The organism is Acinetobacter sp. ANC 7912 (genome assembly GCF_039862785.1).
GTDB lineage: Bacteria > Pseudomonadota > Gammaproteobacteria > Pseudomonadales > Moraxellaceae > Acinetobacter > Acinetobacter thermotolerans.
In genome coordinates this window covers 2,821,132-2,878,802 of the sequence record NZ_CP156795.1, presented here as the reverse complement: position 1 = coordinate 2,878,802, position 57,671 = coordinate 2,821,132, and the positions used below count along the sequence as shown (strand labels likewise).

The following is a 57,671-nucleotide window of genomic DNA, read 5'->3' as shown; positions in this document are numbered from 1 at the left end:
TATCAGTTCATTTTCTCTGTTCCAGGAAACTGGCCGCACAGCTAACAATGCTGATGTCTCCAATATCCTGTTGCAGGGCGTGATGATCGCGAGTCCAAGCTATCGTTCTTCCGCTGTATTGAAACTGAATGATCAGGCGGATCGTTATCTGGTCGGTGAAACGCTGGGTGATACGGGCTATGAACTGGCAGAAGTCTATTGGGATCACGTGGTCATTCGTCAGAAGAGTGGCGCGTCCAAAGAAATTTACTTTAAAGGGCTGGAAAATGGCTTGAATCAGCCATGGCAAAGCAATGAGCAGTCCAAAAATAATAACAGTTCATCATCTGCATCAGGTTGGAGTAATTCCGGTAACCAGCAAAATAATGAACCGTCTTCACCGCAGAATGAGATCAGTCGTGCCATTCAGCAGATGAATGAGAATCGGGAGCGGTATCTGGAAAATATGGGGGTTTCTGCTGGTGGAGATGGTTATGAAGTCACTTCACGGACTCCTGCTGTACTGCGTAACCGTCTGGGGTTAAGGCCGGGAGATCGGATTATTTCCCTGAATGGACAGACCGTAGCTGCTGGGCAGTCAGAAGCCCAATTGTTGGAGCAGGCACGTCAGCAGGGTCAGGTGAAGCTCGAAATTAAGCGTGGTGATCAGGTGATGACCATACAACAGGATTTAAAGTGATATGGCATCACATATAGGGTTGGGAAACATTTAGGTTTATGGCTTTATTTAATAATAATCGATCAGCATGGGCATTTTGTGTTGCTGCCCCTCTGGTGGCTATGGTCAGCACAGCCAGCCATGCACAAACATGGAAAATTAACCTGCGTGATGCAGATCTGGCAGCATTTATTAATGAAGTTGCTGATATTACCGGGAAAAACTTTGCTGTGGATCCGCGCGTACGCGGTAATGTGACCGTGATTTCCAATCGCGCCCTCAACAAGGATGAAGTTTATGACCTATTCCTTGGGGTGCTGAACGTCAACGGTGTGGTAGCCATTCCATCCGGCAATACCATCAAGCTGGTCCCTGACAATAATGTGAAAAGCTCCGGTATTCCTTATGATGCCCGGCATCGCGCGACCGGTGACCAGATCGTGACCCGTGTGATCTGGCTGGAAAATACCAACCCCAATGACCTGATTCCCGCTTTACGTCCTTTAATGCCACAGTTTGCCCATTTAGCCGCTGTACCGGGCACCAATGCGCTGATTGTTTCTGACCGTGCCAGCAATATTTACCAGCTGGAAACCATTGTGCGCAATCTGGATGGTACCGGGCAGAATGACATCGAAGCCATTACCCTGCAGTCCAGTCAGGCTGAGGAAATGATCGGTCTGATAGAATCCATGACACTCACTGGTGCAGCCAAAGATCTTAAAGGCTCACGTGTACGTGTCATTGCGGATCAGCGTACCAATCGGATTATCATCAAAGGCGATACCGCCACTCGTAAGCGTATCCGTCAGATCATTGAAACGCTGGATGTACCAGCTGCAGACCGTCTCGGTGGATTGAAAGTTTTCCGCCTGAAATATGCCAGTGCCAAGAATCTGGCTGAAATTCTGCAAGGATTAGTGTCTGGACAAAATTTAGGCCGTAGCAGCACTTCTGAAAGCAGTTCGACTGGAACCTCACTCAATACCTTGGGTAATAATAATGCTTCATCCAGTATGTCTCAGGACAGTTCCAGCTCGAATATCCAGCTTAATTCCGGCTTTGGCAATAACCAGCAAGGTATTACCAGCTACAGTGCCAATGGCGTGAGCATCATTGCTGATACCACGCAGAATTCACTGGTGGTCAAAGCTGATCCGCAACTGATGCGTGAAATTGAATCGGCCATTAGTCAGCTGGATACCCGTCGCCAGCAGGTGCTGATTGAAGCTGCAATTATGGAAGTGGAAGGCACGGATGCTGATCAACTTGGAGTTCAGTGGGCTCTTGGTGATCTGAGCAGCGGAATTGGGCTGATCAATTTTGATAATTTTGGTTCCAGTTTGAAAAATATTGCAGCAGGTTATCTGACCGGCGGTGCGGCCGGTGCGGGCAGTGCCATTGGTGCAGGAACCTCGCTGGTGATTGGGGATTATCGTGAAGGCAATGATGGTTCGCGTAAGCTGTATGGTGCAATGATTCAGGCGCTGAAAGAAACTACCAAGTCCAATATCCTGTCGACCCCGTCGATCGTGACCATGGATAATGAAGAAGCTTATATTGTCGTCGGTGAAAACGTACCTTTTGTCACAGGTTCAGTGTCGACCACTTCCACTGGTGTTGCCAATCCATACACGACCATTGAACGTAAAGACGTCGGTGTTACCTTAAAAGTCATTCCACATATTGGTGATGATGGTACGGTGCGTCTGGAAGTCGAGCAGGAAGTCTCTGATGTCAAGGATAACAAGGGGCAGGCATCCGATCTGGTCACCACCAAACGTGCGATTAAAACCTCGATTCTGGCAGAGCATGGTCAAACCATTGTGCTAGGTGGTCTGATTTCGGATAACACGCGTTATGGTCGTCAGGCGGTGCCGGGACTAGGTGCAATTCCAGGACTTGGACGTCTATTCCGTTCCGAAGGCAAGTCTAACCAGAAACGTAATCTGCTGGTGTTTATTCACCCGACTATCGTGGGTGACCAGAACGAAGTGCGCAAGATTTCCCAGCAGCGTTATAGCCAGCTGTATAGTCTGCAGTTAGCGCTGGATAATGATGGTAACTTTGCCAAGTTGCCAGAAAATCTGGACGATGTGTATCAGCAGCGGATTCCAGTATCCAAGCCGCCATTAGGTTCGACATATAAAACGGTACCAAGTGCGCCTGTTCAGAGCCAACCTCAGGCCGTGGTAACGACGCCAGTGGCGATTGAGCCAGAAGTTCAGCGCCAGCCAGTGCAGCATGTCGAGAAAAGCCGTAATACCGTGACCACAACGACTTTACGCCCAAAAAGCTAAGCTTACGGTCTTTGCAAACCACGTGTTATGATCATGGCAACAGAATAAAAGAGAAGTGGATGTTATGACTTGGAAAATTCAAGCCATCTCTGGTGATTTGACCGGGCAGGAAATTAGCATTGACCATGACATGCTGGTTGGTCGTCACCAGGCTGCCGATATCGTGCTACAAGCCGCAGAAATCTCCCGTAAGCATGCGGCATTTTTAGTGAAAGAAGATGCACTATGGGTACAAGATCTAGGTTCTTCTAACGGCACTTTTGTTAATGATCAGCGCATTGATGCAGAAGCATTGCTCAAAGAAGGGGATATTGTCCAGTTTGCCAGCCTGAAATTCTCGGTGCTTGCGCCAGCCCAAGAGGTGGTAGTGGAGCCTGAACTGGAACAGACAGCTGAACGTGTGATTGAAGAAGCTGAAGAAAAGAATGCTGCACATCAGATGAATGAACAGGGTATGCCGGAGCTGAAAGAGCGTGATGCCTCTGTACAGTTGACGCGTGATGGTATGCCAACCAATGTGGGTATTCCAAAACCAGCCCCAATTCCTGAAGGTGTTGACCTGTCCAAAGCAACCCCTGAACCAAAATCGATTCCAGTGGAAGAACCCGTTTCCCGTGTAGAACAGGCGAAAGAAGAGCAAAAAAACGCTTCTGTCGGTTTGATTTCCTTAATTGTTCTCATAATTTTGGCAATTGTGGCTTGGCTTTTCTTTAAATAAGCCGAGTATTGGTTACAATCAAGGCATGCAAACGCATGCCTTTTTTGTGGCTGCGTGATGAATGAATAAGATGAGGGTGAACATGTCGATTGCACAACTGGATAAGCGCGAGCTGATTTTATTTGATCTGGATGGAACTTTGGTGGATTCGGCATCTGACCTCTATCGCGCCATGAATATGAGCCTAAACGTGCTACAGCTGCCTTTTGTGACCGAAGAACAGGTGCGAGTATGGATTGGTAAGGGAACTTCCAAGTTCTGTGAGAGCGTGCTGAAACACCTGACTGGAGAACTAAACCCAGTCCAGCACCAGCAGTTATTGGAAACCTTTTTGGAAATCTACAACGCCGATCCATGTATCGATACGGTGCCTTTTCCGGGAATTATCGAATTCCTGCAATGGGGCAAAGCTAATAAGAAGAAGCTGATTTGTGTGACCAATAAACCGGAACAGCCTGCACGCAGTATTCTGGATATTCTGGGAATGGCAGAATATTTTGATGACACCATTGGTGGTGACCGCTTTACCGAGCGTAAGCCGGATCCCCGACAGTTGCTACATTGTGTCGAATATTATGGTGTGACTAAAGAACAGGTGTTGATGGTTGGTGATTCAATCAATGACATCGAAGCAGCACGCCGTGCGGGAATCGATTGTATTGTGGTCAGCTATGGCTATAATCATGGTGAGAATATAGCAGACTGTCATCCTCAAGAAATCGTGGATGACTTACGTGAACTGCTTGCTTAATACAGGGTACGAAGGAAACAAGATGAATAGTTGTAAGGTTTTTCGATGGCGTCGCTCAGTCCAATTCCATTTTCATACTGAGTAACCCTAATTTAAAGAGAAAAACCGAATGACAACTTCAGCACAATTCCAGCAACTTGTATCTCAAGGCTACAACCTGATTCCTGTTTACCGCCAGCGTCTGGCGGATACTGAAACCCCGCTCTCTGTCTTTGCTCGTCTAAAACAGCATACCCAAGCCTATCTGTTTGAATCTGTGGAAGGGGGAGAGAACTGGGCACGCTATTCGATTATTGGTCTGGGTGAATCGATTGTGTTCTCCTGCAATGCAGGTGAGCTCACGGTTCAGCACCCGGATGGTTCGATTGAAAAGCAGCAGTGCAGCGATCCTTTCCAATATATTCGTGATTTCCAGAAACAGTTTAAGGTGCCAACCCAGGCTGAGCTGCCAAGCCTGCCAAGCTTTACCGGTGGCCTCGTCGGCTATTTTGGTTATGACTCGGTACGTTATATTGAACCAAAGCTGAAAAACGTGCCGGAAGCCGATCCGGTTGGTCTGCCAGATATCTGGATGATGCTCTCTAAAACCGTCATCGTGTTTGATAACCTGAAGGATACCCTGTTCCTGATTATACATGCCGATGTAACTGATCCAGAGGCTTATCAGAAAGCACAGCAACAATTGGATGAGCTGGAAAATCTTCTGGCGACACCGGTAAGCCTGAAAGCAGAAAAACATACCCCACCACATTTTGAATCTTTAACCGGGCATGACAACTTCATTGCCTCCATTGAGAAGGTGAAAGAGTACATCCGTGCCGGAGACGTGATGCAGGTGGTGCCTGGCCACCGTATGGTCTCTGATTTTGATGGTGAGCCTTTACAGGTCTATCGTGCACTGCGTCATCTTAATCCATCGCCTTATCTGTTCCTGGTGCAAGGACAGACGCTAGAAAACAATACGCCGTTCCATATTGTCGGCTCTTCGCCGGAAATTCTGTCACGTCTGGAAAATGGCATTGCCACCGTGCGTCCGCTGGCGGGTACCCGTCCTCGCGGTAAAACCAAAGAAGAAGATCTGGCGCTGGAAAAAGATCTGCTTTCTGATGAAAAAGAGATTGCAGAACACCTCATGCTGATTGACTTGGGGCGAAATGATGTCGGTCGTGTCTCTAAAATCGGCAAAGTGCAGGTAACTGATCAAATGGTGATCGAACGTTATTCACATGTCATGCACATTGTGTCCAATGTGCAGGGTGAAGTGCGTGATGATGTCGATGCGCTGGATGTTTTTAAGGCGACTTTCCCTGCTGGTACACTTTCTGGGGCACCAAAAATCCGTGCCATGGAAATTATTGACGAAGTTGAGCCGGTAAAACGTGGAATTTTTGGTGGTGCTGTTGGTTATTTAGGCTGGCACGGCGAAATGGACATGTCGATCGCGATTCGTACCTGTGTGATTCGCGAAAATAAGGTCTATGTACAGGCCGGGGCAGGCCTGGTTGCAGACTCAAATCCTGAATCTGAGTGGAATGAAACCCAAATAAAAGCTCGCGCAGTGATCAAAGCGGTTGAATTATCATCAAACGGATTGATTTTATGAGTTTTTGGCGGTTTTTTTGAAAAAAACACTTGCATGGATTCTGAGTTTTGCTAAACTGCACACCGTTCCGATACGAAACGTACGAAACACTAAGAAACGCCGGCATAGCTCAGTTGGTAGAGCAACTGACTTGTAATCAGTAGGTCCACAGTTCGAATCCGTGTGCCGGCACCATCTTAGAGAGTTTGGAGTGAGAAGTAAAGAACGACACTGGTGTAAGTGTAAAAATGGTGAGGTTCCCGAGCGGTCAAAGGGGGCGGACTGTAACTCCGCTACGAAAGTTTCGAAGGTTCGAATCCTTCCCTCACCACCAATTTTAAGACTTCAGTAAGTGGATGTACCAACATAGTGCGGGAGTAGCTCAGTTGGTAGAGCGGCAGCCTTCCAAGCTGCATGTCGCGAGTTCGATCCTCGTCTCCCGCTCCATTATATGAAGTACGATAATTTGCTCTTATAGCTCAGTGGTAGAGCACTCCCTTGGTAAGGGAGAGGTCTCGAGTTCAAATCTCGATAAGAGCTCCAGATTACAGTTTATATTATAGCAACATTGTTGCAAAAGATTTCAAAAGCAGGCTATTTAGTCTGCTTTTCAAGTATTGGGCGTTTGATTTTTTTAGGCGATATGTCGGAGCTGAGTTTTACTCAGAATTGTGTTCGACGTAAACGAGGAAGATGAACATGGCTAAGGCTAAGTTTGAACGTAATAAGCCACACGTTAACGTGGGCACAATCGGTCACGTTGACCATGGTAAAACAACTTTAACAGCTGCGATTGCAACTGTATGTGCTAAAAAATTCGGTGGTGAAGCGAAAGACTACGCTGCAATCGACTCTGCACCAGAAGAAAAAGCACGTGGTATTACAATTAACACTTCTCACGTAGAATACGACTCTCCAACTCGTCACTACGCCCACGTAGACTGCCCAGGACACGCCGATTATGTTAAAAACATGATCACTGGTGCTGCTCAGATGGACGGTGCGATCCTTGTATGTGCTGCGACTGACGGTCCAATGCCACAAACTCGTGAACACATCCTGCTTTCTCGTCAGGTAGGTGTACCTTACATCGTTGTTTACCTGAACAAATGTGACCTTGTAGACGACGAAGAGCTTCTTGAGCTGGTTGAAATGGAAGTTCGTGAACTTCTTTCTACTTACGACTTCCCAGGCGACGACACTCCAGTAATCCGTGGTTCAGCTCTTGCTGCACTGAATGGTGAAGCTGGTCAATATGGTGAAGACTCAGTAGTTGCTCTTGTTGAAGCGCTTGACTCTTACATTCCAGAGCCAGAACGTGCAATCGACCAACCATTCTTGATGCCAATCGAAGACGTATTCTCAATTTCTGGTCGTGGTACAGTAGTAACTGGCCGTGTAGAAACTGGTGTAATCCGTGTTGGTGAAGAAGTTGAAATCGTTGGTATCAAAGATACAGCGAAAACAACTGTAACTGGCGTTGAAATGTTCCGTAAACTTCTTGACGAAGGCCGTGCTGGTGAGAACTGTGGTATCTTGCTTCGTGGTACTAAACGTGAAGAAGTACAACGTGGTCAAGTACTTGCTAAACCAGGTACAATCAAACCGCACACTAAATTCGACGCAGAAGTATACGTACTGTCTAAAGACGAAGGTGGCCGTCACACTCCATTCCTGAATGGTTACCGTCCACAGTTCTACTTCCGTACAACTGATGTAACTGGTGCGATCCAGTTGAAAGAAGGCGTTGAAATGGTAATGCCAGGTGACAACGTTGAAATGTCAGTAGAACTGATCCACCCAATCGCAATGGACGCTGGCTTACGCTTCGCGATCCGTGAAGGTGGTCGTACAGTTGGTGCTGGTGTAGTATCTCGCGTTACTGCATAATATAGTGTAAGATAATGACTGGAGCCTCGGCTCCAGTCTGTCTTTTTTTGAAGGTCAGTAGTTCAATTGGTAGAGCGTCGGTCTCCAAAACCGAATGTTGGGGGTTCGAGTCCCTCCTGACCTGCCATCTTTTTTTCTTAAGATGCTTGATGTCGGCAATTCTGGTCATATAATAAGTCGCGAAACCTACGACGAGTAAAAAAATGTCGAATGATAAAACACGTGACGCTACAAGCGGCGCGGCAATTCCTCAAAGAAATAATCCTGTAGATGTAAAAACTGGTTCTCCATTAGATGTCATTCTATGGGTTATCGCCTTGATTTTATTGGGCGGTGCACTGATGGTAAATCAATATTTGCCAGCATATTGGGCACCAGCGAATGATATCTGGGTTCGTGTTGGGGTGATTTTAGCTTGTATCGTAGGCGCTTTAGGTTTATTATACGCCACCCATCAAGGCAAAGGCTTTGTTCGACTGCTGAAAGATGCACGAATCGAGCTTCGTCGTGTGACCTGGCCTACTAAACAGGAAACCGTGACCACTTCATGGCAGGTTCTTCTGGTAGTTATTATTGCAGCCATTGTCTTATGGTGCTTTGACTATGTCTTAGGCTGGTTAATGAAGTTTATTATCGGGTAAGAGAGCTATGAAACGTTGGTACATTATTCATGCCTACTCGGGCTATGAAAAACAAGTGATGCGTTCGCTTAATGATCGAATCCAGCGTAGCGCTGTAGCCGATAAGTTTGGTGAAGTCCTTGTTCCTACCGAAGAAGTGGTAGAAATGAAGGATGGTAAGAAACGTAAATCAGAGCGTAAGTTCTTCCCAGGCTATGTATTAGTCGAAATGGAAATGAACGACGAAACTTGGCACATTGTGAAAGAATGTCCAAAAGTGCTTGGTTTCATTGGTGGTACAGCAGAAAAACCTGCCCCAATTACGCAAAAAGAAGCTGACGCGATTCTTGCACGTGTACGCAATACTGGTGAAGCACCTCGTCCTAAGACAATGTTTGAGCCAGGCGAAGAATTACTCGTTATTGACGGTCCATTCACAGACTTTAAAGGTGTGGTGGAAGAAGTTCAGTACGATAAGTCACGCTTAACGCTGACTATTAATGTATTTAACCGTCCAACTCAGGTTGAATTGGAATTTCGCCAAGTCGAAAAAACAATTTAATCTGGATTGGTGGGAAACGCTCGATTTCTTTGAGAATCGGGCATTGTTGTTGTAACGGTGTCTCGTTACTTGGAAATCATTGGGGAGCCTAGCGGCGTTTGTACCCAGAGGTAATTTGAAATGGCTAAGAAGATTGACGGCTATATCAAGCTGCAAGTTCCAGCTGGTAAAGCGAATCCATCTCCACCTATTGGTCCTGCATTGGGTCAACGTGGTGTTAACATCATGGCGTTCTGTAAAGAGTTCAACGCTGCAACTCAGAAAGTTGAACCAGGTCTGCCAATCCCAGTCGTGATCACTGTGTACAACGACAAGTCGTTCACATTCATCATGAAAACTCCACCTGCTGCTATTCTTCTTAAGAAAGCTGCTGGTATCCAAAAAGGTTCAGCTGTACCTAACAAAACTAAAGTTGGTAAGTTGACTCGTGCTCAGTTAGAAGAAATCGCGACTACTAAAGAACCAGACTTGACTGGTGCTGATTTAGACGCGCGTGTTCGTACCATCGCTGGTTCTGCACGTTCTATGGGCTTGGAAGTGGAGCTATAAGACATGGCAAAGTTAACTAAACGTCAAAAAGCCATTGCTGCTGCTGTAGAAGCAAACAAAGTTTACTCTTTGGAAGAAGCAGTACAAGTTCTTAACAGCCTTCCAGCTGCGAAATTCAAAGAATCTTTGGATATCGCGGTTAACCTAGGCGTTGACCCTCGTAAATCTGACCAGGTTGTTCGTGGTGCGACTACTCTTCCTGCAGGTACTGGTAAAACTGTACGTGTAGCTGTATTCGCTCAAGGCGCTGCTGCTGAAGCTGCGAAAGAAGCTGGTGCAGATGTTGTTGGTTTCGACGATCTTGCTGAAAGCATCCAAGGCGGAAACCTGGACTTCGACGTAGTTATTGCTGCTCCTGATGCAATGCGCGTTGTTGGTAAACTGGGTACTATCCTTGGTCCACGTGGCTTAATGCCAAACCCTAAAGTGGGTACTGTAACTCCTGACGTTGCTACTGCAGTTAAAAATGCAAAAGCTGGTCAAGCACGTTACCGTGTAGACAAAGCGGGTATTATCCACGCTGCGATCGGTCAAGTAGGTTTCACTGCTGAAGCTGTTCGTTCAAACGTTGAAGCTCTTGTAGCTGACCTGAAGAAAGCAAAACCTGCGACTTCTAAAGGTGTTTATATCAAGAAAATCACTCTGAGCTCTACTATGGGCCCAGGTCTGACTATCGACGTAAACAACGTTTCTGCTTAATCGAAAGATTAAAAAAGAATTTTAAAGCCCTGAGTAAGTTTTAAAGCGCTGCTTTAAAACTTACGCAAGAAGAGAAATAGCTTCACTCGAAGCATAGCTTCTCGTCTTGCGGGTCGGCAAAGCATGCTTTGCTGACCGCCCCTCAGGCAGACTTTGAATTGATAAATGAGAATTTATCAGCGTCAAAGACCTCAGGCGAGGGGAGTTTTATGCTTCTCTCTTAATAACCCAGCCTGCGTAGACGCGGTGGTGTGATTTACTTCCTCCTCCGCGTGTAAGTCCAGTGATGGATTTACGAATTGGGAGTGCATTCCTTTGAATGCATAAATCACCGTTAGGAGGTTTTACAATGGCTCTTCTTATCGAAGGCAAAAAACAGATCGTTGCAGAAGTAAGTGAAGTTGCTTCTAAAGCGTTCTCTGCTGTTGTTGCTGACTACCAAGGTTTAACAGTTGAGCAATTAACTGCTCTACGTGTTGAAGCTCGTAAACTAGGTGTTCACACACGTATCGTGCGTAACACTCTGGCTAAACGTGCTCTTCAAGATACTCAATTCACTATCTTGAATGACGACCTTGTTGGCCCAACAATCTTAGGCTTCTCAACTTCTGAAGACGACATGGGTGCTGCTGCTCGTTTGTTCGAAGAATTTGCTAAAACTAACAAAGCATTTGAGCTTAAAGCTGCTGCATTTGACGGCAAGCTTTACAAAGGTGCTGAAGTTAGCGTGATCGCAAACCTTCCGAACCAAGAAAAAGCGCTTACTATGCTTGCAAACGTTCTTCAAGCTCCTATTTCGAAACTGGGTCGCTTGCTTACAGCACTCAAAGAGAAAAACGAGTCAGAAGCAGCTTAAGCTTAAACTTATTTCCACACCATTCAATTTCCATTTGGAGTTATTCTCATGGCTTTAACTAACGAAGAAATCCTAAACGCAGTTGCAGAAAAAACTGTTCTTGAACTTGTTGAACTGATCTCTGCTTTTGAAGAAAAATTCAACGTATCTGCTGCTGCTGTAGCTGTTGCTGCTGCTCCAGGCGCTGGCGCTGCTGCTGCTGAAGAACAATCAGAATTCAACGTTGAGTTGACTTCTTTCGGTGGTAACAAAGTTGCTGTAATTAAAGCAGTTCGTGAAGCTACTGGTCTTGGTCTTAAAGAAGCGAAAGATCTTGTTGAAAGCGCTCCTTCAGTTCTTAAAGAAGGCGTTTCTAAAGAAGAAGGCGAAGAACTTAAGAAGAAACTTGAAGAAGCTGGTGCTACAGTTACACTTAAGTAATTTCTTAAAGGAGCCGGTTTTTTTATAATCGGTTCCAAAAATTGGCTGATGGCTCTTGGGTCATCAGCCTTTTTGCGTTACAATAATCGGCTCGATTTTTGTTTGCATGATATAAATTCATACAAATTAAAAACAAACATAAATGATCAAACGCTTACCAATATTTTTCAGTAAAAAATATTGTTAAGCGTTTTAATACCACTAAAAATTGCAGCATTTGTAAAGAGTGGTGGCCATATCGGCCTGCGTAATTCCTTCTGAACCCGTTCTGCAGGCGGGTTCAGTTTACACTTTCCGAGGACTCCAGATGGCATACTCATATACCGAAAAGAAACGGATCCGTAAGAATTTTGGTAAATTGCCTAGCGTAATGGATGTTCCGTACTTGCTCGCGATCCAAGTCGACTCGTACAGAACCTTCTTACAAGATGGCAAATCACCAAAAAACCGCGAAGATATCGGTCTCCAAGCCGCATTTCGTTCAGTTTTTCCTATTGAAAGTTATTCTGGCAATGCTGCTTTAGAATTTGTTGAGTATAGTCTTGGTAAGCCTGAGTTTGATGTACGCGAATGTATCCTTCGTGGCTCAACTTATGCAGCGCCAATGCGTGTGAAAATTCGCCTGATCCTGAAAGATCGCGAAACTAAATCAATTAAAGACGTACGTGAACAAGAAGTCTACATGGGCGAAATGCCTTTGATGACTGAGAACGGTACTTTTGTGATCAACGGTACTGAACGTGTCATCGTATCTCAGTTACACCGTTCACCAGGCGTATTCTTCGACCACGATAAAGGTAAGACTCACTCAAGTGGTAAAGTGCTTTATTCAGCACGTATCATCCCTTACCGTGGTTCATGGTTAGACTTCGAATTCGATGCTAAAGACCTTGTATACGTACGTATCGACCGTCGTCGTAAACTTCTTGCAACTGTGGTGCTTCGTGCGCTGGGTTACAATAACGAACAAATTCTCGACATGTTCTACGAGAAAGTTCCTGTTTACCTGGACATGGGCAGCTATCAGATCGACCTTATTCCAGAACGCCTGCGTGGCGAAATGGCGCAATTCGACATTGCTGACAAAGACGGCAAAGTGATTGTTGAACAAGGTAAACGTATCAACGCACGTCACGTACGTCAAATGGAAGCGGCAGGCCTTGAGAAACTGTCTGTACCAGATGAGTACCTGTACGAACGTATCACTGCTGAAGACATCGCGCTGAAAGATGGCGAAGTAATCTCTGCGAACACTGTGCTTAGCCATGAAATCATGGTGAAAATCGCTGAGGGCGGCGTAAAACAGTTCAACATCCTGTTCACTAACGACATCGACCGCGGTCCGTTCATTGCTGACACATTACGTGCTGACCTGACTAAAGATCGTGAAGAAGCGCTTGTAGAAATCTATAAAGTCATGCGTCCAGGTGAGCCACCGACAAAAGAAGCTGCTGAGAACCTGTTCAATAACCTGTTCTTCTCTTCTGAACGTTATGACCTGTCTCCAGTCGGCCGTATGAAGTTCAACCGTCGTCTGGGTCGTCCATATGCTGTTGGTACTGACCAGAAGTCTCGCGAAGTTGAAGGCATTCTCTCGAATGAAGATATCACTGATGTTCTTAAAACATTAGTAGAGATCCGTAACGGTAAAGGTGAAGTCGACGATATCGACCACTTGGGTAACCGTCGTGTACGTTCAGTTGGTGAAATGACTGAGAACCAATTCCGTGTAGGTCTGGTTCGCGTAGAACGTGCGGTTAAAGAACGTCTGTCTCAAGCTGAAACTGACAACCTGTCTCCGCAAGACCTGATCAACGCGAAGCCAGTGGCTGCTGCAATCAAAGAATTCTTTGGTTCAAGCCAGTTGTCTCAGTTCATGGACCAAAACAACCCATTGTCTGAAATTACACACAAACGTCGTGTATCAGCGCTTGGGCCTGGTGGTTTGACTCGTGAACGTGCGGGCTTCGAAGTACGTGACGTACACCAAACTCACTACGGTCGTGTATGTCCAATTGAAACACCTGAAGGTCCAAACATTGGTTTGATCAACTCGCTGTCTGTTTACGCGAAATGTAACAACTTCGGTTTCCTGGAAACTCCATACCGTAAAGTGGTTGATGGCCGTGTAACTGACGAAGTTGAATACCTGTCTGCAATTGAAGAAGTAGGCACTGTAATTGCACAGGCCGACTCTGCTGTAGATAAAGACGGTAACCTGACTGAAGAATTCGTATCTGTACGTTACCAAGGTGAATTCGTACGTATTCCACCAGAAAAAGTAACCCACATGGATGTATCTGCTCAGCAGGTCGTATCTGTAGCAGCATCGCTGATTCCGTTCCTTGAACACGATGACGCGAACCGTGCATTGATGGGTTCAAACATGCAACGTCAGGCTGTTCCTACCCTGATCGCTGACAAGCCGCTTGTTGGTACTGGTATGGAAGCAAACGTAGCACGTGACTCTGGTGTGTGTGTGCTTGCGAAACGTGGTGGTCGTATCGAATATGTTGATGCTTCTCGTGTCGTGATTCGTGTCAATGAAGACGAAATGGTTGCGGGTGAAGCAGGTGTAGATATCTACAACCTGATCAAATACACACGTTCTAACCAGAACACCTGTATCAACCAGAAAGTTCTAGTGAAACTGGGTGATCAAGTAGGTCGTGGTGACGTTCTGGCTGATGGTCCATCTACTGATGGCGGTGAGCTGGCACTGGGTCAAAACATGCGCGTAGCGTTCATGACTTGGAACGGTTACAACTACGAAGACTCGATCTTGCTTTCTGAGCGTGTTCTACAAGAAGACCGTCTGACTTCGATCCACATCCAGGAACTGTCATGTGTTGCACGTGATACGAAACTGGGTGCTGAAGAAATCACTGCCGATATCCCGAACGTGGGTGAAGCTGCGCTTTCTAAACTGGACGAATCAGGTATCGTTTACATCGGTGCTGAAGTAACAGCGGGTGACATCCTGGTTGGTAAAGTAACGCCTAAAGGTGAAACTCAGCTGACTCCTGAAGAAAAACTGCTTCGTGCAATCTTCGGTGAAAAAGCAGCTGACGTGAAAGATTCTTCTTTACGCGTTCCATCAGGTACTAAAGGTACAGTCATCGACGTTCAAGTGTTTACACGTGATGGTCTTGAAAAAGACGAACGTGCTCAAGCAATTGAAAAAGCTCAGCTTGATGCTTACCGTAAAGACTTGAAAGAAGAGTTCAAAATCTTCGAAGAAGCTGCACGTGAACGTATTGTCCGCTTGCTGAAAGGTCAAGAATCTAACGGTGGTGGTACAACTAAACGCGGCGACAAGCTGACTGAAGAAGTACTGTCTGGTCTGGAACTTGTTGATCTTCTTGAGATCCAGCCTGCAGACGAAGCAATTGCTGAACGTTTGACACAGATCCAGGTCTTCCTGAAAGAGAAGAGCCAAGAGATCGACGAGAAATTTGCTGAGAAGAAACGCAAACTTTCTACTGGTGATGAACTGACGACTGGTGTTCTGAAAGTTGTTAAAGTTTACTTAGCTGTTAAACGTCGCATCCAGCCTGGTGATAAGATGGCGGGTCGTCACGGTAACAAGGGTGTGGTATCTAACATCTTGCCTGTAGAAGACATGCCGCACGATGCTAACGGTGTTCCAGTTGATGTCGTACTTAACCCGCTGGGTGTACCATCACGTATGAACGTCGGTCAGATTCTGGAAACTCACTTGGGTATGGCTGCAAAAGGTCTTGGCGATCAAATCGACAAGATGCTGAAAGAACAGCGCCAAATCGCTGAACTGCGTGACTTCCTAGACAAGATTTACAACAAGGTTGGTGGCAAGCAAGAAGATCTTGATAGCCTGACTGATGATGAAATCTTGGCACTGGCGGGTAATCTGCGTAAAGGTGTTCCTCTGGCAACGCCTGTATTCGACGGTGCAGAAGAATCACAAATCAAAGAGTTGTTAGAACTTGGCGGACTGTCACGTACTGGTCAAACAGTACTGTATGATGGCCGTACTGGTGAACGTTTCGACCGTCCTGTAACTGTAGGTTACATGTACATGCTGAAACTGAACCACTTGGTTGACGACAAGATGCATGCGCGTTCTACTGGTTCTTACTCTCTAGTAACGCAACAACCGCTGGGTGGTAAAGCTCAATTCGGTGGTCAGCGTTTCGGTGAGATGGAAGTATGGGCACTGGAAGCATACGGTGCAGCATATACCCTTCAAGAAATGCTTACTGTGAAGTCGGATGACGTTGAAGGTCGTACCCGTATCTATAAGAACATTGTAGATGGTAACCATTACATGGACCCAGGTATGCCTGAATCGTTCAACGTATTGACCAAAGAGATCCGTTCTTTAGGTATCAACATTGAACTGAAAAATGGTGACTAAGTAATCTCCCCAAACCCCTCTTTGCTAAAGAGGGGCTTCCTTCGAAAGGAGGGAAGGGGAGATTCCAGATTTCAGTTAAAAAACAATATTTGTGACCCAGTCGGGAAGTGAAAATCTCCTCGACACACGGAGAAAAAAATTGAAAGACTTGCTCGATATCATGCGCAAAAAGACGGATTCTGACGGTCATGCTCCTGTAGAGTTTGATCGCATCCGTATTGGTCTTGCGTCACCAGAAATGATTAAGTCATGGTCTCACGGTGAAGTTAAAAAGCCAGAGACAATCAACTACCGTACGTTCAAGCCAGAGCGTGACGGTTTGTTCTGTGCCAAAATCTTTGGTCCAGTAAAAGATTACGAATGCTTGTGTGGTAAATACAAGCGTATGAAATACAAAGGCGTCATTTGTGAAAAATGTGGCGTTGAAGTAACAACTGCGAAAGTTCGTCGTGAACGTATGGGTCACATCGAGCTGGCTTCTCCAGTTGCACACATCTGGTTCCTGAAATCATTACCAAGCCGTATCGGTTTGTTACTTGATATGACACTACGTGATATCGAACGCGTACTGTATTTCGAATCTTATGTAGTAACTGATCCAGGTATGACTCCATTCGAGAAATACCAACTTCTGAACGATGAAGAATACTTCAATGCGTTAGAAGAACACGGTGATGAATTCACTGCGAAAATGGGTGCAGAAGCGGTTCAAGATCTGTTAAAAGACATCGATCTTGAAGCTGAAATCGCACGTCTGCGTGAAGAAATTCCAAACACAACTTCAGAAACCAAGCTGAAAAAAGCGTCTAAACGTCTGAAGTTGATGGAAGCGTTCAAAGAGTCAAACAACAAGCCAGAATGGATGGTGATGAATGTACTGCCAGTACTTCCACCAGATCTTCGTCCGTTAGTTCCTCTTGAAGGTGGTCGTTTCGCGACTTCTGACCTGAACGATCTTTACCGTCGTGTGATCAACCGTAACAACCGTTTAAAACGACTTCTTGATCTTGCTGCTCCAGACATCATCGTACGTAACGAAAAACGTATGCTGCAAGAGTCTGTCGATGCATTGCTGGATAACGGTCGTCGTGGTCGTGCCATCACTGGTTCGAACAAACGTCCTCTGAAATCTTTGGCAGACATGATCAAAGGTAAACAAGGTCGTTTCCGTCAGAACTTGCTGGGTAAACGTGTTGACTACTCTGGTCGTTCGGTAATTACCGTAGGTCCAAGCCTGCGTTTGCACCAATGTGGTCTTCCGAAGAAAATGGCACTTGAATTATTCAAGCCATTCATCTTTGCGAAACTGCAAGCATCTGGTCAAGCAACAACCATTAAAGCTGCGAAGAAAATGGTTGAACGCGAGACTCCAGAAGTTTGGGACGTACTGGCATCTGTGATCCGTCAGCACCCAGTGATGCTGAACCGTGCGCCGACACTTCACCGTCTAGGTCTGCAAGCGTTTGAACCTATTCTGATTGAAGGTAAAGCGATCCGTCTTCACCCACTCGTATGTGCTGCGTTCAACGCCGACTTCGACGGTGACCAAATGGCGGTACACGTACCATTAACACTTGAAGCTCAATTAGAAGCTCGTGCGTTAATGATGTCAACCAACAACATTCTGTCTCCAGCGAACGGTGAGCCAATCATCGTACCGTCTCAGGACGTTGTCTTGGGCTTGTATTACATCACTCGTGATGCAATCAATGCCAAAGGTGAAGGCATGGTGTTCGCAGATACTGACGAAGTAAACCGTGCGCTTGCAACTGGTCAGGTTGATCTACACGCTCGCGTTAAAGCACGTGTACACCAAACTGTAATTGATGAAAACGGTAACCGTGAACAACAAACTATTATTGTTGACACAACACCGGGTCGTTGCTTGCTTTGGGAAGTTGTACCAGAAGGTATGGATTTCCAACAAATCAACGTTGAGATGACTAAAAAGAACATCTCTAAAATCATCAACTCTTGCTACCGTAAACTCGGTCTTAAAGATACTGTTATCTTCGCTGACCAATTGATGTACTTAGGTTTCCGTCAAGCGACTCGTTCAGGCGTTTCGGTTGGTATGGAAGACATGCTGATTCCACCGCAAAAACAAGCGATTATTGGTAAAGCAGAAGCTGAAGTTCGTGAAATCGAGCAACAGTTCGAACAAGGTTTCGTAACTGCCGGCGAACGTTATAACAAAGTTGTGGATATCTGGGCACGTACCAACGACCAGGTAGCGAAAGCGATGATGGATAACTTGTCTTATGTGACTGTGAAAAACAAACAGGGCGAAGACGAGAAACAGAAATCATTCAACAGCATCTACATGATGTCTGACTCTGGTGCCCGTGGTAGTGCGGCACAGATTCGTCAGTTGGCTGGTATGCGTGGTCTGATGGCGAAACCGGACGGTTCGATCATCGAAACCCCAATTAAAGCGAACTTCCGTGAAGGTTTGACCGTACTTCAGTACTTCATTTCAACACACGGTGCGCGTAAAGGTTTGGCCGATACAGCACTGAAAACTGCGAACTCCGGTTACCTGACTCGTCGTCTGGTAGATGTTGCTCAAGACTTGGTCATCACAGAGCCGGATTGTGGTACACATGCTGGTCTGGTGATGACTCCGTTCATTCAAGGCGGTGACGTAATCGAGAACCTGGGTACGCGAGTACTGGGTCGTGTGCTTGCTGAAGATGTTGTGAAACCAGGTACAGAAGACGTTATTCTGCCTCGTAACACATTGATCGACGAAAAACTTGCAAACTTCCTGGAAGAGCAAGGTGTCGACGAAGTGAAGGTACGTTCAGTTGTATCTTGTGAATCTTCATTCGGTGTTTGTGCGAAATGTTACGGTCGTGATCTTGCACGCGGTCACTTGGTGAACCCAGGTGAATCTGTCGGTGTAATGGCTGCTCAGTCAATCGGTGAACCAGGTACACAGTTAACCATGCGTACCTTCCACGTGGGTGGTGCTGCGAGCCGAACTTCTGCTGCAAACAGCGTACAAGTTCGTAACAAAGGTACAGTACGTTTCCACAACGTAAAAACTGTACAGCATGCCAAAGGTCACCTGGTATCTGTTTCTCGTTCTGGTGAAATCGGTATCGCGGATGAGATCGGTCGTGAGCGCGAACGTTACAAACTGCCATACGGTGCATCTATCCTGATCAAGGATGGCGAAGGCGTAGAAGCAGGCGGTATCGTTGCAACTTGGGATCCGCATACACATCCACTGGTTACAGAAGTTGCTGGTAAAGTTCGCTTCAGCCAAATCGCTGATGGTGTAACTGCAACATCGAAAACTGATGATGCAACAGGTATGACTACTGTTGAAATCTTGCCTGTAACTTCGCGTCCAGCGTCTGGTAAAGATTTACGTCCAGCTGTTGTGCTTGACACAGTAGATGGCGGTGAACAGTTCTACTTCCTGCCACAAAACACCATTCTTTCTGTCCGTGATGGCGAAACTATTGGTGTGGGTGACGTTATCGGTCGTGTACCACAAGAATCTTCACGTACTCGTGATATTACCGGTGGTCTGCCACGTGTTGCTGACTTGTTCGAAGCACGTAAGCCGAAAGAACACGCGATCCTTGCAGAAGTGTCTGGTATCGTAAGCTTCGGTAAAGAGACCAAAGGTAAGAACCGTCTGGTCATCACTCCAGATGACGGTTCAGAAGTTTATGAAGAACTGATTCCGAAATGGCGTACCATCAACGTGTTCGAAGGTGAACATGTGAACCGTGGTGAAACCATTTCTGATGGTCCACAGAACCCGCATGACATCTTACGTCTGAAAGGTGAAGTGGCGTTGACCAACTACATCGTGAACGAAGTTCAGGACGTTTACCGTCTGCAAGGTGTAAAAATCAACGATAAACACATCGAAGTAATCGTACGTCAGATGCTGCGTAAAGTTGAAATCATCGACGGTGGTGATTCTAGCTTCATCAAAGGCGAACAAGTGGATTACATCCGCGTTGTTCAAGAGAACCAAGCGCTGCTTGCTCAGAACAAGTTCCCTGCGAAGTTTGAACGTTTGTTGATGGGTATCACTAAAGCGTCGCTTTCTACTGACTCGTTCATCTCTGCTGCATCGTTCCAGGAAACTACTCGTGTGTTAACTGAAGCGGCTGTAACAGGTAAAGAAGATGATCTGCGCGGTCTGAAAGAAAACGTGGTTGTAGGTCGTCTGATTCCAGCGGGTACAGGTCTGGCTTACCACTTAGAACGTCGTCGTCAGGAAGCAGAAGCTGCAGAATTTGAACTGCACAACAACTTCTCTGATGTTGACCAAGCACTGAGCCAAGCATTTAATGATGAGTTTAACGGTCTGTAATTAGCCCTTTAAACTAGTCTAAAAAGAGCCACCTTCGGGTGGCTTTTTTATGGCTTTAAAACAGTAAATAAGTAAGCGTCCGCTGAACACACCTTATGAATTCATCCTATAAGCCTTAATTTAGTCCCCACTTAAAAACAAGTGGGGACTAAAATTTATGACTACAAATCACCAGACATCCATCGCATCTCTTGCGAAAAAACGAAGAACATACAGTGCTGAATTTAAACAGCAGATCGTTCAGGCTTGTAAAGCACCGGACGTTTCAATTGCTTCGGTCGCTTTGCAACATGGATTGAATACAAATCTTGTATCCAAATGGATTCGCTTAATTGATGGTAAGCCAGGGAATGATCGCTCACCACTACCGAATAAACCTGCATTTATTGCCTTATCTTGCTCTGCACCATTAGATCCTACTCCTACTGACATGTTAACGGTTCAAATTACTTTACCCCACTCAAAAGCAGAAATTGGCTTGAAATGGCAAGTATCAGAAATATCTGCTTTAGCAGAATTACTCAAGGCACTTGCAACATGATCCGCATTGATGAAATCTGGTTGTCTACTCAGCCCATGGACATGCGTGCAGGTATGGATACGACCATGGCTCAGGTGGTGAGAGCCTTTGGCTACATTAAACCGCATTGTGCTTACCTGTTCTGTAATAAACGTGGCCATCGCATGAAAGTACTGGTACATGATGGACTGGGCATCTGGCTGTGTGCCCGGCGGCTGGAACAGGGCAAATTTCACTGGGCTCAAGTTCACCAAGGTGAAACCGTGGCCCTCAGCCCGGAACAGTTACAGGCACTGATCCAAGGTTTGCCCTGGCAGCGCATTGGACGACAGCAGGTGGTGACGATGCTCTAAACCAGGCTGTTCCATTCTGCTATTCTCCAAACGTTCTATTTCATTCTTCTCATGACCTCAGGCATACTGCGGTCATGAATACGCTGCCTGACTTAAGCCAACTGACCCATGAACAACTGCTGGAATTCACCAGGCAGTTGGCGCTGCAGCATCAGTCTCTGGCACAATCAAATCAAGAATTAGAAAAATCAAACCAGCAATTGGATGCCAAAGTTCAACATCTTTCTATTCTCACTCAAAAATACGAGCATGAACTGGCGCTGTTTAAACGGCATAAGTTCGCCCAGAAGAATGAACACTTAACGACCAAACAAATCCACCTGTGGGACGAAGCGGTTGAAGAAGATATTGCCGCGGTTGATCTAGAACTGGAACGGCTAAATGCAGACAAAACCGATGCAGCGACACAGAAAGCCAAAACCAATAAACCTAAACGTCGACCACTGCCAGATCATCTACACACCATCCGTATTGAGCATGAACCTGCATCAACCCAATGCGCTTGTGGCTGCCAACTCCGTCGTATCGGCGAAGATGTCAGTGAAAAACTGCATTTCAGACCGGCACAGTTCTATAAGGAACAGCATGTGCGTGGTAAATGGGTCTGTGATCAGTGTGACACCCTGACTCAGCAAGCGATGCCCGCCTATGTGATTGATAAAGGCATTGCTTCACCTGAACTGCTCAGCCATGTGCTGGTATCGAAATATGCCGATCATTTGCCGCTGTACCGTCAACGTCTGATCTATCAGCGGGCGGGAATCGAACTTTCTAGATCAACTTTATCTGACTGGATAGGTCGCTGCGGTGTAGAACTGGAACCTCTGGCCAATGCCTTAAAAGAGGTGGTACTACAACAGCAGGTGCTGCATGCAGATGAAACACCGGTCACCATCATGCGGATGGGTGAGAATGATAAAAAACCGAAGAAAGGTTATGTCTGGGCCTATGCCACTACACAGTACAATCCAGTTCAGGCGGTGATCTATGACTTTCAGGATAGTCGTTCAGGCCAGCATGCTGCAGAGTTCTTGAAAGGCTGGCAGGGTTATCTAGTCTGTGATGATTACAGTGGTTATAAAGCACGCTTTAAATCAGGCCAGGTCATTGAGGTGGGCTGCATGGCCCATGCACGTCGTAAATTCCATGAACTGCATGTAACTGGGAAAAGTCAGGTCGCTGAACAGGCATTAGTGCTGATTCAGAAACTGTATGCGATAGAAGCAGAACTCAGGAAAAAGACCGATGGTACAGCGGAAGACCGCCGCGAATACCGACAACAGCATAGTCAACCAGTGATGCAACAACTATATGAATGGCTCAACCAATATCATCTGACAGTGCCATCGAGTTCTCCCACCGCCAAGGCGATCAATTACACTCTGAAGCGTTGGCCAGCTTTAAGCCGCTATCTGGATGATGGCAATCTACCGATTTGCAATAATTGGGTCGAGAATCAGATGCGTCCCTGGGCGTTGGGGCGCAAGAACTGGCTGTTTGCTGGCTCGCTGCGCAGTGGTCAGCGAGCGGCAAACATCATGACGTTAATCCAGTCAGCAAAGCTGAATGGGCTGGATCCGTATGCCTATTTAAGTGATGTGCTGAAAAGGCTGCCGACACATAAAGTGACCCAGATTGAAGAGTTACTGCCACACTGCTGGAAATCCAACTCAAATTAAAAAATAGGCATGGGGTTCAGCGGACGCTTACGTAAATAAAGAATTTTAAACCTTTTAAATTCAAATGAATTTTCATATAGTCAAGGGATAACAATTGAATTCATTGATAAATTTTAAGAGGGGATGAGATGAGTTTTTCTCGCTTTGCAGGTTTTGTATTTTTATCTGGTTCAATCAGTCTGAGCGCTGTTGCTGCACCGATGCCCAACAGTATTGTGGTAGATGACAAGGCGGTTGTCCCTGTACTTAAAACCGAAGTGCTACGTCGTGTTGAAGGGCAGAAGCCGATTCGTCATGTCGAAGCAACAATTCTGGAGTTTACCAACAAAGGTAAAGACATTGTCGCTAAAGAAGTGGTATTTGATGACAATCTCGGGCAGTTCTCTGATAAGAAACTGGCGATTCCGGTGATTCAGAAAGGTGGAGTGATTGTTCCAACTTCTAAAATTGAACTGAATACTACCGTGAAGCAGGATGGAGAAATCATCAAACAAACCAAGACCATTGATGCTGAAGGTATGGAATTTAAAAAGAACCAGGCAGAGCCGGTAAAACGTACATTGCAACTCAAGCAACATAGCGGAGTGGATCAAGCCAAGGTAACACACACGGTGATGACTGAAAATGGTGAAACTACCCGTGATCTATTGACTGTGGAAGACGCTGAATAAGCCATAAAGCATGAACAATCATGCGCTATTTACAAAATAAAGTAGTGGCGTTTCAAGAATTAACATCTTGTTATGATTTACTCCTTAAATTCCGGTTACTCTTAGACTAAAGGTATCGAACAGGGAACTGGATCATGAAAAAGTTAGTAGGTGTAATCGCAGCAGTGACTGTCTCCACCTTTATGTTGGCAGGTTGTGAAAATATGTCCTCCCGCGATCAGCGTATTGGCGCAGCAGCACTTGGTGGCGCAGTTGGTGGTGGTGTCGGTAACAGTGTCGGCGGTGGCGTAGGTGCCGCAGTTGGTGGTGGTGCTGGTGCAGCCGTAGGTAGTAAATCCCAAGGCGGTTCAAACCGTAACGCAACTTATAGTGGTGTTGGCGGTGCAGTTGGCTCTGCAGTCGGTAAGAGCATCTTCGGTGGTAATGCCGGTGCAGCCATTGGTGGTGCAATCGGTGGGGGTGCCGGTGCAGCAATTGAACAGAACAACCGTCGTCGCTAAGACATAAACAGTCTCATGTCTTGTCCTGAAATAGATTGACAGTATTCCACTTCAAACCGAGTTAAGCAATTAGCTCGGTTTTTGTTTGCTCATACATCTGATTCGGGGTGTTCATATTTAAACTTAAATGCGGTCTATAACAATTGTAAATCATGATAGATTCCGCAATTAAGTGATCTAACTCCTTCATGGTTTGACATCGCGTGGTTAAAAACTCCTGCTTTAATATTCCATTAATTCGCTCTGCTAATGCATTCTGATAACAGTCCTTGCCATCTGTCATGGAAGGACATATCCCATAATGGCGCAATGCCGATTGATATAGCTCAAAGCAATATTGAGCACCTCTATCTGAATGATGAATCATCCTAGTCGCTCGATCTGTCGCTTGCTGCATCGCCATATGTAGAGCCTGCACAACATTCTCCGCACGCATATCATTCGATAACTTATAACCTTTAATCTGTCGGGTATAAGCATCTGTCACCAAGGATAAATAATGCACACCTTCAGCACTCTCAACATAGGTAATATCACTAACAAAGACTTCATTGGCTTGCACTGCTGAATAATCCTTTAATAAATTTGGATGCTTCTTCATCCAATGCTTGCTATCCGTAGTTTTTGTATAGCGACGCTTAGGGCGAATCAATAAGTTATTTTCTTTCAATATTTTAAATAACTGATCCCGTCCACACTTTAAACCACGTTGCAACAATTTGCCTTTAATAAGCCAATACAGCTTACGTGTTCCGATACTTGGCATGAGACAGCGATATTCCATAACCAACTCAAGTATTTGTTCAGTTGCTTGTGCAGTCATTTGAGCACGTTTTTCTGCTTGATAATAAGCTTGTCGGGTGATTCCCAACCACTGACAATAACGTGAAACGCTTAGTCTTCTTTGGCTTTGCCAATCTTTGAAACGTGCTCGGTATACTTTTTTCCAAGATCAGTCCCACATTCTTTATCAATGTGATAAATCACATCCTGAATAAATTCAGTTTTAAGCTTTTCTGCGGCTAACTGCTTTTCTAATTGGCGGATTCGTTGTTGGGGTGTCAATTGGCGTTTAGAAGAAGTCGGCATATTCGAAGTCCAGTCCTGTTGTCCGTGCTTGCGTAACCATACCAGCACAGTTGATCTTCCTTGAATACCATATTTTGCCTGAGCTTGCTTATAAGTAATTTGCCCTTTTTCTACTTCATGTACCACCATCATTTTAAAGGCAAAGCTATAGTCACGTTGTGTACGTTTAACTCGTTGTTCTCGTTTATGTTCCATAAAATAAGTCTCTTAAGGTGTAAACTTATTTCAGGACGGGACATCACATTCAATGATAAAAGCGCCTGATTAGGCGCTTTTATTTTGTGGGTTCATCTTATCTTGCTTTGCCTTTGAATAAGGCTTTAGGTTTTTTGCGACGGATATACACTGTTTTATGTACTTCTGCGATCCGGGCACCTGAATCATCATAAATGTCGACGGTATAGTTACGATACACCGGTGAATGATCAGCGGCCAGTTCAATAATGGTTTTGACTTCGTTGACAGCAATGCGAATGTCCGCATACACCGTACCACGGCCTGGAGAAAGGAAAGAGATGCTGGCATCCTTGTCCCAGACGATATATTTTGGTCCCAGATGATGCATGAGCAGCAACATAAAGAATGGATCGACCATTGAATACAGGCTGCCACCAAAATGCACCCCGACCACATTGCGGTTTTTGCGGGTGAGGGGCATTTTCACGCGAATGTGATTATTGGCGTAATCCAGCTCATCCACTTCAATCCTAGCTCCACGATACGGTGCATAGTGATTCAGCATGAATTTGGTAATCAGGGGCAGGCTTTGAATTTTACGTAATAGGCTCATACTGACATTCTTTTTTCTTCTCTAGCTATGCATACTAGAACAACAAAATTGCGATGGCATTGATAAATCATGCCGAGTTATACAATAAAGGGTCAATAACAATAAGGGAAGGCCAGATGGAAACACAAACACAATGGGTGACGACCAGTGATCAGCAGCGTCTCGCCGTACGTACCTTTGGGATCACCACCAATCCTGTTTTAGTTTTGGTGCATGGCTATCCGGATCATCAGGAAGTTTGGAAGGATGTGATCCATCATTTGGAACAGGATTATTTTATTGTGACCTATGATGTGCGTGGGGCAGGTGAGTCCTCTGTGCCAAAATGTGTTTCGGATTTCCGTCTGGAACGACTGAGCAAGGATCTTGAAGAAATCACTAATGCCATTATTCCAGGACGAGCTTTTCATTTGGCCGCACATGACTGGGGCTCGATCCAGTCTTGGGAATCGGTGACTGATCCTCGCTTTGAGGGCCGGATTCTTTCATTTACTACCATTTCAGGACCTTGTCTGGATCATGCGGCTTTCTGGATGCGTAATCAATTCAAGCAGAACAAATCAAGATTTTTTAAACAATTAAGTAAGTCCTGGTATATCGTGGCATTCCAGTTGCCAGGTCTGGCACCAGCCGTCTGGAACTTTTTTGATGCCGAACGCTGGGGGCGGGTAGTAAACCAGCTGGAACGAAAACATGACCTGCCGTTGAATCATAATATCGTTAAGGATGGTAAATACGGCATCAAGCTCTATCGGGCTAATTTTATTCCACGTTTGCTGAAACCGCGCGAGCGTTATGCCATCTGTCCGGTACAGGCGATTGTGTTGAAATACGATAATTTTGTCAGTCCGGAACTGGTCGATGAACTGCCGAAATGGGTACGAAATTTCAGAAAAGTCGTGCTCAATGCCAATCATTGGGCGATTTTGAGCCAGCCTGATCTGGTTGCTCAGCATATCCGGGAGTTTATCCAGCAACAGGCTTAATACAGAAATAAGCGCGATTTGTCGGCGGTAAAAAGGCAGGGGAATTTTTATTCTATTTTCTGATAAAATGTCTCCTTTTCTCTCATTCCCGATTTATTATGTTTGCTATTCTTGCTGCTATCGGAGTCATGTTCGGACTCGCTCTGGCACGCGTCCCCGTGGTATTTGCCCTTGTCATAGGTGCAGTGGTTGGTGGTTTGTCGGCAGGTCTTGGCCTGCAGGGAACTTTAGATGCATTTAACAATGGCTTGGGTGGTGGCGCTAAAATCGCGCTGGCGTACGGTATTTTAGGTGCTTTTGCTCTCGCCCTTGCCCGTTCTGGTTTGCCAGATCTTTTGGCCTATAAAATGATCAGTACTTTGAAAGGTGAGGCTGATCTCAAGGCACAAAATCGTGTCAAATACGTGATCTTCTTTACTGTGGCGCTGGCTGCAGTTTTCTCCCAAAACGTCATTCCTGTTCATATCGCCTTTATTCCGGTACTGATTCCGCCTTTACTAGTGGTATTTAACCATCTGCAACTGGATCGCCGTCTGATAGCCTGTCTGCTGACCTTTGGTCTGGTGGGAACCTATATGTTAGTGCCTGTTGGTTTTGGTGCCATCTTCCTGAATGACATTCTGGGCCACAACATCAATACCTTTGGTAAAGCCTATGGTTTCCAGATCAGCAATGATCAGATTCCTGGTGCTATGGCGATTCCTGTGTTTGGTATGTTCATTGGTCTGCTGGTTGCGATGTTTATTAGCTACCGTAAGCCACGTATTTACAAAGATGTTCTTATCGAGCAGCAGCAGAGTATTTCTGCAGAGCTAGGTGTAGAACAGAATACAGGTCGACCACAAATTGCCAAGTTCACCATCTGGATGGCAGTGATTGCAGTTGTGGCAACGTTGGCTGTACAGCTTTATTCCGATTCGATGATTCTGGCTGGTCTGGTCGGCGTTGCGATCCTGAGTTGTGCCGGTATTTTCAAATGGAAAGAAGCGGATGATGTGATCATTAGCGGTATGCGTATGATGGCATTGGTTGGTTTTATCATGATTGCCGCACAAGGTTTTGCGGCCGTAATTGATGCGACCAATCAGGTGCCTGAGCTGGTGAAAGCTTCAGTGGAGTGGATTGGTCAAAGTAAGGCATTGGCAGCATTCCTGATGTTGTTGATTGGTCTGTTGGTGACACTCGGCATTGGTTCATCTTTCTCGACTGTGCCCATTCTGGCGATTATTTATGTACCGCTATGTATCCAGTTTGGTTTTAGTCCGGAAGCGACCATTGCCATCATTGGTACTGCAGCAGCCTTGGGTGATGCAGGTTCTCCAGCGTCGGATTCTACCCTTGGTCCAACCTCTGGCCTGAATATGGATGGTCAACATGACCATATGAAAGACAGTGTGATTCCAACCTTTATCCACTACAACATTCCATTGTTGATTTTTGGTTGGATTGCGGCAATGGTACTTTGATTGTGTGATATTTCATACATTTTAAACTAAATAAATATTATTAATTCCGACTTATTTACTTAGAATAAATAATAATAAAATCAGATTAACTTGGTTGGTTTTATAATCCAACCAGGTTGGTCAGATTAAAATAAATATTAAATAATTACAAATACTTAAATAATAATTAAAATTTGATTTTATAATACCTATTGCATATTAATTTCAGCCATGTTTATTATTAATTAAGGTGTATTTTTCTTAATAATGATTCTTCCAATGGGGTATTTAAAATGTTAAAGCAAGTTGCTCTAATTGCATTAATGGGTCTTTCAGCATCTGCAATGGCAGGTGAGTGGCAAGTGAAAGTGGGGGCTTCTGCATTAGCGCCAACTGGAGATACAAAAACAGGCTTGGGTACCGTTGAAGCGGATAATGAATTAGCATTTACTCCATCTGTAGAATATTTCTTTAATGACAATATTTCTGCTGAATTGCTTCTAGCAGCACCTATCGGTCATGATGTGTTATTAGATGGTGCTAAGGTAGCTAAAATTAAGCAATTACCTCCGACTGTTACAGCGAAATACCATTTTAAAAACTCAACTCGCTTTACACCATATATCGGTGTAGGTGGCACAGCATTTATTGCCTGGGATGAAAGTGGTGTAGCAAAAGATGTTAAAGAAGACTTTGGCTTTGCTGGTCAAGTAGGCTTTAACTACCAACCAGCGGATGCAAAAAACTGGGGTGTATTCTTTGATGCACGTTATGCTCAAATTAGTCCTGAAGTGACTTTAACTGAAGCGGCTGGTGGTGCTAAGTTTGATCTGGATATTGATCCAATGGTTTACACGATCGGTTACAGCTACAAATTCTAAGTTTTAGAATTCTACAAAAGCCTTATCTACGGATAGGGCTTTTTTATTGCAAAATAACAACGATTTATAACGTGATTTAATTGAGTGTACTGCTCAGTATCAAATACAGTTAACGGCATAACTTAACGATAAATTGATTACAGAATAAGAGAAAAGGAAGATCAATAATGAAGTGGTTGATGAAAAGTGGATTGATCTTCTTTGCAGCATGGATGACGCAAGCTCATGCGGCTAGTTTTGATTGCCAGAAGGCCCAAACTCCAACTGAAAAAACTATTTGCCAGAATCGTACTTTGAATGATGCGGATGTGAAAATGGTCACCAGTTACAATATTGTTCGGCATCTGGTACCGATGGGAACGCGTTCTGTGATCCAGAGAGAACAGGTGAAATGGCTAGAATTTCGTGATCAATGTAGGGAATCTGTGGATTGTCTGGCCCAAGTTTACCGTATGCGTCAGCAACAACTGGATTTGCATTTAGACCGGGTCTATCAGCAAGGCTCATTCTAATTGATGAAAATTTTTGCGGGAAAAATGCAAGAGACTATTGAAAATTAAACAACTCACTCCATTCATATAGGCATCAGCACGTCTATATAAAAATGAAAGGAGTGAAGAATGAGCGAAACAAGCGCACAAAAACACAGTTTCCAAGCTGAGGTGGCTCAGTTACTGCACCTCGTCACCCATTCCCTATACTCAAATCCTGAAATTTTCCTGCGTGAACTTATTTCTAACGCATCTGACGCATGTGACAAACTGCGTTTTGAAGGAATCAATCATCCTGAATATTATGAAAATGATCCAGACTTACATGTTCGAGTCAGCTTGGATGCTGAAAATAAAACCATCACTATTTCCGACAATGGTATTGGTCTAAGCGAACAGGAAGCGATTGAAAATCTGGGTACCATTGCCAAATCAGGTACCAAAGACTTTATGTCTAAACTGACAGGTGACCAGAAAGCCGATGCCCAGTTGATCGGTCAGTTTGGTGTGGGTTTCTATTCAGGCTTTATTGTGGCGGACAAGATTACCGTGGAATCACGTCGTGCGGGTTTAGATAAATCTGAAGGTGTGCGCTGGATCAGTAATGGTACCGGTGAATTTGAAGTAGAACAGATCACTAAAGAAAGCCGTGGTACAGACATCATTCTGCACCTGCGTGAAGATGCCCATGACTATCTAAATAGTTATAAAGTTAAGCAGATCATCAATAAATACTCTGACCACATTAGCTTGCCAATCCAGATGCAAAAGGAAGTCTGGCAGGAAGAAGAGGCTGCTGAAGGTGAAGAACCGAAAGGTGGTCAGTATGTGAAAACCGATGAATGGGAAACCATCAACTCGGCCAGTGCACTGTGGACTCGTAACAAGTCGGAAATTACTGAAGAGCAATATATCGAGTTCTATAAGAACCTGAGCCATGACTTTACTGCACCACTGGCATGGACCCATAACCGTGTCGAAGGCAGCACAGAATATACCCAGTTATTGTATGTTCCAAGCAAGGCACCACATGACATTTTTACCCGTGATGCAAAAGCGGGTATCAAACTGTATGTGAAACGCGTATTTATTATGGATGATGCGGATAACCTGATTCCAAATTATCTGCGTTTCGTACAGGGTGTGGTTGATAGTGCCGATTTACCATTAAATGTGAGCCGTGAACTCCTGCAGGAAAGCCGCGATGTAAAAACTATCCGGGAGGGCAATACCCGTCGTGTGCTGACCATGCTGGATAATCTGGCTAAATCTGAAGATGAAAAAGATCAGGAAAAATTCAAGACCTTCTACCGTGAATTTGGTGCGGTACTGAAAGAAGGTTTGGGTGAAGATTTTAGTAATCGTGAACGTATCCTGAAACTGCTGCGTTACGCGACTTCAACCAATGATGAAGTCAGCACTTCATTAGCAGACTACAAAGCCCGTATGAAAGAAGGTCAGAAAGCGATTTACTATGTGACCGCTGAAAGCCTGAATGCAGCGAAAAACTCACCTCAGCTGGAAGTATTCAAGAAAAAAGGCATTGAAGTACTGCTGATGACTGAGCGTGTGGATGAGTGGGCCATGAATTTCGTGCATGAGTTCGATGGTACACCACTGAAAAACGTGTCTAAAGGTGCTGTAGATTTAGGTGATCTACAGGATGCTGAAGAGAAGAAAGCGCTTGAAGCAGCGGCTGAGCAGTTTAAGCCTGTGGTAGAAAAATTGACTGACTCGTTAAAAGATAAAACCAAAGAAGTGCGTGTAACCACTCGTCTGGTGGATTCCCCAGCCTGTCTGGTGACTGGTGAAGGGGAGTTGTCGCCACAACTGATCCGTATGCTCAAAGATGCGGGTCAGTCTGTACCAGATAGCAAACCGATTCTGGAAATTAACCCTGAGCATCCATTGGTGAAAAAACTGGAAAGCTCGGAGCAGTTCGAAGATCTGGCCAATGTGATCTTTGATCAGGCGGTGATTGCTGAAGGTGGTTTACCAGACAATCCGGCTGAATATGTCAAACGCATTAATAGCTTATTACTTGCTTAAGTGAAGAAACTAGAAAAAAGCCTTTCCAAAGAAGGGCTTTTTTATTTCTGGATGAGTTGAAATTTAGAAAATAGCTTCCAGACGCAGGGCAGCACCTAAATAATGGCTACGGTCTTCACGATGGTCGTTCAAATAATTGACATCGGTCTGTATAAAAAACCATTCCCGCAGAAAAGGCTGGCGCCAGGAAACATAAGGTCCCCAACTGTTCAGGCGCAAGTTGGTGTCATTCATATAACCACCGGTATAAACGCCGTAGCTGAAACGATGGTCATTAAAGAACTGATGCTGACGGAAGGTGTAATTATCCCAGCGCAGATCATCCTCCTGTTCATCGGCATAGGTCAGACTTAACTGGTTGGAAAGAAAGGCTTCATTGGGACGTGCATGGGTCAATTCCAGGTTGGTACGTAGATAGTTTTCGCTATCGATACCATAACGATAGATCTGTTCCGCATGGAAACTAAAATCATTGTGTAACTCCCAGTCGCGACTGGCCTTTAAACGTACATAGAGGTCATCTCCGGAACGGACACCCAAATCTAGATCGGTTTCGAAAGGCAATTTTTTCGACAGTTCGGACCAACGTAAGGCCAGAGAGCTGTTGTCTTCCCGGGTTCGACTACGATCCAAGCGTTTGCCCGGTTCACTCCCTGGATTTTCATTGGTAATTGCGATATTTCCTTCCAGCTCGTTATCCAAGCTGTCATCACCAAAAACCAGGCTCAGTTTACGTTCTAGGGTAGGAAGCTTGATCCGGCCACGAATACGGGGCTTGATCTCATATTCGTCGTATTTATTCCAGCTATTATCTAAGATCACACGTAAGGTCGCATGTGCTGGTTCGTCTTCATTGGGTTTTCCAAACCAGTTGTTCATTTTGTCTGCAGTTTGATCTGCCCAATTGCGTACCCCTTTTTGCTGGCGATCCACCCAACTTCTGTCTTCAGTTTCAGTGGTGCGGGGCACAATTGGCTCATTGGATTGTTGAGGAAGAATCGTGGGAGTACTATCAATTAATTTAGGGATCTGATCCAATAAACTAAATCCTTTTGCCGGCTCTGGCTCCTCTATATTCTTATTAGGAGATTCTTCTGTCCGTATATCAGGTTCAGACTGGTCAGGTGTTGCCCATATCGTGGGACTGATACAGGCGAGACTGACCAGAATTAGGGGGAGTGGCAAAATTCTGTTTGTCGTCATAAGGTCATCTTGCTCTTTTTCTTTGTATTTCAAATATAACTTTGCAGAAGAGCGAGATTGAATCAATCAAGGGATACAAAATTACATCAATTTTTCTAAGGCTTTACTGAGAATGGCATCATATAGCGCATGAACATCTATGGGTTCTTTAAAATCAAGAATAATTTGATGAATCATCTGCCAGTTAATTTGCTGATCACGTTTCAGGATTAGACAAGGATAAACCTGTTCAGATGATGATAGCGAAAGCCGTTTTTCACCATGGATCAAACGCAGTTTTTGCCGTTCTTCTAGGAGCAGCATTGGAGTATGAAACTCTGCTTCTACTTCATCAAATGTTATCAATTTCTTAGTAACTATCAGATGCAGAGGAATATACGGAGAATAATTCTCCTGCTGCCAGATCAATCGGGCCTGTTGGGAATAAGCGTGATAAAGTGAATCCAATTGCAAAAATTGTGTGCTTAACTCAGTGGAAGAGACGCTTTTAATCGCAGCGATTCGATATCCAGCCTGCTTTCCCCAAAGTTGTATCAACTCAATGGCTTTCTGCCATTCTGGCACACCTAGGAGCATAGCATAATGGCTAAAGCGTCCGAGGTGATCAACTTGTTCCGCTAGATATACAGGCTGTTGATTTAAGTCAGTTTCTTTTTGATTGTACCAGGCTATTTTTACATGGTTTTCAATCGCTGGGTGTTCTAACTGAAGTTGATAGAAATTTTGAGGCACAGCAAAGTTAAATTCTGAAACTTGAAAGGAGAGGTTTTGCCACTGTAAAGAAGCAGAAATCTCTAGTTTAACTGTCTTTTCAGTATTGTCAGGCTGTGGTTCCTCGCGGACCAGATCTATGGTGTCGATCGCTGCTGGTTGTATTTGAGGTTGAAGATCAACGCTATTTTCAGATGGTAAATCCTGAACAGCTGATAACTCCTCTCTGATTTCACGTTTGGAGATATAAGGGTCAATGCTTGGGGCAGGAGAGCTATCCTCGATCATTTCCAAGGATAAAGTGGTTGCAGCAGCCTGTAATTCCATATCAGTCTTTAGACATGAGGAAAGTTCTTGCTGATGTAATAACCATTTAAAACTTTGTTCAATATCCGCCCACTCACTGACCAGAGCCTGACGATTCGGAGAAGGGATTAACCAGATTTGCCAGCCACGTTTAGGATCATGCAGGAAAGCCCAGCCAGAAAGAGGATGAGCATAGAGAGTAGTTTGTAAAGTCTGGTGATCCTGGAAAAATCCGCGATAGCTGTAATAATAATGGCTTTCTTTTGCAAATTCCTGTGCAGCTATTTCAGGCTGAGTACGGGTTTTAAATGCCAAAATTTGCTTTTTGAAAATAGGTTCATTACATTGCAGAAAAATTTCATGTACCCGCTTTTTAGAACGAGCGACTTCATATAGACTGAGGTTACGATGCTCTAAATCATGTCCGAGTTGATGTAATTCTTTAATCAGATGGATTTTTTCAAGGGCATTCATCATGGCGATCTGCTACACATATTTGAGTGCTTTATCCAGGCTTTGAGCCAGAAGAATATTGGCTGCCAGTTCAATCAGTTTATATTCGGCAGAGTTAGGATCTGTATATTGTTCCGCGATCTGGAGTAGACGATCAATGGGAAATGCCTGAGGAGAAAGTTTACCTTGTACTAATGCCTGCAATTCATTCATAGCAAACTGGATATAATTAAAATTGGTTATTTTTTGATTATAGGCAAGGAAAATAAAAAAATGTTATTTTTTATCAAATATTTTCTAGAGATTTCACTCAGTAAAATCTGGAAAAGTGTCAAAGATCACAATAAAAAACAGGCCGCATAAGCAGCCTGTTGTAGTAAAAAGCAATTTAAAACCTAAGCCTGTTGAGCAGTTCCAGCTGTATCGGCTGAAGCAGTTTCAACTGCAGGTGCCTGTTTAGTTGGAAAGTCTGGTGTATAGACAATCTGAGCAGTCGTAGTTACTGAAAAAGCCATCACAGCTGCAGCCAAAGCAAATTTAATTGCGTTCATAACATCACCTTTTAAACAGATGTTCGAGATGTCGAACTGGGAGAAAATTGAACCTTATTTACGTGAATAATCATATCAATCTACTGCTATGAAAAAATGATCAATTCGGCAATTTTGTTAAAATTATAAAAAATTATTGATTAAAAACAAATAATTAGAATTTTTACTCTATTTTTGATGATGCCTAGCGATGAACCAAGACCTGATTTTGATAACTCTAAACTGAGATAGGATGAGCATAAAACAGATGCATAATCCTCTCTAAAGTTCGTCATCATATAGTCAATAATACAATGTAAAACCTGTGTAAGGATTTGCTGTGAGATGTTTAAACAGACATTTTAAAATTATCAAATTCACTATGATGAGAGTTCATTCATCATAACAAGAGAGCTCCATTATGGCTATTGCAAAAGTGGTCGAAGTCAATTCAAGCAGCACGAAAAGCTTTGAGGATGCCATCCAGAGTGGAATTACCAAAGTGACAGAAACAGTAAAAAATGTTCAGGGTGCTTGGATTAATGAACAGAAGGTCGTGGTCAAGGAGAATAAGATCACAGAGTACCGGGTCAATCTTAAAATTAGTTTTTTGGTCGAATAATCTGAAATAAAAAATCCCCATACCAGATGGGGATTTTTATATAAGTGTAATTATTCAGATTTAGGGACTTCACACTGTTCATCAGTACACTGTGGCGCTGCTGCTTGTGGGCCTTCTAAGGCTTTTTCCAATACCTGTACAAAGACTTCTTTGGGTTGAGCACCTGCTAGTGCAATACGTTGATCAAAGACAAAGAACGGCACACCCGTCACTTTGAGTTGGTCGCGTGCCAGCTCCTGATCAAACTTGACGAAATCTGCAAATTCATCTGAATCCAGCACATCATCGACTTCAACCGGATTTAGGCCAATACGTGCAGCAACATCTTCCAAAGTTTCACGCTCACCAATCGGCAGACCTTGAGTCATGTAACTATAGAAAAATGCTTCTTCAGCTTCATTGCCCAAGCCTTTGCTTTGTGCCAAGTGAATGATGCGATGTGCATTAAAGGTATTGCCGGAATTGGCACCTTCCCAGTTAAATTCAATGCCTTCAGCTTTGGCCATCTCAGCAATATTGCATTGCATCTCTTCAACTTCTGCAATGCTACGACCATACTTTTGTGCTAAACGTTCTGAATTGGAAATTTCCTGACGTGCTGGTGCTTCAGGATCTAACTGAAAGCTATGCCAATGCACTTCAAGCTCTACACCAACTTGTGCTGCAGCCGCTTCCAGACGTTTTTTTCCAATATAGCAAAAAGGGCAAACCACATCAGACCAGATATCTACACGCATGAAATTTCCTGAATATTCTCGTTAAAAGAAGTATGAGGGCGCAGTTGATAAATTTAAAGTCTATAATATTTTTAAGTATTTACTTTACAATTCCTCCAAAAATATGGAGGGGTAAAAATCCAGAAGATTTATGCAAATTAAATACCGTAATCATATAAAAAAATGCGTTGAAATTTTTTAAAAATATTTAATAAATCAATAAGATGAATGGTAGTGTTGGGTGTGTGAGAAAGTGCTATTTTCAATGATACGTACAATATCGTACGTGTCATTGAAGGCAGTCGTATGTATCGGGTCGTTTCTTGCATACTCATGATGATGGTCTTGGGTATGATGACTACTACGGCTAAAGCAGAATTCTATCGTTCATCCACTATGCAAGTGTTAGAAGATAATGCTTTGGCCAGGGTTACAGGGCAAGACAACTCAATTTAAACTGCAATGGATCCGCATCGTTTAGATGGACTTAAAATCATTGAGGCGTTAAACCAGTATGAACTCCATCAACAATAAGGTTTAAGCAGGCTGACAAGCTTTTTTTACCGTAATGCACAAGGGCAGCTAATTTTACAAATCAATCAAGAGGTGGTTTCCATTGGAATAATTGAGTTTCGATTATCTTTTGATGGGTTTGCTGATATAGGAGAATCGATCGCAAGTCAGATCCAATTCTTTTAACCCTCCCAATAAAAAACGCCCCGAAGGGCGTTTTTTGATGATGCGATTAATTATGCAGATTTCGCTTCTTTCGCAGCAGGACTTAACATAGAACCTGTTGCTTCAAAGTTTTCATGCCAGCTTAATGCTTCATTTAGCAGGTGAGGGGTTTGACCACCTTTTGCACAGGCACGGTCGAAGTAATCATTCAGTGCATCTTTGTACATTGGGTGTACACAGTTATCGATGATGGCACGAGCACGCTCACGAGGTGCCAGACCACGTAGGTCTGCCAGGCCCTGTTCAGTAACCAGTACGTCAACGTCATGACCGGTGTGGTCAACGTGAGATGCCATTGGGACAACTGAAGAGATGTCACCGCCTTTCGCAATAGACTTGGTCACGAAGATTGCAATGTGTGCGTTGCGTGCGAAGTCACCTGAACCACCGATACCGTTCATCATTTTGCTACCGCAAACGTGAGTAGAGTTCACGTTACCGTAGATATCGAATTCAAGCGCAGTATTGATCCCGATAATACCTAGACGACGTACCAGCTCTGGGTGGTTTGAGATTTCTTGTGGACGAAGCACAAGTTTGTCTTTGTATTGCTCAAGGTTGTTAAATACTTTTTCGCCGTATTTTGCAGAAAGAGTAATAGAGGAGCCTGAAGCAAATTTCATTTTACCTGCATCGATCAGGGCAAAAGTACAGTCTTGCAGTACTTCCGAGTACATGATCAGGTCTTCAAAGTTAGATTCTTTTAGACCAGTCAATACTGCGTTGGCAATTGAACCAATACCTGCCTGAAGTGGGCCAAGGTTTTTCGGTAAACGGTCTGCTGCCACTTCTTTTTCGAAGAATGCGATCAGGTGGTTGGCAATAGATTGAGTCTCATCATCCGGTTCAGTCACAGTTGATGGAGAGTCGTGGTATTCACCGTTAAATACGATACCGACAATCTTAGATGGATCAATATTGATTGCATGGGTACCAATACGCTCATCTACTTGAGTCAGTGGAATAGGTTGACGTGTTGGACGATAAGTTGGGATATAGATATCGTGTAAGCCTTCAAATGCTGGGCTTAAGTTTGTGTTGATTTCTACAATGACTTTTTCTGCAAAAATGGCAAAGCTTGCAGAGTTACCAACCGAAGTTGTAGGAATGATGCCGCCGTCTTCAGTGATCGCGACTGCTTCAATCACTGCTACATCTGGTTTTTTCAGCTGCTGGTTACGCATTTGTTCAACAGTTTCAGACAAGTGCTGATCGATGAACATCACTTCGCCTTTGTTGATGGCTTTACGTAAAGTGTTGTCTACCTGGAATGGCAGGCGACGTGCCAATACACCGGCTTCTGTTAGTTGTTTGTCCAGGTCATTACCCAGAGAGGCACCAGTGATAAGAGTAATCTTTAATGGGTTCGCTTTTGCCTGCTGCACCAGAGCCAGTGGAACCGCTTTCGCTTCGCCTGCACGGGTGAAGCCACTCATACCTACAGTCATGCCATCTTTGATGAACTGGGCTGCTTGTTCTGCACTCATTACCTTATTGTGTAGGGATGCTAAACGGATACGGTCTAAAGACATTTGAACTCTCTTAAATTCCTGAACACTGATACGGATTGTACCGATCAAAAAAAGTATTTTGCATAGGTGTTAGGCTAAGGTCTAATTTTTTAGCTAAATAACAGTATAAAAAACCATGATGATTTTTAATATATTGATTAATATATATTTTATATGAAAGGTGAAATAAAATCGAAAGTTTAAATGTTTAAATATTAAGCTGTCGTTAAAAATGATCAGTGATAGTTTGGCGGATTTTTTCTAGTGTCGTTGGCTCAGTCGGAGTCTCTGATTCATCCTGATTTAAGGGTAGTGAAATAATCGCTTCAAGGCCGCCTTCGGGACGATTATGAATATGTAATTCACCGGAATGGATGTCTACGATCCGTTTGACAATGGCTAAGCCTAAACCGCTACCTTGCACGGTACGCGCGGAATTTCCACGCACAAAAGGTTGCATCAAATCTTCAATCTGGTCTTCAGGAATACCTTCACCATGATCTGCGACTTTGATCAGTAATCGATCCTGATCAGTATGGGCGGAAAGCTCGATGGGTTCGGCACCATAGCGTTTAGAATTATTAATTAAGTTACCAATCAAACGCTTAAGTGACATACTACGTGCCTGAATCAGGGGCAATTCCTGTGGAGTAAAACGGATATCGAGTGGCTTAAACTGGGTTACCAGTTCTTGTAATAAAGTATTGACGTTGGTTTCCTGAGGTTCTTCATCCGATCCATCCCGCATATAGGAAATGAACTGATTTAAAATTGCATCCATATCCTCCACATCATAAATCAAACCTTCTTTCAGAAAATCTTCATCTGGCATCATTTCAGCACTTAGACGGATTCGGGTTAGGGGAGTACGCAGGTCATGAGAGATCCCGGCAAGCATGATACGGCGATCACGTTCAGTCTGATCCAGCGTATAAATCATCTGGTTAAAGGCATGGTTCACTTGACGGATTTCTAGCGGACCGTGGTTGGTATCCAGATAAGGTGCTGAGCCAGTTTTACTATAGCTGTTTGCGGCATTCTGTAAACGACGTAGAGGGCGATTCAGCTGACGAACTAAGGTCAGAATGATGATACCGGCAATCAGTGGAATACCCAGCAACCAAGCAAAAATGAGTTCAGGACTATAGTTGGCATAGGTTTTTAGTGGTTCACGTACCCAGTTGCCATTCATTTCAGGGGTTTGGATCCAGATGCGTGGACTTGGCTTGAACTGGAAATAAACGGTTGCTTCTTGAATGCGAAGTTCATTAGCCAGCTTTTCCTCAATTTTATTGGTAAAAAACTCAGCAATGACTTTTTCACGAATATTGGGAAATTGCTTAGGATTAGTGATGTATTCAATGCCAATGCGGTTTTTTAAGTAAGCATCGATATCCACTTCCTGATCATGGTGATACATGCGTAAGTCAGGGTTATGTAGAATTTCCAGTTCAACAGCGAGATAGCGTGCATGGTGCTGAATTTCTGGAAGATACAGGGTGCGCCAAAAGAACCACATCGACATAAACAGGCTAAATAGCACCACAAATAGAACCAGGACAGCCGTGCGCATAGCGGCTGAACGCGGTTTGATCTTGTCGAGAAAACGTTCCCAAGGGGTGCGTTTCTTTTCTGAATAACGGACAAAATCAGTAAATTCTTGTGGGTCGATGGGGTCGAGTTTCACACCAGCATCCTGTAGGCATTAAGTAGTAAAAATATTGTTAGAGAAAAAATTGCCACTTTTGCCTTTGATTAAGGAAATTGAATTTTATTTTAGAACAAGTAGAAATAGTTACTTAAATTAGCTATGCTATTCGCTGGTTCAGTCCTCTTTAAAAAATAAAATTTAAGTGGGAAGATAACGAATAGCATGAGGGACATTAAACATAAATTTAATAGTCCCTTTTTATTTCTTTTAAATTATTCAGCACCATCTGGAACGAAGACGTAACCGACACCCCAAACTGTTTGAATGTAACGCGCACGAGCCGGGTTCTCCTCGACCAGACGACGCAGGCGAGACACCTGAACATCAATCGAACGTTCCATGGCACCCCATTCACGACCACGCGCCAGATTCATAAGCTTGTCACGTGTCAGTGGTTCACGTGGATGTTGTACTAGGGCTTTTAGAACGGCAAATTCGCCAGTGGTTAAGGTTACGACTTGACCTTCGCGGGTGAGGGTGCGGGTAGATAAATCCAGTGACCATGGACCAAAGGAAACGACTTCCATTTGTTGGCTTGGCGCGCCTGGAACTTCACGTACTTGACGACGTAAGATGGCACGGATACGTGCGAGTAACTCATTTGGGTTAAATGGTTTTGGCAGGTAATCATCAGCGCCAGCTTCCAGACCGGCAATACGGTCTGAGTCGCTGCCACGTGCAGTGAGCATAATAATCGGGGTGTCGATATTGGATTGGCGTAAACGACGACAGATACTCAGACCATCCTCAACCGGAAGCATAAAATCGAGCACGATCAGAGAGAACAGTTCCCGCTGCAACAGTCGATCCATCTGGGTTGCATCATGCGCTGTTTTGACTACAAATCCTTTATCTTCCAGAAAGCGCTGCAGCAAAGTACGTAAACGGACATCGTCATCGACAACCAGAATGCGTTCTACCCGATCGGTTTCGGTATGTACTGCATCGGATTTTTCAGCGGGTACAACTAAACTCATGAGGTGCTCCTTTATTCTTTATTGTCGTCTTAAACAAAAACTAAGTGATGTCTTGAGTATACGATTCATTTATAACGATTGACTATGCTCTAAAGCAACAAAAATCGCAGTTAAAATCAAGGTGTAGATACCAAATATATACATCTCAGGGCGAAAAGTTTCGCTTTTATTGGCCTATTTGCATGAGGGGATATCGTGACTCATCCATTATTCATTTCAGCACATCTGACAACTGATATAATTCCTTGAGCTAAATTAATAAAAACAATTGTGGATTTTATAGACCTGGTCTTTATAATCATGCCATTTAGTACTTATCCTTGTGGGATCAAACACGATGACTGACTTAGTTCAGCAGTTGGCAAAAGAACTTGCCGTACGTCCAAATCAAGTAGAAGCTGCCATCAAATTGATTGATGAAGGTGCCAGTGTTCCATTTATTGCACGTTACCGTAAAGAAGTAACACAGGGCCTAGACGATACGCAACTTCGCCAGCTCGACACACGTTTATCGTATTTACGTGATTTGTTTGAACGCCGTGAAAAGGTGATTGAATCACTAAAAGAACAAAATAAACTGACTGATGATTTATTGGCGCGTGTCAATGCCGCTGAAACCAAGAATGCACTTGAAGAGATCTATGCGCCGTACCGTCCGAAGCGTACTAGCAAGTCTTTCAAGGCGAAAGAAGCTGGTCTTGGTCCAATTGCAGAACGAATTTTCCAGGAAGAAGTTGATCCGGCAGAAGCACTGGCTGGCTTTAGCCATGAAGATTATCCGGATCTGGAAAGCCAGCTCGATGCCATCCAGCACATTCTGATTGATGAGTGGGCGCAGAACATTGCGCTGACTGCTGAACTGAAAGCGACATTTGCAAAAACTGCCATTTTAAAAAGTTTAGTTGCCAGCGATGAGAAAAAAGAAGTCGGTAAAAAATTCCGCGATTACTTTGATTTTTCAGAAAGCCTAAACAAAGTTCCTTCGCACCGTTTATTGGCGATGCTGCGTGGCCGTCAGGAAAATGTCCTAGGCTTAAAAGTGGATGGTGAAGATGAAGCACCATTGGCGCGTATTGAAACCGAATACAATCTGGATGCGATCCAGCCACAATCCCGTCAGGATTTCCTGAAACAGACTGCAAAACTGTTCTGGCTCGGTAAAGTACGTCCAACGGTTGAACATTCTTTATTGACTGAAAAACGTCTGGCAGCAGAAGCAGAAGCGATGCAGGTGTTTGCTGAGAATCTGCGTCATTTATTATTGTCTGCACCAGCTGGCGCACGTACCACACTGGGCGTCGATCCGGGGATCCGTACTGGTGTGAAACTGGCTGTGGTAAATGAGTCAGGTGATGTACTGGCACATAGCACGATTTATCCATTTGCACCAAAAGAAGATAAAGAAGGTTCACTGGCTGAACTGGTACGTCTATGCCGTGAATTCAATGTCGACCTGATCGCGATTGGGAATGGTACCGCAAGCCGTGAAACTGAAGCACTCATTGCTGAAATGATGGCTGCCAATACGGATCTAAACCTAACCCGTGTTTCTGTATCAGAAGCAGGTGCATCAGTCTATTCAGCATCTGAATTGGCATCTCAGGAATTGCCTGAGCTGGATGTATCTATTCGTGGTGCAGTATCGATTGCACGCCGTTTGCAAGATCCCCTGGCTGAACTGGTGAAGATCGATCCTAAATCGATTGGTGTGGGTCAATACCAGCATGACGTCAACCAGACTGGTCTGGCTCAAACGCTGGAAGCAGTTGTTGAAGATTGTGTGAACTCGGTCGGTGTCGATGTGAATACAGCATCGGCGGCAATTCTGGGTTATATCGCGGGTCTGAATAAATCGATTGCGCAGCAAATCGTGGAATTCCGTAAGGAAAATGGCCGTTTTGACAACCGTCAGGATCTGAAAAAAGTACCGCGTTTAGGTGAACGTACTTTTGAACAGGCAGCAGGCTTCCTGCGCATTCAAAATGGTTCTGAGCCATTAGATGCATCTGCAGTGCACCCAGAGTCTTATGAACTGGTGAATAAGATTGTTGCTTCTAAAGCTACAACTGTAAAAGACATCATCGGCAATACTGAAATTATTCGTCAGGTCAATGCTGAAGAATTTGTGGATGATAAATTCGGTCTGCCAACGATTCAGGATGTATTGAGCGAACTGGAAAAACCGGGTCGTGACCCGCGTCCAGAATTCTGTACTGCGAAGTTCCGTGATGACATTACTGAAGTGGCGCAGCTGACTGAAGGTATGCAGTTGGAAGGTGTGGTGACTAATGTCACCAACTTTGGTGCATTCGTGGATGTTGGTGTGCATCAGGACGGTCTGGTGCATATTTCTGAACTGGCCAATGAATTCATTGCTGATCCACATAAAGTGGTGAAACCAGGTCAGATCGTTCAGGTTCGTGTCTTAAACGTGGATGTAGAACGTAACCGTGTCAACCTGTCGATGCGTCCAGAAGGCTCAGAAGCACATGCGAAAGCACCACGTCAGCCACGTCGTGAACAGAATAATGAACAGCGTGGTGAGCGTAAGCCTCAAGGCAAGCGTCCACAGCAGGCACGTGGTGAACGCCCGCAAGGCAAGAAACCACAATCTAAGCCACAAGAAAACAAGATTGGTGGTTTAGGTGTATTGTTATTACAGGCCGGGATTAAAGGTTCGAAGTAATTTTTAAGCATCAAAAAAACCTCCCGAGTGGAGGTTTTTTTTATTGAATGTTTCTTATGAATTGATAATCGGTACGATCCAGCTACAGATAATTAGCATAATGCCCAGATGACCTAATTTACGTGTCACATAGACCAGTTTAGAAGGCGCTTGTTCCAACTGTCGTGCATATTCTTCCAGACTTAAGCCTTGCTTGTTGCGACTGGTAAAAAGAAACACACCCAGATCAATACAGATCAGGATCGTACCAATATCTGCGACCAGTTCCATCAATTCAAATTGCTGGGTATATAGCGCCATACCCACGCTATAAATCAAATAAACGCCAAAGGCTAAACATGCATATTGCAGGACAACTAAAAATTTCTGCATAAATCTCAACAATTCAAAAATAAAAAACAATTCTGTCCCTTAGTTCGGGGCAGGGTAGGCAATTACAAGGGTTGCATCACTTCAGCGAAGCGCTGTTTCTCGACCAGTTCCAGGAATTCATCACCTAGACGTTGGCTTTCGGCAATACAGGCTTTCCAGAGCTGGATGCGTTGCTTTTGATCCAATCCTTTTAAGGTGAAGTCCTTGCGGTCTGGCAAACGTCCCAGCGGCAAGCTTTGTAGATATTGCTGTGAGGGAGAGATGAGCAAAGTTCGTGCCTGATTTTCAGGAGTGGCCGTGCGTTTAAATAGTTTATCGAACCAGCCCGGCGTAATACTGTCGGTAAAGTGTGGATAGAGCACAAGACCATCGGTTTCGAAAGGCAGGTCAATATGATAGTCAATCAGGCCACCATCCCGGTAGCTGCCTTGTGGTGCATCTGGAATTTCCCGAATGGCTGCCATCACCCCTGGAATCGAGGCAGAAGCCATCAGCCATGGCAATACATTTTGCTCCGTTAGAGTCTGATAATGGGTACTAAAGTCATCATCCGTAATTTTAAATTGAGAGCCCATCCTCGGTTGACTGATCACACGCTGCATAAAATGGCGGCTATGACGACGCCCTAGAGCAGTTGTGCCTACAATTCCTGCTACAGAAGCGAGTAAAGGAAGGGCTTTATCACTCTGGAAAATATGCTGGGCTTTAATCGAAAGTACCGCCAGGTGGTAGTCAGGGTGATTGACTAGCTCAGCTTCTTTACCTTGAACCAGGGTTTTCAGCATGTCATAACAGATGTCACTCACTTGCTGGCGGCTCATTTTTTTATGAAAACTTAGATTGGTATATAACTCACCGAGTAACTCAGTACCTTGTTTAGCACCATGTGCTGCAATACTAGCGAAACGCCAGCTACCAATAGAAGAACCAATTAAGGTACACCGTTGCGGAGCACGTTGTAGGAAATCGCCAAAAATCGCCTGATCCAGACCCTGAATGCCAATACCCTTTGGGCCGCCTGCCGCACCGGGAATAATCTTGACCTGTGCTGGCTGTAAACCTTCCTTCAAAATCATTTCTCGTGCTAAATGACCAGCACGAATGGTAAGGGCGGGAGCAGGTTTCTGTAAAATCTGGATCATGACACCGCAATTAAAATTTAAAGTGAGGTTATTTTAAACCAAAGTGTATTCAGTCCAATGGCGAGAAGTATTCGAAGGTGACTTGAAAGTCATTAGGGGATGAAAAAGCTTGAACAGATCAAGCTTTTTTAAATTATTTAGCAATCCGCCAGACTGCAAGAATGCTTACCAGTACAATGAGAATGACTGAGATAAACCAAGGCGAAATAATGGCAATCGTCAGTAGAATCGCCATGATACTGCCAAAAATCCAGCTGCGTTTTTGCTGATGTTCCATTTGTAAACGCATGCTTTGTAATTCATTGAGCTGCTTGGCATGCCAGGCAGACTGATTTTTAAGACCATTCAAACTATCAATCATTAAAGTTGGCAGGTCTTGAGCGCCGAGCAATAGATCCGGGATTTTTTGTCCGAGTTCCTTAATATTCTTTTGCGGATTCATCTGGGCTTTAACCCAATCGGTCAGGATTGGTTTGGCCAGACTCCAGATGTCCAGTTCTGGATACAGATCAGTACCCAAGCCTTCCACATGGACTAATGTTTTCAATAACAACATCAGTTGTGGTGGAATTTCCAGGTGAAAACGACGTGCAATATCCATGACCTGAATCAGAATACCGGCAAAGTCCAGCTCGTGCATCGGTTTAGACACCATTGGTCCCACGGTCCGGCGCATTTCACGGGCGAGTGCATCCTGATCAGTACCTGGTGGAATCCAGCCCGCCTGATGCACAATCTGAATTAGCTGCATAAAGTCGCTATTCATGACCGCCAGCAACATACGTGCGACCGTCATCTGGTCATGCTTGGACAGCTCACCCATAATCGCACAGTCCAGCGCAATAAAGCGTGGATTGGCCGGATTGATGGTTTCCACAAAGACATTGCCCGGGTGCATGTCGGCATGGAAGAAGTTGTCACGGAAGACCTGAGTAAAGAAGATGGTCAGGCCTTTACGCGCCAGATCGGCACGATCCATACCCAGCTTGTCAAAGGTTTCGACATCCGAGATCGGTACACCGGTAATCCGTTCCGCAACCAGCACATCCTTACTGTCCATATAGACTTCAGGGACATACATCATGCTCGAGCCAGTGAAATAATGGCGCATACGGCGGGTATTATCCGCTTCTAGCGTCAGATCTAGCTCATTCAGAATAATCTGACGATAGTCCTGAATAATTTCATTCAGGTGCAGGGCACGGGCGGCTTCCAGACGTTTTTCTAAAAAATCACCCAGCCAGCTGAGGATTTCAAAATCCTGCAGAATCTGTTTGCGGATGTTAGGACGGGTGACTTTGACAATCACTTCACGGCCATCATGCAGGGCGGCAGTATGCACCTGCGCAATCGATGCAGCAGCTAATGGCTGAGCATCAAAACGGGCAAACAGGGTATTTACATCAGCTTTCAGGGATTCCTGAATGCGCATTTTCGCTAGATCATTGTCGAATGGCTTGACCTGGTCTTGTAGCAGGACCAGTTGTTGTAGCACTTCAGGTGGAATCAGGTCGCGACGGGTCGACAGCAATTGCCCCAATTTGATTGCCAACGGCCCCATTTCCTCCAAAGCTTCTTTCAGCTTGAGCGGATTCTTGCGTTCACGACTAGACCATGCTGCCGGATGCATACGAATCAGGGACAGCACATGACGGGCTTTTTCAGGGAGTTCATCCGCAGGAAACAACGTATCGAGTCGATAGTGCGCGGCAATGCGCCAAAGTTCGAGTAAACGTGAAACGTGCGGAATCATATAATGTTGTACCTAGTTCTGGGTTGAATCTTGTTGCTGTTCAATCTGCTGTTGAAGCTGGCGAATCTTGGCTTCAACACGATCAATATTCTGATTAAGTATACGCGTATCTTGCTGTAAATCATCCATTTGCCAGCGTGCAGCAAACAGGCCACTGTCTTCTTTCAGGGCATCTTCAGCAAAGAATAGACCACTTTGTAGCGTGCGTTTCAGTTGTTTTGGTGCCAGTTGCAGCTTGCCAATTTCATGAGCAAGCTTTGGTCCGATCCACGGGCTGAGATGGGCAGCCAGATCCGGTTCAGCTTGCTGCATGATGCGCTGGATTTCCTGCAAAAGCTTATAGTCACCTTGTACTGGAATCGTGCCAATTTCATCGGAAAGCAGCAGTTTGAGTAGTTCGACTACATTGCTGACCTGTAAGGTCGCAGTAGCTTCAGGAATCTGCGTATCCTGAGCTTCATAAGGACGCTGTTCGAAGATTGAAGGCGTTTCTGTATGTCCGGTCGGTGTAGGTTCCAGACGAATTTTGCCATCATCAAAGAAGACATCGACAGAAAGTTGTGGTGAGGCAATCACTACACGCAGCATTTTGCCCGCCAAAGCATTGAACTGAATGCGGGTAATCGCATCCAGATCAATGTAATGGTGGATCACACGTTCAATGGCACCGAGTGCCAGAATTGACCACATGAATAAAAACCTTAGAGTTTAAAACCACGGTGAACGGCAACGATACCACCTGTCAGGTTGTGGTAGTCACAGTTTTGGAAGCCAGCATTTTCCATCATGCCTTTCAGGGTGCGTTGGTCTGGGTGCATACGGATCGATTCAGCCAGGTATTTATAGCTTTCCGAATCGTTGGCAACCAGTTTGCCCATCAATGGCAATGCAGTGAAGGAATACAGGTCATATAGTTTGGCAAATGGTTCGAAGACTGGTTTAGAAAATTCCAGTACCAGCAGACGGCCACCTGGTTTCAGTACGCGATACATTGCAGCCAGGGCTGCATCTTTGTCAGTCACATTACGTAGACCAAAGGAGATGGTCACCAGATCAAAGCTGTTGTCTGCAAATGGTTCCAAAGTTTCTGCATTGGCCAAGACGAAATCAACATTAGTACAGCCAGCATCAATCAGACGGTCACGACCAACATTTAGCATAGATTCGTTAATATCGGATAAAACCACATGACCTGTTGGACCCACTTCACGGCTAAACACTTTGGCCAGGTCACCAGTACCCCCGGCGATATCCAGCACGTGCTGACCGCGACGTACGCCTGACATATTGATGGCGAAACGTTTCCACAGGCGGTGAATGCCGAATGACATCAGGTCATTCATGATGTCGTATTTGCTGGCGACTGAGTGGAATACTTCTGCCACTTTCTGGGCTTTTTCTTCACTATTGACAGTTTGATAGCCGAAGTGAGTAGTTGGGCCGACATTACCGGTATTGGCACCACGTGGCAGGTTATATTTCGGCACGCTACCTGTTACAGGCGTATCGGTCAGGCGTTGTTCTAAAGATTGTTGCTGACCTTGTGGCGTGCCTTGTGGTAATGGTGCAGTTAAGAATGGGCTCACTTTGTCTGTTTGTTGTGCCGACTCGGGTGCAGGGGTAGGCGTGGTATTTTCATTCGACATTGGAGTCACTCCTAACGTATCAATAGGGTTAAGCTTGCATTCTTGCATGGACTGCATAATGACAGATTCTAAGAAGTTATACAGCAATCATCATGCAATTGTTATGAATAATATACAGAAAAAAGCCTATTTAGATGAAATCTCGGTCAGAAAATCAATCAAAAATGAGCACAAAACGCCATGCTTTACGACATAGAGTATGCACGCTATCAGACCTTAATCAATATAGTTGAGTCTTTTAAGGAGGCAAAAAATTAAAAATCTTTTGTAGGTTTTAGCTGACACGGATTCCGGTTTTTAGCGGCTGTTTACTCTGCTTGAAAATTCATATGATAAGTTCATCAGGAACAGGACGTTTCAGACAATAAGAACAATAGATAATGACAAGGAAAGTGCGGCGCGACAGGAGTTATGCCAAGCGAACCCATGCGGAAAACCCCGGCAGGATGCCGGGGGTTTTCATTTTATACGTCAGGATTTTTAAGCATCGGGCAACTGGTAAATAAATTTGTGCTTGCCATAACGAATGACAAACAGTTCCAGGTCATAATACAGGCCGTCCCCTAAGGCATGATTTCCGCACTCTACAGAGATAATTCGCTCTTTATCTGTAGTAATCACCAGATGGAAATGCCCGATTTTTAATGGACATTGCAGTTCATGAATTAGTATAACCTGTCCATAATCATCTTGAGCCTTAGAGAAATCCATCTGGATGTCTTCAGCGGCAATCTGATAGTTGCTGGATGATCTGTGGTGAAATTGCACAGTGCCATCAATCGATAACTGTTTGTACCCCATTTAAGTTCCCCAATATTTGTTTACATGGGTACATCCCAAAAACACCAAGACATACGCCTGTATGAATAACATGCAGGGTGATTGAATGGCTTTGACTATCAGGTAAATAATTTCTGTAAATTTTGCATAATTTTTATTGTTTTATTAAATGTAGATTTAAAGAATTATTAGACCTCTTGCGAAAGTCGTTATTGCAAGTTCATCCGGTTTACCAGTGCAGCGATTAAGTTAATGCGTAAACCGAATCTTTTTCGTCTATTTCGATAGCGTTCACTTAGTATTCTAAATCTTTTCAATTGACTATTAATATGTTCGATTACAACTCGTATTTTTCCAATCATTTTATTGTAATTTTTCTCAGCATCAAATAAGGGGAAATTCTTCTTTTTCTTTATTGGCATCAATAACTTAAAGCCATCTTGCTCTAACCCATAGTACCCTAAATCGGTCATAACATAGTCACAATGTTTGAATTTCTTAACTGTTTTTCTTGCCAATTTAATATCATGCTGACTGCCAGACGATATATCTACTCCTATGATTTGTTTGCTCTTCGGATGATAGATCACTTGGGCTTTTAACGTATGTTTCTTCTTTTTACCACTGTAAAACTTACTCTGATTTTTTTTTCGGGCGTTCTATTGAACATTCTGTCGCATCAATAATTACCCAGTTAAATTGTTCGTCTGCTGTGGTAATGCTTCGTTTTGGCAGGGTAAAACGTCTTGATTTCATTAATGCATCTTCAACCTTTTTAATAGTTCGATTCACATTACTTTCAGCGATATGGTAATTTGCAGCCAATTCCAATTGAGTGCTGTAATTCCGTAAGTAATTGAGTGTTAATAATAATTGATCCTCTATAGCTAAAGTATGAGGACGCCCAGATTTCTTTTTAAGTGATTCTGCTTCTTTTAAAACTTCGACCATTTCACTAAAAACTGGTCGAGGTACACCAACCAAGCGCTTGAATTCAGAATCTGAAAAACGGTTTAATTTCTGATATTTCATGAAATCTATATTGAGGTAGTTTTTACTTTCGCAAGAGGTCTATTCTGTTTTATTTCTAAAATCATCGTTATTTATAGTTAAACGGATCTTGTGTTTATTTTAGTTTTCTTTGAAATAAGATTCTTTTTAATGCTCATTGCTAGGAATTAAAAAAATCAGGCAAAGCTTTGTTTACCTGATTTGCAATATGTATATGTTTAGATTATTCCAATTTATTGAGAATTAACGGAAAGGATTTGGGTCGCCAGCATGCACACGCTCAATAATACTGCGCTCCATTGCGGTAAAGTCGCGCACAAATTTTTCTGCGGACTTGAGTGGCTTCATCGCTTGGAAACCTTCCTGCATAAATTCATACATCACGTCAAAACGGTATTTTTCAGCGGTGCCCTTACACATCTTGAATGCGGTCTGCACAATGAAGGAACGCATATATTTGTCTAGGTGAGCACCGAGCTGATCCAGCATATCCAGCTGCTTTAAACGGGCATTGCCTTGATCTAGCTTTAAATAAGTCACCCGCATGATCTCGTCATTTAGAGCTTCGGTTGGGTGATAATCTTCTAAGAGTTGCTGGGCGACCTGTTCATCCAGTTGCACCGCATAAATGGCCAGTTCAATCGCGTGTGTACCAGTTTTTACTGCATTATCCGGAATTAGTTTTTCTGCTTTATGTGCATAACGGGTCAGGCGGGCAATCTGTTCTGCCAGTGCATCAAAGTCTGGTCCGCCATACAAGCGGTTCAGGAAATACTCTGACATCAATACATTCTGTTTTTCTGCAAATTGCTGGGCATGGGTATGCTGCATACGCTGTTTTTGCCACAGCTGTACATCCTGTAGGCGACGTTGCAGTTCCGCTTGCTTGTGGTAATTCAGTTGATAATAACGTTCCAGGAGATCGTCTAAAACTGCAAGTTTGGACATGGGAAGTTCAAAAATGATGAATAGGATGCGGGGAATCTTAGAACGAGTTGGCTGCATGCGCTATGACAAATTGACGGGCTGAGCCAAATTTGCAGCCAATCTGGAGAAAACATCGGCGAAAAGATCGTTTAAAAATCGTAGCGATCCCTGTTCATCAATAAAAAAGCCTGTCTATACTGCATTCAGGAACTAGAAAAATAGAGCAGGTTATGGCTATAGAACAGCAACAAGTTCAGCTGCTTGATGAAGATGAATTGTCAGTCAAACTGATCGATGCACAATATGCTCTAAAAGATACCCGAGGCCAGAAAAATGCTAAAAGTCTGGTGGTATTAGTCAATGGAATTGAACTAGCCGGCAAGGGTGAAGCAGTCAAGCAATTGCGTGAATGGGTGGATCCACGTTATTTGCGGGTAAAGGCAGATCGTCCGCAGCCACTGATAGAAACCCAGACCTTCTGGCAGCCTTATGCGCGTTTTATTCCAGCCGAAGGGCAGATCATGGTGCTGTTTGGCAACTGGTATACCGATCTGCTCAGTACCGCCATGCATGTGACCAGTCCGATGGATGAAAGCATGTTTGATGATTATGTGGAACACATGCGTGCTTTTGAACAGGATCTGAAAAACAATCATGTTGATGTGGTAAAGGTCTGGTTTGACTTGTCCTGGAAATCCCTGCAAAAACGTCTGGATGATATTGATCCAAGCGAGATGCATTGGCACCGCCTACATGGTTTGGACTGGCGTAGTCGCAAGCAATATGATGCTATTCAACGTTTGCGTCAGCGCTTTAGCAAGGACTGGGTCATCATTGACGGGGAGGATGAAACCCAGCGTGATCAGCAATTTGCACAAACTATTCTGGCAGCTCTGGAACATTGTCCGGAACACCCAAATAAGGGCAGTAAAAAATGGCAGCAGGCTGCTATTCCTGAGGCGTTACACCAGCCTTCTCGTGAACAGGCAGATCAGGCGACTTATAAGGATGAATTAAAAAAACTGACTCGTCAGGTTGCCAATGCCATGCGTATGGACCGCCGCAATGTGGTGATTGTCTTCGAAGGCATGGATGCTGCGGGCAAAGGTGGGGCAATTAAGCGCATTGTGAAAAAGCTGGATCCACGTGAATATGAAATTCACACCATCGGTGCTCCGGAAAAATATGAGTTACGCCGTCCTTATTTATGGCGTTTCTGGACCAAGTTACAGCCGGAAGACAAGATCATCATTTTTGACCGTTCCTGGTATGGACGGGTGCTGGTCGAGCGAATTGAAGGCTTTGCCAGTACCGCTGAATGGCAGCGTGCTTATGATGAAATTAACCGTTTTGAATATGACCTGAGTCAGGCGCAGACAGTGATCATCAAATTCTGGCTGACGATTTCCAAAGAGGAGCAGGCGGAGCGCTTCAAGGCACGTGAACAGACGCCGCATAAACGCTTCAAGATTACCGATGAGGACTGGCGTAACCGCGATCGCTGGGAGGATTATCTGCAGGCAGCGGTAGACATGTTTGAATGTACCAGTACCAAGGTGGCGCCGTGGCATGTGATTGCTACCGATGACAAGAATAGTGCACGTCTGGAAATCATGAAAACCATTTTGAAACAGCTTGGAGGCGCTTAGGTCCTCAAGCTATTTCTGATATAAAAATATGAGAAGATTAGGCCGAAACTATACAGTCCGTGCCTGCTGTTTTTGCTGAATATTCTTAGCCAGTTTATAGGAATCTTCGACATGGGCCTCAGCGACTTTCTTCATCACGTAATAGCCCAAACTGGCTGCAATCAGCTGACCACCTAAAGGAATGAATTTGGTCACCTGCTTGGTGATGTATTTGGCAGCGACATTATTGATGGATTTTTTCACTGCCGTGCGCGCCACCACTAGGCCAGAAAATTGTACGCCGCGTTTGCGTAATTCATCCCATTGAACCTGTTTGGTTTTTGGATTAAATACACTGACCTGTTCAGGTGCTAAGCCGAATCGGGCGTTGATTTCCGGGAGGAGCTGTGACAGGATGCCGACATCGATCACCACATCGAGAAAGGGTACTGGAATCACGGCTGCGCCTGCAGAAACATAGGCACGTTTCTTAATCAGCTCCAGGCACTCTTCACGGATCTGTTCTAGATTTAAACTTGGATCGATACGATCTGGAATTTTGTCTAATTTCATGGGCAATTACCTAAAGCGACCTATTGTTTTTTTGCTAGATTGACATCCTAAGATGCTTTTTTCAAAGAAATTTTTCTACACAAGTGTAGATTAAAAGTGACATAGACAGAACAGGGTGTATAGTAAATGATCTTTATTGTTTTGTAGTGTCGACATTGTCTTAATCCGGGGAACTCATGGCTATTCATGTTATTCAGAGTCAGAAAATTGATGTGCTTTTGGATAGCATGCTGCTGGTCACCAGCCAGCAGAAAAAGTTGCCTTTTCAGGTGCTTGAACCGCAACATTTTATTGTGCCATCCCCGGCAGTCGAGGCTTGGCTGACCCAGAAAATCGCCGAGAAAAAGGGCATCAGTGCCAATACACAATTTCACCATCGTATCCGTGCCTTTCAATGGACCTCCTATCAGTGGGTATTGAACAGCCAGAAAGAACTGGAACAGGTGCGTGAAGCGAATATTCCACGCATCATCATCAAATGGCGTGCCTTTCAGGCCCTACGCAAGACTATTCTTGCAGATCAAATTCCATTGAAGTCCCAGCATCCGCTGTATTCGATCGTAAAGCGGATCTATGACAGTGCTGACCGTCTGGAACAGCCGAATGAACGCCTGCTGAAAAAGCAGAGCATGCTGTACTGGGTCTGCGAACAGGTGTCGCGGCTGTTTAGTCATTATATGGATTATCGCGGCTATTGCGCAAAGAATTGCCCACCAAAGCAGTGTACTTGTCCGACCAACTGGCTGGAACATTGGGGACAGAATCTGCCGCTGGACGTGGAGCAGATGCTGTATATCCCAAAAGACGAAAATGGGCAGGAAATTCCGGTGGCGGATTTCGTCAAAATTCAGGCACGAGAACTGGAAGCCTGGCAGCGCTGGTTGTGGCAGAACGTGTTTCAAGATGACTATGCCAAGATTCTGGACATTGAAAAACTATACTGGGAACGCATTGAAAATCCGGAAACCCGTACACAAGCCTTAAAACAATTACCTTCTCAGGTCGTAGTGTTTACCTTACTGGAACTGCCACCAGCCCAGCTGGATTTTCTCCGCCGTCTGGGGCAACACATCGAGATTTATATTTTCCACTTTAACCCGTCGCAGGAATACTGGGCGGACAGTGTCGACCCAAGCTGGAAGGCACGTTATGACCTTGGTGTGCAGGAACGCTTTATCCGTAAATACGAGCAGTCACGCGGTCGCAAGCCAAGTGATGAGGAAATTGCAGCGTTCTGGCAAAAGTTTCAGCTGAATTTTAATGCTGAAGACAGGGAATCACGCCATCCCTTATTAACCCGTTTTGGCAAGCAGGCACGGGATCATTTCTCACTGTTATCTAAATTGTCTTCGGGTGAGGAAGGTCATTGGGCTGATGCCTTTGTCGATGATTATCAGGATCATCTGCTGGCAAAAATCCAGTCAGATATTCTGTATCTAGTCGAGCCAGAACGGCATATCTATCCGCTCAAACCGGATGACACGTCGGTACAGATTCATGTCTGCCATTCTTCGCTACGTCAGCTGGAAGTGCTGCGTGAGCAGATTATTCACTGGCTGGCGCAGGGTACGGAAGAGGCGCCACGCCAGCCGAGTGATATTCTGGTGCTCAGTCCAAATTTAAAAGAACTTGAACCGGCGATTCGCAGTGTCTTTGCCCCACCGCCACGTGAACGGGAAGGCACTCAGTCGCGTCTGCGTAAAAACAATATTTATCTGCCAATCCAGATTTCTGGCGTGTCACGGCTGGATGTCAGCAATGCTTGGCGTGCCGTGTTGGGCCGCGTTCAGCTGATGCACCGCCGCTTTACTATTGAAGATTTTGCTGATTGGCTGAGTTTAAGCGCGATCCAGCAGTACTATGCGCTGGACTATGCTCAGGTGGAACGGATCATTCAATTGCTCAGTGATGCTGGCTTCAAGCGCGGACTGGATCAAGAGCACCTACAGCAGCAGCTGTATGAAGGCGATGAAGATTATCGCTTTACTTTCCGTTTTGCGCTGGATCGTCTGGCGCTGGGCATGGCAGTACCGGAACATCAGCTGTTTGAAGATACTCTCAGCTATGCCAAGGTACTCAATAGTGACTTCCCGCTGATCGCCACCCTGATCCAGATTTATCAGGATTTCAATGCGCGCCGTAGCTGGCTGAATGCGCATGAGCAGGGGCAGCGTACGCCAGTGAAAACCTGGCTGGAATATCTGAATCGGGATGTGAATGAATTCCGCAGCCATGGTGTCGAGTCGCTAAAAACCGTCGCAGAAATTATTGAAAAGCAAATGCGGATGCTGACACTGGCGGATTACCACGATCAGGATGATCCGAATGCGATTCAGGAACTGGTGGCTTTAAGCCTACCGCTACCATATGTGCTGGAAGAAATCCAGAACAGTCTGGACATGCAGCTAGATCAGGCCGAGCCGACCGGGCAAATTACCTTTAGCCAGATCGGACAGATTCGTCCGCTGCCGTATAAGCTGGTGGTGATGCTGAATCTGGATACCGGTAAATTCCCGGGCCGCAATCAGCAGCTGCCATTTGACTTGATGAGCATCCTCAAGCCACAGCTTGGTGATCGCTCCCGTCTGGATGATGATCAGGGAGCTTTCTTAGATGCTTTGCTATTGGCAGAGGAAAATTTGTGGTTGTTCTATAACGGCTTTGACGTCAATGATGGTGAAGTACGTGATCCATCCACCTCCTTGCAAGAGCTGATCCAGCATATTGCGCTGATCTGCCAGTCCGAACATCCCGATGCGGATGTCGATGTGATGACGGAAATCAATGGTCTGCCGGTCGCGGCACATATCCAGCAGCTCTATCATGTGCATCCTTTACAGCCTTTTGATCCGGTTGGTTTTAGTACGCCAAGAACCCCGCGTTTTCAGGACCAGTGGCATGATGTGGCAACTTTCCTGTGTAAGGCTGAGGGGCAACGCAGGAGCTGGATTAACACTCATTGTCCACCCGTGCAGCAGGAGCAGATCCGGATTCTGCATGGGGATGAATGGATTCGGGATATGACTTTCCCGGCACGTCTGTTCCTGAAAAGTGTCGGTATTTCCAGCGTGAAATATAAAGACCTGCCTGCAGCCCAAGAACCATTATTGCTGGATAAACTGCAGCAGTATCAAGTACGCGATTTCCTGCTACAACAGGAACAGGAAATTGATACCCGGCTGATGCTGGATCGCCTTCCAGTGGGTAAGACTCAGGAAGCGACCTGGCTGAGCACCCAGCAGGAACAGGAGGTGCTACAGCAACGCCTGCAGCAGCTAGATAAACAGATTACCCGAACCACCCAACAGAATTATCGCTATTCATCAGATCTAATTTTGCAGATTACGATACCACAGCCGGCGAATGCGCCGTACTGGTTGAGCATGCAATCGACTTCGGCCTCGGAACGCCGTCGCGCGCACGTTTGGCTGGAATATCTACTCTGGCTAGCCTACCTAAATGATGACAGCTATACCGCTGAACTGGAGCGGATTGTACTGTTCAGTAACAAGACGGTGAAATTCAGCAAGGTCACTTCCTCTCAGGCCAAAGAATATTTATCGCACTGGTTTAGGGCCTGGGAAGCAGGGCAGCAGCAACCGGTAGTATTACCAGCCGAGCTGATCCTGAAAAAAGACTGGCAATGGGAAACCAATGAACAGGGCCAGATGATCATCGGCGATCTGGATAAGCTGCTGGCGGCCTGGAACAACACTTATGAAAGTGCCCGTCCGCTGAGTTCGGATGAATCCTGTGTGCTGCATCAGGACTGGCAGTTTATTTTGCAGGATCAGGATCCGGATCAGGCACTGCAGCACAGCCTGCTGAACTTTGCCTATGACCTGTATGCGCCAATTCAACAACATTTAGAGTGGGTAAAA

47 protein-coding genes and 5 tRNA genes (2 of these 52 only partly in view) are annotated in these 57,671 nt (G+C 44.8%); 33 read left to right on the top strand and 19 right to left on the bottom strand.

What is annotated here, in order from left to right; genetic code table 11:
- The 24 genes from ABEF84_RS14070 to ABEF84_RS13955 all read left to right on the top strand — a co-directional run.
- Positions 1-679 carry the 3' portion of a type II secretion system protein N gene (locus ABEF84_RS14070; RefSeq protein ID WP_034584208.1) on the top strand. 194 nt of this gene lie to the left of the window's left edge, so 679 of the gene's 873 nt are visible here — the last part of the coding sequence; its start codon lies off the left edge, out of view; its stop codon occupies positions 677-679.
- A gap of 38 nt (positions 680-717) precedes the next feature.
- Positions 718-2,958 carry a type II secretion system secretin GspD gene (gene gspD, locus ABEF84_RS14065; protein ID WP_347454649.1) on the top strand — a complete coding sequence of 747 codons (2,241 nt, stop codon included), beginning with the start codon at positions 718-720 and terminating at the stop codon, positions 2,956-2,958.
- Positions 2,959-3,022: 64 nt separating this feature from the next.
- Entirely contained in the window at positions 3,023-3,676 is a 654-nt protein-coding gene (locus tag ABEF84_RS14060; protein ID WP_034584215.1) for an FHA domain-containing protein, read from the top strand.
- An 82-nt stretch (positions 3,677-3,758) separates the two neighbouring features.
- The gene (gph, locus tag ABEF84_RS14055) at positions 3,759-4,427 is read left to right on the top strand and encodes a phosphoglycolate phosphatase (RefSeq protein ID WP_034584217.1); all 669 of its coding nucleotides are present in this window, start codon (positions 3,759-3,761) and stop codon (positions 4,425-4,427) included.
- A gap of 109 nt (positions 4,428-4,536) precedes the next feature.
- A complete protein-coding gene (gene trpE, locus ABEF84_RS14050; RefSeq protein ID WP_034584220.1) occupies positions 4,537-6,030 on the top strand; it encodes an anthranilate synthase component I in 1,494 nt (497 codons plus the stop codon).
- A 98-nt stretch (positions 6,031-6,128) separates the two neighbouring features.
- Positions 6,129-6,204 (top strand) — tRNA-Thr (locus ABEF84_RS14045).
- A 55-nt stretch (positions 6,205-6,259) separates the two neighbouring features.
- Positions 6,260-6,343: transfer RNA gene (locus ABEF84_RS14040), tRNA-Tyr, on the top strand.
- Positions 6,344-6,380: 37 nt separating this feature from the next.
- Positions 6,381-6,456 (top strand) — tRNA-Gly (locus ABEF84_RS14035).
- A 21-nt stretch (positions 6,457-6,477) separates the two neighbouring features.
- Positions 6,478-6,552: transfer RNA gene (locus tag ABEF84_RS14030), tRNA-Thr, on the top strand.
- Between the two features lie 156 nt (positions 6,553-6,708).
- Positions 6,709-7,899 (top strand): elongation factor Tu, encoded by a 1,191-nt coding sequence (gene tuf, locus ABEF84_RS14025; protein WP_347453254.1) that lies wholly within the window; start codon positions 6,709-6,711, stop codon positions 7,897-7,899.
- Positions 7,900-7,950: 51 nt separating this feature from the next.
- Positions 7,951-8,026, top strand: a tRNA-Trp gene (locus ABEF84_RS14020).
- A 76-nt stretch (positions 8,027-8,102) separates the two neighbouring features.
- Positions 8,103-8,540: a preprotein translocase subunit SecE gene (gene secE, locus ABEF84_RS14015; RefSeq protein ID WP_034587977.1), complete on the top strand. Its 438-nt coding sequence runs from the start codon at positions 8,103-8,105 to the stop codon at positions 8,538-8,540.
- A 7-nt stretch (positions 8,541-8,547) separates the two neighbouring features.
- Entirely contained in the window at positions 8,548-9,081 is a 534-nt protein-coding gene (gene nusG, locus ABEF84_RS14010) for a transcription termination/antitermination protein NusG (RefSeq protein ID WP_034587974.1), read from the top strand.
- 120 nt (positions 9,082-9,201) lie between these two features.
- Complete coding sequence (rplK, locus tag ABEF84_RS14005) at positions 9,202-9,630, top strand: 50S ribosomal protein L11 (protein WP_034587972.1); 429 nt, start codon at positions 9,202-9,204, stop codon at positions 9,628-9,630.
- Positions 9,631-9,633: 3 nt separating this feature from the next.
- The gene (rplA, locus tag ABEF84_RS14000) at positions 9,634-10,329 is read left to right on the top strand and encodes a 50S ribosomal protein L1 (RefSeq protein WP_034587970.1); all 696 of its coding nucleotides are present in this window, start codon (positions 9,634-9,636) and stop codon (positions 10,327-10,329) included.
- A 349-nt stretch (positions 10,330-10,678) separates the two neighbouring features.
- Positions 10,679-11,185: a 50S ribosomal protein L10 gene (rplJ, locus tag ABEF84_RS13995; protein WP_034587967.1), complete on the top strand. Its 507-nt coding sequence runs from the start codon at positions 10,679-10,681 to the stop codon at positions 11,183-11,185.
- 48 nt (positions 11,186-11,233) lie between these two features.
- Positions 11,234-11,605, top strand: coding sequence for a 50S ribosomal protein L7/L12 (gene rplL / locus ABEF84_RS13990; protein WP_034587965.1), 372 nt, complete (start codon positions 11,234-11,236; stop codon positions 11,603-11,605).
- Positions 11,606-11,912: 307 nt separating this feature from the next.
- Complete coding sequence (gene rpoB / locus ABEF84_RS13985; RefSeq protein ID WP_347454650.1) at positions 11,913-16,001, top strand: DNA-directed RNA polymerase subunit beta; 4,089 nt, start codon at positions 11,913-11,915, stop codon at positions 15,999-16,001.
- A gap of 139 nt (positions 16,002-16,140) precedes the next feature.
- Positions 16,141-20,340 carry a DNA-directed RNA polymerase subunit beta' gene (gene rpoC, locus ABEF84_RS13980; protein ID WP_034587962.1) on the top strand — a complete coding sequence of 1,400 codons (4,200 nt, stop codon included), beginning with the start codon at positions 16,141-16,143 and terminating at the stop codon, positions 20,338-20,340.
- 157 nt (positions 20,341-20,497) lie between these two features.
- A complete protein-coding gene (tnpA, locus tag ABEF84_RS13975; protein WP_004762545.1) occupies positions 20,498-20,881 on the top strand; it encodes an IS66-like element accessory protein TnpA in 384 nt (127 codons plus the stop codon).
- On the top strand, positions 20,878-21,213 hold the full coding sequence (gene tnpB / locus ABEF84_RS13970; RefSeq protein ID WP_000618091.1) for an IS66 family insertion sequence element accessory protein TnpB: 336 nt from the start codon (positions 20,878-20,880) through the stop codon (positions 21,211-21,213). Before tnpA ends, tnpB begins: the two co-directional genes overlap by 4 nt.
- Positions 21,214-21,287: 74 nt before the next feature.
- Positions 21,288-22,892: an IS66 family transposase gene (tnpC, locus tag ABEF84_RS13965; RefSeq protein WP_347456697.1), complete on the top strand. Its 1,605-nt coding sequence runs from the start codon at positions 21,288-21,290 to the stop codon at positions 22,890-22,892.
- Positions 22,893-23,020: 128 nt separating this feature from the next.
- Positions 23,021-23,563, top strand: a complete 543-nt coding sequence (locus ABEF84_RS13960) for a hypothetical protein (RefSeq protein ID WP_347454651.1) — start codon at positions 23,021-23,023, stop codon at positions 23,561-23,563.
- Between the two features lie 134 nt (positions 23,564-23,697).
- On the top strand, positions 23,698-24,063 hold the full coding sequence (locus ABEF84_RS13955) for a glycine zipper domain-containing protein (protein WP_347453250.1): 366 nt from the start codon (positions 23,698-23,700) through the stop codon (positions 24,061-24,063).
- A gap of 61 nt (positions 24,064-24,124) precedes the next feature.
- Here the strand turns inward: ABEF84_RS13955 and ABEF84_RS13950 are convergent.
- Positions 24,125-25,347 (bottom strand): IS3 family transposase gene (locus tag ABEF84_RS13950; RefSeq protein WP_347454652.1). Its coding sequence is split into 2 segments (ribosomal slippage): positions 24,125-25,011 and positions 25,011-25,347, totalling 1,224 coding nucleotides; the frame shifts between segments, so codons are not numbered across the junction.
- A 97-nt stretch (positions 25,348-25,444) separates the two neighbouring features.
- Positions 25,445-25,942: a DUF4442 domain-containing protein gene (locus ABEF84_RS13945; protein WP_347453249.1), complete on the bottom strand. Its 498-nt coding sequence runs from the start codon at positions 25,940-25,942 to the stop codon at positions 25,445-25,447.
- Between the two features lie 116 nt (positions 25,943-26,058).
- Between ABEF84_RS13945 and ABEF84_RS13940 the strand changes: the two genes are divergently transcribed.
- The 5 genes from ABEF84_RS13940 (at position 26,059) to htpG (ending at position 31,794) form a co-directional block, all read left to right on the top strand.
- Positions 26,059-26,928 (top strand): alpha/beta fold hydrolase, encoded by an 870-nt coding sequence (locus ABEF84_RS13940; protein ID WP_347453247.1) that lies wholly within the window; start codon positions 26,059-26,061, stop codon positions 26,926-26,928.
- Positions 26,929-27,026: 98 nt separating this feature from the next.
- The gene (locus ABEF84_RS13935) at positions 27,027-28,394 is read left to right on the top strand and encodes a Na+/H+ antiporter family protein (protein WP_034587951.1); all 1,368 of its coding nucleotides are present in this window, start codon (positions 27,027-27,029) and stop codon (positions 28,392-28,394) included.
- 272 nt (positions 28,395-28,666) lie between these two features.
- Positions 28,667-29,254 carry an OmpW family protein gene (locus ABEF84_RS13930; RefSeq protein ID WP_034587949.1) on the top strand — a complete coding sequence of 196 codons (588 nt, stop codon included), beginning with the start codon at positions 28,667-28,669 and terminating at the stop codon, positions 29,252-29,254.
- A 167-nt stretch (positions 29,255-29,421) separates the two neighbouring features.
- Complete coding sequence (locus tag ABEF84_RS13925; protein WP_034587947.1) at positions 29,422-29,766, top strand: lysozyme inhibitor LprI family protein; 345 nt, start codon at positions 29,422-29,424, stop codon at positions 29,764-29,766.
- A 108-nt stretch (positions 29,767-29,874) separates the two neighbouring features.
- Positions 29,875-31,794 carry a molecular chaperone HtpG gene (gene htpG / locus ABEF84_RS13920; protein ID WP_034587944.1) on the top strand — a complete coding sequence of 640 codons (1,920 nt, stop codon included), beginning with the start codon at positions 29,875-29,877 and terminating at the stop codon, positions 31,792-31,794.
- A 63-nt stretch (positions 31,795-31,857) separates the two neighbouring features.
- On the opposite strand, the gene ABEF84_RS13915 is transcribed toward htpG, so the two are convergent.
- The 4 genes from ABEF84_RS13915 to ABEF84_RS13900 form a co-directional block, all read right to left on the bottom strand.
- Positions 31,858-32,997: a hypothetical protein gene (locus tag ABEF84_RS13915; protein WP_347453246.1), complete on the bottom strand. Its 1,140-nt coding sequence runs from the start codon at positions 32,995-32,997 to the stop codon at positions 31,858-31,860.
- Between the two features lie 81 nt (positions 32,998-33,078).
- Entirely contained in the window at positions 33,079-34,491 is a 1,413-nt protein-coding gene (locus ABEF84_RS13910; protein ID WP_347453245.1) for a hypothetical protein, read from the bottom strand.
- A gap of 9 nt (positions 34,492-34,500) precedes the next feature.
- Positions 34,501-34,680, bottom strand: coding sequence for a hypothetical protein (locus tag ABEF84_RS13905; protein ID WP_034587942.1), 180 nt, complete (start codon positions 34,678-34,680; stop codon positions 34,501-34,503).
- A gap of 182 nt (positions 34,681-34,862) precedes the next feature.
- On the bottom strand, positions 34,863-35,018 hold the full coding sequence (locus ABEF84_RS13900) for a hypothetical protein (protein WP_171077712.1): 156 nt from the start codon (positions 35,016-35,018) through the stop codon (positions 34,863-34,865).
- A gap of 400 nt (positions 35,019-35,418) precedes the next feature.
- Here ABEF84_RS13900 and ABEF84_RS13895 point away from each other — a divergent pair, with 400 nt between their 5' ends.
- On the top strand, positions 35,419-35,619 hold the full coding sequence (locus ABEF84_RS13895; RefSeq protein WP_034587939.1) for a dodecin family protein: 201 nt from the start codon (positions 35,419-35,421) through the stop codon (positions 35,617-35,619).
- A gap of 50 nt (positions 35,620-35,669) precedes the next feature.
- On the opposite strand, the gene ABEF84_RS13890 is transcribed toward ABEF84_RS13895, so the two are convergent.
- From ABEF84_RS13890 to ompR, 4 genes are all read right to left on the bottom strand, one after another.
- Positions 35,670-36,356: a DsbA family oxidoreductase gene (locus tag ABEF84_RS13890; protein WP_034587010.1), complete on the bottom strand. Its 687-nt coding sequence runs from the start codon at positions 36,354-36,356 to the stop codon at positions 35,670-35,672.
- Between the two features lie 728 nt (positions 36,357-37,084).
- Positions 37,085-38,605, bottom strand: coding sequence for an acetyl-CoA hydrolase/transferase family protein (locus tag ABEF84_RS13885; protein ID WP_034587013.1), 1,521 nt, complete (start codon positions 38,603-38,605; stop codon positions 37,085-37,087).
- Positions 38,606-38,810: 205 nt separating this feature from the next.
- Positions 38,811-40,271, bottom strand: coding sequence for an ATP-binding protein (locus ABEF84_RS13880; protein WP_034587014.1), 1,461 nt, complete (start codon positions 40,269-40,271; stop codon positions 38,811-38,813).
- A 236-nt stretch (positions 40,272-40,507) separates the two neighbouring features.
- Positions 40,508-41,272, bottom strand: coding sequence for a two-component system response regulator OmpR (ompR, locus tag ABEF84_RS13875; RefSeq protein WP_034587015.1), 765 nt, complete (start codon positions 41,270-41,272; stop codon positions 40,508-40,510).
- A 337-nt stretch (positions 41,273-41,609) separates the two neighbouring features.
- On the opposite strand from ompR, the gene ABEF84_RS13870 reads away from it, so the two are divergent.
- Positions 41,610-43,958, top strand: coding sequence for a Tex family protein (locus tag ABEF84_RS13870; protein ID WP_347453244.1), 2,349 nt, complete (start codon positions 41,610-41,612; stop codon positions 43,956-43,958).
- 54 nt (positions 43,959-44,012) lie between these two features.
- Here the strand turns inward: ABEF84_RS13870 and ABEF84_RS13865 are convergent, their stop codons facing one another.
- The 8 genes from ABEF84_RS13865 to ABEF84_RS13830 form a co-directional block, all read right to left on the bottom strand.
- Positions 44,013-44,330 (bottom strand): hypothetical protein, encoded by a 318-nt coding sequence (locus tag ABEF84_RS13865; RefSeq protein WP_347453243.1) that lies wholly within the window; start codon positions 44,328-44,330, stop codon positions 44,013-44,015.
- 62 nt (positions 44,331-44,392) lie between these two features.
- Positions 44,393-45,472: a patatin-like phospholipase family protein gene (locus ABEF84_RS13860; protein WP_034587021.1), complete on the bottom strand. Its 1,080-nt coding sequence runs from the start codon at positions 45,470-45,472 to the stop codon at positions 44,393-44,395.
- A 133-nt stretch (positions 45,473-45,605) separates the two neighbouring features.
- Positions 45,606-47,225, bottom strand: coding sequence for an AarF/UbiB family protein (locus ABEF84_RS13855; protein ID WP_347453242.1), 1,620 nt, complete (start codon positions 47,223-47,225; stop codon positions 45,606-45,608).
- Positions 47,226-47,237: 12 nt separating this feature from the next.
- On the bottom strand, positions 47,238-47,915 hold the full coding sequence (locus ABEF84_RS13850) for an SCP2 domain-containing protein (protein ID WP_034587025.1): 678 nt from the start codon (positions 47,913-47,915) through the stop codon (positions 47,238-47,240).
- A gap of 11 nt (positions 47,916-47,926) precedes the next feature.
- Positions 47,927-48,871, bottom strand: a complete 945-nt coding sequence (gene ubiE / locus ABEF84_RS13845) for a bifunctional demethylmenaquinone methyltransferase/2-methoxy-6-polyprenyl-1,4-benzoquinol methylase UbiE (RefSeq protein WP_347456032.1) — start codon at positions 48,869-48,871, stop codon at positions 47,927-47,929.
- 480 nt (positions 48,872-49,351) lie between these two features.
- Positions 49,352-49,672 carry a hypothetical protein gene (locus tag ABEF84_RS13840; RefSeq protein WP_347453240.1) on the bottom strand — a complete coding sequence of 107 codons (321 nt, stop codon included), beginning with the start codon at positions 49,670-49,672 and terminating at the stop codon, positions 49,352-49,354.
- A 188-nt stretch (positions 49,673-49,860) separates the two neighbouring features.
- A protein-coding gene (locus ABEF84_RS13835; RefSeq protein ID WP_141667073.1) for an IS5 family transposase occupies positions 49,861-50,683 on the bottom strand; the annotation gives its coding sequence in 2 pieces (ribosomal slippage) (positions 49,861-50,301 and positions 50,303-50,683; 822 coding nt in all).
- 222 nt (positions 50,684-50,905) lie between these two features.
- Positions 50,906-51,610 carry an FFLEELY motif protein gene (locus ABEF84_RS13830; RefSeq protein ID WP_347453239.1) on the bottom strand — a complete coding sequence of 235 codons (705 nt, stop codon included), beginning with the start codon at positions 51,608-51,610 and terminating at the stop codon, positions 50,906-50,908.
- 209 nt (positions 51,611-51,819) lie between these two features.
- On the opposite strand from ABEF84_RS13830, the gene ABEF84_RS13825 reads away from it, so the two are divergent.
- Complete coding sequence (locus tag ABEF84_RS13825) at positions 51,820-53,238, top strand: phosphate--AMP phosphotransferase (RefSeq protein WP_347453238.1); 1,419 nt, start codon at positions 51,820-51,822, stop codon at positions 53,236-53,238.
- Positions 53,239-53,286: 48 nt separating this feature from the next.
- Here the strand turns inward: ABEF84_RS13825 and ABEF84_RS13820 are convergent, their stop codons facing one another.
- The gene (locus ABEF84_RS13820; protein ID WP_034587031.1) at positions 53,287-53,790 is read right to left on the bottom strand and encodes a hypothetical protein; all 504 of its coding nucleotides are present in this window, start codon (positions 53,788-53,790) and stop codon (positions 53,287-53,289) included.
- A 176-nt stretch (positions 53,791-53,966) separates the two neighbouring features.
- Between ABEF84_RS13820 and ABEF84_RS13815 the strand changes: the two genes are divergently transcribed.
- A protein-coding gene (locus ABEF84_RS13815; protein WP_347453237.1) for an exodeoxyribonuclease V subunit gamma crosses the window boundary here: on the top strand, positions 53,967-57,671 show its 5' portion. It continues 3 nt past the right edge of the window; only the first 3,705 of its 3,708 coding nucleotides appear in the window; the start codon lies at positions 53,967-53,969; its stop codon lies beyond the right edge, outside the window.

Bases quoted from the DNA above. Each gene is read 5' to 3' on its own strand.
- gspD (WP_347454649.1), top strand. From the start codon at position 718: ATGGCTTTATTTAATAATAATCGATCAGCATGGGCATTTTGTGTTGCT.
- ABEF84_RS14060 (WP_034584215.1), top strand. From the start codon at position 3,023: ATGACTTGGAAAATTCAAGCCATCTCTGGTGATTTGACCGGGCAGGAA.
- gph (WP_034584217.1), top strand. From the start codon at position 3,759: ATGTCGATTGCACAACTGGATAAGCGCGAGCTGATTTTATTTGATCTG.
- trpE (WP_034584220.1), top strand. From the start codon at position 4,537: ATGACAACTTCAGCACAATTCCAGCAACTTGTATCTCAAGGCTACAAC.
- tuf (WP_347453254.1), top strand. From the start codon at position 6,709: ATGGCTAAGGCTAAGTTTGAACGTAATAAGCCACACGTTAACGTGGGC.
- secE (WP_034587977.1), top strand. From the start codon at position 8,103: ATGTCGAATGATAAAACACGTGACGCTACAAGCGGCGCGGCAATTCCT.
- nusG (WP_034587974.1), top strand. From the start codon at position 8,548: ATGAAACGTTGGTACATTATTCATGCCTACTCGGGCTATGAAAAACAA.
- rplK (WP_034587972.1), top strand. From the start codon at position 9,202: ATGGCTAAGAAGATTGACGGCTATATCAAGCTGCAAGTTCCAGCTGGT.
- rplA (WP_034587970.1), top strand. From the start codon at position 9,634: ATGGCAAAGTTAACTAAACGTCAAAAAGCCATTGCTGCTGCTGTAGAA.
- rplJ (WP_034587967.1), top strand. From the start codon at position 10,679: ATGGCTCTTCTTATCGAAGGCAAAAAACAGATCGTTGCAGAAGTAAGT.
- rplL (WP_034587965.1), top strand. From the start codon at position 11,234: ATGGCTTTAACTAACGAAGAAATCCTAAACGCAGTTGCAGAAAAAACT.
- rpoB (WP_347454650.1), top strand. From the start codon at position 11,913: ATGGCATACTCATATACCGAAAAGAAACGGATCCGTAAGAATTTTGGT.
- tnpA (WP_004762545.1), top strand. From the start codon at position 20,498: ATGACTACAAATCACCAGACATCCATCGCATCTCTTGCGAAAAAACGA.
- tnpB (WP_000618091.1), top strand. From the start codon at position 20,878: ATGATCCGCATTGATGAAATCTGGTTGTCTACTCAGCCCATGGACATG.
- tnpC (WP_347456697.1), top strand. From the start codon at position 21,288: ATGAATACGCTGCCTGACTTAAGCCAACTGACCCATGAACAACTGCTG.
- ABEF84_RS13960 (WP_347454651.1), top strand. From the start codon at position 23,021: ATGAGTTTTTCTCGCTTTGCAGGTTTTGTATTTTTATCTGGTTCAATC.
- ABEF84_RS13955 (WP_347453250.1), top strand. From the start codon at position 23,698: ATGAAAAAGTTAGTAGGTGTAATCGCAGCAGTGACTGTCTCCACCTTT.
- ABEF84_RS13945 (WP_347453249.1), bottom strand. From the start codon at position 25,942: ATGAGCCTATTACGTAAAATTCAAAGCCTGCCCCTGATTACCAAATTC.
- ABEF84_RS13940 (WP_347453247.1), top strand. From the start codon at position 26,059: ATGGAAACACAAACACAATGGGTGACGACCAGTGATCAGCAGCGTCTC.
- ABEF84_RS13935 (WP_034587951.1), top strand. From the start codon at position 27,027: ATGTTTGCTATTCTTGCTGCTATCGGAGTCATGTTCGGACTCGCTCTG.
- ABEF84_RS13930 (WP_034587949.1), top strand. From the start codon at position 28,667: ATGTTAAAGCAAGTTGCTCTAATTGCATTAATGGGTCTTTCAGCATCT.
- ABEF84_RS13925 (WP_034587947.1), top strand. From the start codon at position 29,422: ATGAAGTGGTTGATGAAAAGTGGATTGATCTTCTTTGCAGCATGGATG.
- htpG (WP_034587944.1), top strand. From the start codon at position 29,875: ATGAGCGAAACAAGCGCACAAAAACACAGTTTCCAAGCTGAGGTGGCT.
- ABEF84_RS13915 (WP_347453246.1), bottom strand. From the start codon at position 32,997: ATGACGACAAACAGAATTTTGCCACTCCCCCTAATTCTGGTCAGTCTC.
- ABEF84_RS13910 (WP_347453245.1), bottom strand. From the start codon at position 34,491: ATGATGAATGCCCTTGAAAAAATCCATCTGATTAAAGAATTACATCAA.
- ABEF84_RS13905 (WP_034587942.1), bottom strand. From the start codon at position 34,680: ATGAATGAATTGCAGGCATTAGTACAAGGTAAACTTTCTCCTCAGGCA.
- ABEF84_RS13900 (WP_171077712.1), bottom strand. From the start codon at position 35,018: ATGAACGCAATTAAATTTGCTTTGGCTGCAGCTGTGATGGCTTTTTCA.
- ABEF84_RS13895 (WP_034587939.1), top strand. From the start codon at position 35,419: ATGGCTATTGCAAAAGTGGTCGAAGTCAATTCAAGCAGCACGAAAAGC.
- ABEF84_RS13890 (WP_034587010.1), bottom strand. From the start codon at position 36,356: ATGCGTGTAGATATCTGGTCTGATGTGGTTTGCCCTTTTTGCTATATT.
- ABEF84_RS13885 (WP_034587013.1), bottom strand. From the start codon at position 38,605: ATGTCTTTAGACCGTATCCGTTTAGCATCCCTACACAATAAGGTAATG.
- ompR (WP_034587015.1), bottom strand. From the start codon at position 41,272: ATGAGTTTAGTTGTACCCGCTGAAAAATCCGATGCAGTACATACCGAA.
- ABEF84_RS13870 (WP_347453244.1), top strand. From the start codon at position 41,610: ATGACTGACTTAGTTCAGCAGTTGGCAAAAGAACTTGCCGTACGTCCA.
- ABEF84_RS13865 (WP_347453243.1), bottom strand. From the start codon at position 44,330: ATGCAGAAATTTTTAGTTGTCCTGCAATATGCATGTTTAGCCTTTGGC.
- ABEF84_RS13860 (WP_034587021.1), bottom strand. From the start codon at position 45,472: ATGATCCAGATTTTACAGAAACCTGCTCCCGCCCTTACCATTCGTGCT.
- ABEF84_RS13855 (WP_347453242.1), bottom strand. From the start codon at position 47,225: ATGATTCCGCACGTTTCACGTTTACTCGAACTTTGGCGCATTGCCGCG.
- ABEF84_RS13850 (WP_034587025.1), bottom strand. From the start codon at position 47,915: ATGTGGTCAATTCTGGCACTCGGTGCCATTGAACGTGTGATCCACCAT.
- ubiE (WP_347456032.1), bottom strand. From the start codon at position 48,871: ATGTCGAATGAAAATACCACGCCTACCCCTGCACCCGAGTCGGCACAA.
- ABEF84_RS13840 (WP_347453240.1), bottom strand. From the start codon at position 49,672: ATGGGGTACAAACAGTTATCGATTGATGGCACTGTGCAATTTCACCAC.
- ABEF84_RS13830 (WP_347453239.1), bottom strand. From the start codon at position 51,610: ATGTCCAAACTTGCAGTTTTAGACGATCTCCTGGAACGTTATTATCAA.
- ABEF84_RS13825 (WP_347453238.1), top strand. From the start codon at position 51,820: ATGGCTATAGAACAGCAACAAGTTCAGCTGCTTGATGAAGATGAATTG.
- ABEF84_RS13820 (WP_034587031.1), bottom strand. From the start codon at position 53,790: ATGAAATTAGACAAAATTCCAGATCGTATCGATCCAAGTTTAAATCTA.